This window comes from Ensifer sp. Root954 (assembly GCF_001429005.1).
GTDB classification, from domain to species: domain Bacteria; phylum Pseudomonadota; class Alphaproteobacteria; order Rhizobiales; family Rhizobiaceae; genus Ensifer; species Ensifer adhaerens.
In genome coordinates, this window is record NZ_LMJM01000023.1 from 738,855 (window position 1) to 794,542 (window position 55,688).

The window sequence follows — 55,688 nt, forward strand, 5'->3', positions numbered from 1 at the left end:
GGGAACGACGATATTCAGCCCTGAGCTTTATTTCCTCAACCAGCTCCCGGCCGATATGAACGCAGACGAGACCGCACTCGTCGTCGTCATGGCGCTGACCCTTTCCTTCCTCGCCACGATCTTTCCGGCCTGGCGTGCCTCGCGCCTCGATCCGGTGCAAGCCTTGCGTTACGATTGACCCACGCTGTGACTTGCAACGTCGTTTCTTGAATGAATGCGTGCGTCTGGCACAGCGATTACCACCTTCGCCGGCCATCCGCGGCGTTTGGCGTCCAAAGCGCGCCGCGATCCTTTAGATTCGCGAACCGCTGCGCTCTCCTGCGTCACTTGCTGCGGGCCTTGCCCTCAACGCCTGATCAGACCGCCGCGATAGTCGAGCTCGTAGGCTTCCTCGCCGTCGACGAAGATGACCTCATGCCCGGAAAAATGTGCGGTGTCGCCGCGGCTGTTGTCGATGTAGTAGCCATGGGCGTGCCGGAACTCCGTGCCGCCGAGGAAATGCCGCTTGTCGCGGTACATCGCCTGAAGCGCCGCCCTGATGACGACGCCTGCCTTTTCACCGTTTATGAGGTCAGGACGGATGATCCGCCCGAAGTAGTTCATCGCCCAGTGCGGCTCGTCATTCTGCCACACGGTCTCCTGGCCTGCGAAATCGGTCCCGCCGAAATAGCTGTCGAGGTAGCGCCAGCTATCCCGCTCGTAGCCGATGTCGTGAGAACCCGGGCGTGACGACGGTCGCTGCCCGCCGCCGCCGACATAGGTTTTTGATTTGGCTTCAACGATGAATTCTCTGAGTGCTTCGAGCGCGGCCATGATTGTTCCTCATACGTTCGCGCCGGAGGATGTCGCGATCCGCTGAAGTTGTAAAGAACAAATAGAGAACAATCGCCCGGTTATTACAGGCCGCACGCCTTCTGCCCGCGATCGTCGCTCCAGTCCTTGAGAAGGATGAGCTCGCCTTTCGCGGTGATTGGCTTGTCGTTCGATTTGCCCTTGCCCGTCAGCACGTTGAGGTCGCATTGCGCGGTGTTGTCCGGATCGAGCGTATCGTAGGACGAGTAGGTGTAGCCCGCCACGACGAAGTCGAAGTTGCGATAGGCGACCGTCAGCTTCTGTTCCCAGCGGTCGCGCCCGATGGCATCGTTCTGACTGGTGATGAGCAACGAGCCGCTCGGCAGCGCCTCGATCGACGGCGCTTGGCCGACGAGTTCGAACTGACCCCAGACCTTGTTCGGAATGGCCGACTTTAATGCCAGCGCGCCGTTGTCGCCGGTGAGGTAGAGATAGATGCCGTTGTCCTCGTCGCTGCCTTCGGCGGGTCGTACGATGAGCGCGAGATCCGGGCTCCCGTCCTTGTTCCAGTCGCCGGTCGCCGCCGAGACGATGCGGGCGGGGTCTATCGTCTCTGCTGCGGAGACGGTGGTCGGAAGCAGGATCAGCAAGGGGAGAATCAGGCGTGCAAGCATGTCGGAGCGCTCCGCGTGGTCGTTCCTCTTGATATGCGGGCGCCGCGCTTTCCTCAAGCGGCTCGTCGTCAGTTAACCTGCATTCGGGCGCGATGTTAACCATCGTGAACAGAATGCCTGTGCACTGCTTGACGCGTGAACAAAAATGGAACAAAGTAAAAACATAACGGAAAAGGAGCCATGTTATGACTGATTTTGTTCGTGACCTCGCCGCCTTCGCGTCGATGAGCCTGTTCATCGCAAGCATCTCTTTCATTGCGCTCGGCCTCTGAAGGCGGGCGTCAACATCTTCTCTCAAGCACCTCCGCAAAGCGTCTCATCCCCGTTGAATAAGGGGGACGACATGTCAGGGGAATCTGGACATGACGGGCGATAAACGGGATATCCTTCCGACTGGACAGGAATCAGGGTGCGACAATGGCAGACGACAGCAAGGCAGCATCGAGTGAGGCGCTCGGCACGGATCCGCAGTTCGTGCATCTGCGCGTCCACTCTGCCTTCTCCTTGCTCGAAGGCGCTCTGCCGCTGAAGAAGGTCATCGGCAAGGCGGTCGCCGATAACCAGCCGGCGATCGGGATCGCCGACACCAACAATCTCTTCGCAGCCCTCGAATTCTCGCAGAAGGCAGCCGGTGACGGGCTGCAGCCGATCACCGGCTGCCAGCTGTCGATCGACATGGAGGACGAGACCGAGGGGGATCGGCGCGGCCATGGGCATCAGCTCGCCAAGCTGCCGTCGATCGTGCTCATCGCCGCCACCGATGACGGCTATACGCGCCTCGTCGATCTCGTCAGCCGTGCCTATCTCAGCGGCGAGGGCAGCCAGGCGACGCGCATTACGCGCTCCTGGCTTGGCGAATGCGGCACCGAGGGCTTGATTGCGCTGACCGGCGCGTCCGGTGGCCCGGTGGATATCGCCATGAAGGCGGGCTCCACGGCGCTCGCCGAAGCGCGTCTCGAAGCCTTGCATGATCTCTTTGGCGATCGGCTCTATATCGAGCTGCAGCGCCACGGTGGCCACGACCGGCGGCACGAGAGCCGGATGATCGAGCTTGCCTACAAGTTCGACATTCCGCTTGTCGCCACCAACGAAGCCTTCTTCCCGTCGCCCTCCGACTATGAGGCGCATGACGCCCTGATGGCGGTAGCGCACAACGCCATGGTGTCGGACGACAGCCGGTTCCGCCTGACACCGGACCACTATCTGAAGAGCCGCAAAGAAATGGCGGCGCTGTTTGCGGATCTGCCCGAGGCACTGGAAAACACGATCGAGATCGCCCGGCGCTGCTCCTTCATGCTGAAGACCCGTGGGCCGATCCTGCCGCGCTTTACCGGCGCGACGGCGGATCCGGAGGAGGCCGAGCGCGCCGAGTCGGACGAACTGCGTCGCCAGGCGGAGGAGGGCCTCGAAGACCGTCTCGCGAGACTGGGTATGGCGCCCGGCTACACCCAAGAGGAATACCGCGAGCGCCTGGCCTTCGAATTGAGCGTCATCGAGCGCATGAAGTTCCCCGGCTACTTCCTGATCGTTGCCGACTTCATCAAATGGGCCAAGCAGCACGACATCCCCGTCGGGCCGGGTCGCGGCTCGGGCGCCGGCTCGCTCGTCGCCTATGCGCTGACGATCACCGACGTCGATCCGATGCGCTTCTCGCTGCTGTTCGAACGCTTCCTCAATCCCGAGCGCGTCTCGATGCCCGACTTCGACATCGACTTCTGCCAGGACCGGCGCGAAGAGGTGATCCGCTACGTGCAGCGCAAGTACGGTCGCGAACAGGTGGCGCAGATCATCACCTTCGGTTCGCTGCAGGCCCGTGCCGCCTTGCGAGACGTCGGTCGCGTGCTCGAAATGCCCTATGGTCAGGTCGACAAGATCTGCAAGCTGGTGCCCAACAACCCCGCCAACCCGACGCCGCTTTCCAAGGCGATCGAGGAGGAGCCGCGCCTGCAGGAAGAGGCCGAGAAGGAGCCGGTGGTCGCCCGCCTTCTCGATATCGCCCAGAAGATCGAAGGCCTTTACCGCCACGCCTCGACCCACGCCGCCGGTATCGTGATCGGCGACCGGCCGTTGTCGCAGCTGGTGCCGATGTATCGCGATCCGCGCTCCGACATGCCGGTCACCCAGTTCAACATGAAGTGGGTCGAGCAGGCCGGTCTCGTCAAGTTCGACTTCCTCGGCCTGAAGACGCTGACGGTGTTGAAGGTCGCGGTCGATTTCGTCAAGCAGCGCGGCATCGAGGTCGATCTCGCGAGCATCCCGCTCGATGATCTGAAGACCTACGAGATGCTGTCGCGCGGCGAAACGGTCGGCGTGTTCCAGGTGGAAAGTGCCGGCATGCGCAAGGCGCTGATCGGCATGCGGCCCGACTGCATCGAGGACATCATCGCACTCGTGGCGCTCTATCGCCCAGGCCCGATGGAGAACATCCCGGTCTATAACGCCCGTAAGCATGGCGAGGAAGAGGTCGAGTCGATCCATCCGAAGATCGACCACCTGCTCAAGGAAACGCAGGGCGTTATCGTTTACCAGGAGCAGGTGATGCAGATCGCCCAGGTGCTCTCTGGCTATTCGCTCGGCGAGGCCGACCTTCTGCGCCGCGCCATGGGTAAGAAGATCAAGGAGGAGATGGACAAGCAGCGCGCCCGTTTCGTCGACGGCGCCGTCAAGAACGAGGTGTCGAAGCCGCAGGCCGACCTCATTTTCGACCTGCTCGCCAAGTTCGCCAACTACGGCTTCAACAAGTCGCACGCGGCGGCCTATGCGATCGTGTCCTATCAGACCGCCTACATGAAGGCGCACTATCCGGTGGAGTTCCTGGCGGCGTCGATGACGCTCGACATGTCCAACACCGAAAAGGTCAACGACTTCCGCCAGGATGCCAAGCGTCTGGGCATCGAGGTGATCGCCCCGTCGGTACAGACCTCGTTCCGGCACTTCCAGACGGGCGAAAGCCGCATCTATTACTCGCTTGCAGCGATCAAGGGCGTCGGCGAATCAGCCGTCGAGCACATCGTCGAGGTTCGAGGCGACAAGGCCTTCGCAAGCCTCGAAGACTTCTGCCTCCGGATCGACCCCAAGCTGCTCAACCGTCGCGTTTTTGAAAGCCTGATTGCCGCCGGCGCCTTCGATTGCTTCGGCTACGACCGGGCGGAGCTGGTCGGCGGGCTCGATCGTATTCTCGGGTTTGCCCAGCGGGCTCAGGAAAACAAGACGAGCGGGCAGAGCGACATGTTCGGCGCAGGGGCGGCCACCGGGCCGGAGCGCATTGCGCTTCCGACCTACACGCCGTGGCTTGCCTCGGAAAAGCTGCACCGCGAGTTCCAGGTTCTGGGCTTCTATCTGTCTGCCCATCCGCTCGACACCTACAATGCGCTGCTCGCCAAGATGCGCGTGCAGACCTTCGGCGATTTCGCCGGCGCTGTGAAGAAGGGGGCGACGGCCGGAAGGCTCGCCGGAACCGTAACCTCGAAGCAGGAGCGCAAGACGCGCACCGGCAACAAGATGGGAATCATCGCCTTCTCGGATTCCTCCGGCCAGTTCGAGGCGGTACTGTTCTCCGAGATGCTGCACCAGTATCGAGACCTGCTAGAGCCCGGCAAATCACTGGTCATGACCGTGGCTGCGGAAGAACGGCCGGAAGGCATCGGCCTGCGCATCCAGACGCTGCGTTCGCTCGAAGAAGAATCGCTGCAACTGCAGAAGGCGCTGCGCGTCTATGTGCGCGATTCCGGACCGCTGAAGTCGATCGCCTCGCACCTCAACACGAAGGGCGACGGGCTCGTCTCCTTCGTCGTCATCAAGGACAATGGCCAGCGCGAGATCGAGGTTGAACTGAACGAGAAGTTCCGGATTTCGCCGGAGATCGCTGCAGCATTGCGCTCGGCGCCGGGCGTCATCGACGTCGAACTGGTGTAATCCGAGGCGGGGCTCCGCTGAATTGCAGTGGAGCGGCGATTGAGCCGGATTGGAACCTATCGACCGGCGGCGGGACGCTCGCCGGGTGCTTGTCTGCCGGTCTCGCGGATCATTCGCCGGGACGTGTCCGGGTGATGGTGATGAAGTCGGTGCCCTGACCGGTCTCCAGACCGCTTTCCACATCGGCAATCGAGAGCGACGAGCCCTCGGCGAGCAACGCTTCCACGCGCTTGCGCACATTGTCGGAGATCGTCATGCGCGCCAGCGTGCGCTGGATACCGTTATAGGCGAAGGGATCGGCCTCCGTGGAGATGCCGAGCCGCTTCTTCGTCGAGGCGGGCAGGTGGTTCTCGAGCGAGACGCCGAACCATTTGCCTTCGGCACCTTCTTCTTCATTGTGCCGGAACTGGAGGAAATGCGTTCCGAGCGCCTCTTCCGGCTTGTCGATCGTAAGCCCGGCTTCAAAGAGCGGCTTGAACCCTTGCCGCACGAGGATCTTGCCGTTTTGCGGCGGCGTACGTCCGGCCTTGCGCAGGAGCCTGTCGGTCAGGTCCGGTGTCAGCTTGCCGTCGCCGTCGATGCCTTCGCTTGCCTGGAAGGCACGCAGGGCCGCAATCGTCGCCGGCCCGGCATGGCCGTCGATCGCGCCCGGCGCGTAGCCGAGGAAATCCAGGGACGTTTGAACCTCGCGCATGGTGTCGCGGGTATCGCTGCGGGTGATCAGGATACGGATCGGCTCCTCGGTGGATCGCGCCGAATTGGCGCCGCCGGGCGGCTCCCGCATCGCCACTTCCACCGGCACATCGCCGGCCTGGCTGATCGCCGGTCTGAGCGGCACGTCGGAAAGCGGCGGCTGGAGATCGATCGGGGCCGGGCGGAAGAGTAGGGCGCTCTTGACCTCCAAGGGCGTTATCTGCCGGTCGGAGATCAGCACGTGCACGCCGCGCTCGGTCAACTTGTAGAGCGAGGCAGCAAATTCACTCGGTAACCGCACGCAGCCATGGGACGCCGGATAGTCCGGCACATGGTTGGAGCCATGCAGAGCAATGCCCGACCAGGTGAGCCGCTGCATGAACGGCATCGGAGCGTTCGAATAGATGTTCGACTTGTGATGACGCCGCTTTTCCAGGATAGAAAAGATGCCCGATGGCGTCGTGTGGCCCGCCTTGCCGGTCGAGACCGGTGATGTCGCAATGACAGCGTCGCCGTCATAGACGACGAGCGATTGCTGATCTTTCGAGACGATGATCTGCAGCGGCCCGCGACTGCCTGCAAAGCCGGTAGCCGGCGACAAAAGCAGTGCGACGACGCTGGCGGTGAGAGCGAAACGCGATACCATACACTCAACCCAACACGTGACTTGGCGAACAAGCCTAGCCTTCAATCTTTAAGGAATTCATCCTGCTGTGTGGGCTGTCGATCAAGGTTGCGTGATCGCTTTGCGAAGCGTGCCTGCTCGGGCAAGCACGCTTGCGGTCTCACGGATCGCGTTTTCTGGTGCCGAAAGTGTAGCCGGTTTCGACGCTCGCCTTGCCGAATTTGTCGCGCAGCTTGTTGATCGCGTCCTCGGCCGCAGCGCGCCTGGTGGCCGCGGGATCGACGAGATCGGGCGGATCGGCGAGATCCGGGGCGGAGAGATCGCTGACGCCGATGCCGATCAGCCGATACTTCGTTCCGTCCGCCTCTTTTTCGAGAAGCTGCAGGCCGATACGGAAGATGCGGTCGGCAAGGCGGGTAGGGCTATCCAGGCGCCGGTTGCGGGTGCGGATCTTGAAGTCGGCGGTTTTGAGCTTGAGAACGACCGTCTGGCCGGCGAGTTCCGACTTTCGCAGCCGGTGGGCGACTTGCTCGCTGAGGCGCCGCAGATGCGTGACCAGATCGTCATAGCGCGCGATATCGTCGTTGAACGTCGTCTCTGCGGAAACGCTCTTGGCTTCCCCGTCGATTTCGACCGCTCTCTCGTCGAGCCCGCGCGATAGGCGAAAGAGCCGCTGCCCCATGGTGCCATAGCGCCGCATCAGGTCGCCTTCCTCCATGGTCTGCAATTGCCCGATCGTGCGCACGCCGTCACGCTCCAACGTGGCGGCAAAGGCCTTGCCGACGCCCCAGATCAGGGTCACCGGCTTCTCGCGCAGAAACTCCAGCGCCTCGGCTTGGCCGATGACGGAAAAGCCGCGCGGCTTTTGAAGGTCGGACGCCACCTTGGCGAGAAACTTGCAATAGGAGAGGCCGACCGAGACGGTGATGCCGACTTCCTGCTCGATCCGGCGGGCGAGCCGCGCAAGCGTGCGTGCCGGTGGATCGTGATGCAGTCGCTCCGTGCCGCTGAGTTCGAGGAAGGCTTCGTCGATCGACAGCGGCTGCACCAGCGGGGTCAGTTCCTGCATCAGCGTGCGCACCTCGCGGCCGACGCGGGCGTATTTCTCCATATTGGGCTTGATGACAATGGCCTGGGGGCAGGCTTCCAGCGCCTTGAACATCGGCATGGCCGAGCGCACGCCGTGAATGCGGGCGACGTAGCAGGCGGTGGAGACCACGCCGCGCTTGCCGCCGCCGATAATCACCGGCTTGTCGGCAAGCTCCGGGTTGTCGCGCTTCTCGATCGAGGCATAGAAGGCGTCGCAGTCGATGTGCGCCAGCGTCAGGTCATAGAGCTCCGCATGCCGCAGAATGCGCGGGCTGCCGCAGGCAAGGCAGCGCCGCACCGACGCCGCCTGTTCCTTGAGGCAGTCGCGGCAGAAGCCTGGAGAGTGAGCAGCGCTGTCGGGCATATCGGGAACAAATATTGAACATTGCGACCTTAAGCTCTACTCTAGCGAGTCTCAAGGAGGCGCGATTGGAAATCACAATGCAATTGTCGCCGTTGAAAAGGATCACCGGGCGCGTCTTGCGCAGCGCCGGCGCGGCTGAATTTGCGCCGACGGGCAGCCGATCCGGGCTAGCCGCGGAAGTGCGCGCGAATGGCTGCGGCTGCCTCCGGCCAGTCTGCGACGGCGCGGATGTCGGCGTCGAGCTTCGGCGCGAGCGCCTTGAACTCCGAGTCGGCCATGAGGTTTATCGGCAGGCAGGTCGGCGCGTGATCCTTCACCGATCGCAGGTTGCGAAGCATGTCGTCGATGAAGACGAGGGGGACGGTACGGCTGCCGTGAAGTTTTTGGACGATCGGCCCCTTCGGCTCTTCGGACGCAAGCAGCGGATAGGGCAGGCCGAGCCGGTCAAGAAGAGCGCGACGAACCGCGGCGTGCTGGGGCGGCATCGCAGTCAGAAAGACGATATCGGCTTCCTCCGACAATGCGGCCAGGGTCTCGACGACCTTGGCGGCGGGCGTTTGCCAACGATCCTGCGAGCCGTAGAAGGTGTCGAGCAGGATCTTGACCTCTGGCTCCGTCACCGGCTGCTCGTCCGCGTGGGTGATGATGTTGCCGGTCAGGCGAAACGATCGGGGCAGGAGGACATGGCCACAGCTCCCAAGGAACGCTTTGAACGGATTGATGAATTCAAGCACGACATCGTCGATGTCGCTGACGATCAGCGGGCGGTTTCCAGGCGTGATGCTGTGAACTGTCGGCGCGTTTGCCACCCTCAATCCTCGAAGCCTGCGTGGCCGGAAAGTACCGTATGGGCGCGCACGACGTCTTCAGGCGCCGTACCGGTCGCCGTGCAGAATGCCATCAGGGTCGGTTCATGGTCCATCAGAAAGGCGACGAGCCCGCCCATGAAGCCGGGTTCGGCAATCGCGTTGCGCAACGCCGTCGGGTCCGTGCCGGTCAGCGCCAGAAAGCGGGACAGAAGCTCAGGCTCGCCGGCAAGCCAGGAGAGAATGTCGATGGCGATTTCGTCGGCGCTCTTCAATGGTTTGTCCCCGTATGGTTTTTACGTGCGGAGTTACCTATTTTTCAACCAAATAGGCCTATCTCTGACGTTGAGGAAATGGGTCGAGTCGTCGGCTCCGCACGTTAATTGTCCTGAGGAGACTTGCAAGGTGACGATGGACAGCAAGGGATCGACATGCCCAAACAGGTGATGATTGTTGAGGACAACGAGCTGAACATGAAGCTCTTCCGCGACCTGATTGAGGCCTCCGGCTATGCGACGATCCAGACTCGCAACGGCATGGAGGCGCTCGAGCTCGCGCGCAAGCATCGGCCCGATCTCATTCTCATGGACATTCAGCTCCCGGAGGTTTCCGGTCTGGAAGTGACGAAGTGGTTGAAGGAAGACGATGAGCTACACGTCATCCCGGTCATCGCCGTGACCGCCTTTGCCATGAAGGGCGACGAGGAGCGGATCCGCCAGGGCGGGTGCGAAGCCTATGTCTCCAAGCCGATCTCCGTACCGAAGTTCATTGAGACGATCAAAACCTACCTGGGCGATGCCTGAGCGGCGGGAAAATTGATATGACTGCGCGTATTCTTGTTGTCGATGACGTTCCGGCCAATGTGAAGCTGCTCGAAGCCCGGTTGCTTGCCGAGTACTTCGACGTGCTGACGGCCAGTGACGGTTATGCCGCCCTGGCGCTCTGCGAAAAGACGCCCATCGACCTGGTGCTGCTCGATATCATGATGCCCGGTCTCGATGGTTTCGAAGTCTGCGAGCGGCTGAAGGCGAACCCGAAGACGGCACATATCCCGGTTGTCATGGTCACCGCGCTCGACCAGCCTTCGGACCGCGTGCGTGGCCTGAAGGCCGGCGCCGACGATTTCCTGACGAAGCCCGTCAACGATCTGCAGCTGATGTCGCGGGTGAAGAGCCTGGTGCGGCTGAAGAACGTCAGCGATGAGCTGCGCCTGCGGGCCCAGACGGCGCAGACGATCGGGCTTGAAGATGTTGGCCGGGCGGACCGGCCTGACGAGCCCGGCAACGTCCTGCTCGTCGATGGCCGCGGCTCGTCGCAGGAGCGGCTACAGCGCGCCCTCAAGCCGATTGCCGAGGTCTCGGTCATCTCCGATCCGCAGGCGGCATTGTTCGAGGCGGCGGAGAACAATTTCGACCTCGTCATCGTCAATGCGAATTTCGACGACTACGATCCGTTGCGGCTCTGCTCGCAGTTGCGTTCGCTGGAGCGCACCCGTTTCATCCCTATCCTGCTGATCGCCGAGCAGGGCAGCGACGAGTTGGTCGTCCGCGCGCTCGATCTGGGCGTGACGGACTATCTGATGCGGCCGGTCGATCCCAATGAACTGATTGCCCGGTCGATGACCCAGATCCGGCGCAAGCACTGCAATGACAGGCTGCGGTCGAGCGTGCAGCAAACCATCGAGCTTGCCGTCACCGACGGCCTCACCGGGCTGCATAACCGGCGCTATTTCGACACGCACCTGAAACTGCTGATGGATCGGGCTGCTGCGCGCGGTCGGCCGCTGTCCATCTGCATGACCGATATCGACCGCTTCAAGCAGGTTAACGACACCTACGGCCATGACGTTGGCGACGAAGTCTTGCGGGAATTCGCCAATCGCATCCGCACGACGGTGCGGGGTGCCGACCTTGCCTGCCGGTTCGGCGGTGAAGAGTTCATCGTGGTGATGCCGGATACGTCAGCCGAAATGGCGGCCGGTGTCGCCGAGCGTCTGCGCACGATCATCGAAAGCCTGCCATTTGCGATCCCGCAGGCGGACGGCCCCCTGAAGGTCACCGCGTCCATGGGGATTGCCACGCTCAGGCCCGGCAGCGACACGGCCGAAGCGCTGCTGAAGCGCGCCGATACGGCGCTCTATCAGGCCAAGCACGAAGGCCGAAATCGGGTGGTGGCAGCCGCCGCCTGAGCCGCGCCTGCTGCGTTTCTGGCCTCAAAGCACCCCAGGGAATTTCTTTGCCCGCCTCTTGCGGCCTGCATTCAAAGTTGTATTCTCGCGTCACCTGTTGCTACCGGGGAGTTTGGGTGGCAGCAGAGATCATGCAGTGTGCCTGTCCAGGTCTGATACAGAATTAACCATGCGCCGAGCGGCACCGCTCCGCGCATTAAGAATTCGTTGATTTTTTTTTATTTTCAGGTGATGCTCATGAAAGAGGGGGCATCCAGCCTTCTGCGATATTCGTTACCCCATGATGCTCAGGTCCGCCGCATCTCCTGGGTCGTGGGGTCGGTCGGTTGGCTTTTGGCGTCCGCGGAATCCTCGTGCCGCAGTCAGAGGCCAGCCGACCCCCTTTCCGACACGCCGTCCCGCCTTCGGGGCGGCGTTTTGATTCTGGGGGAAGAGCAGGGGCGGGCGAGCCGTTTCCTCCCCCTGGCGTGGAACCCGTTTCACTCAGCGCCTACGCTAGATGCTCAAGGCATTGGCCTAAAAAGGAAAGGGCGCCTGACCTTGCGGTCGGCGCCCTTCAATTCCCGAAAACCGGCGATCTTACTTGATCTTGGTTTCCTTGAATTCGACGTGCTTCTTGACGACCGGGTCGTACTTGGTCTTCGTCATCTTTTCCGTCATCGTACGGCTGTTCTTGGTCGTGACGTAGAAGAAACCCGTGTCGGCTGTCGAAAGCAGCTTGATCTTGATGGTGGTGGCTTTTGCCATGGTCGTCCTGCCTTTGTAACAATGAAAGCCGTGGACAACCGGTTGCGGGCCACGGGCAAGGTTGGCGCGAAACTACAAATCGCGGCCGAAAAGTCAAGACCGTTTTGGTTTCAAAACGATCCTGACCACCGAAAGCGCGACATAGAGACCGAAAAAGCCGGCGATCGCCCAGGCAAAACCGTTGTTGCCGGTGGCGTCCATTGCCGCGCCGATCGCCTGCGGTCCTGCGACGGTACCGACGGCGTAGGAAAACACGAAGGCCGCGTTGGCGGCGGCGAGATCCGCGCCCTGAAGCCGTGAGCCCAGGTGGCTGAGGCCGACCGTGTAGAGGCCGGAGACACAGCCGCCCCAGAACAACAGCACGATTGCCATCAGGAACCAGCTCTCGACCAACAGCGGCAGGAACAGCGCGCCGATAAGACCGATCAGCGTCATCGCCGAGAGCAGTGTGCGCCGGTCTTTGACCCTGTCGGAGAGCATGCCGACCGGGATCTGGAAGATGAAATTGCCGACCCCCATGACCGTTAGCAGAAGCGCTGCCTGCGATTCGCTGAAACCGGACCGCGTCCCGAAGATGAGGAACAGCGAGAGACCGCCTGATTCGACCGCGCCGAATATGAAGACGGCAGCCGTTGCCGTGGGCACGAGGAAGACGTAGCGCAGGAAATGCCGCTCGGGCTTCTCGTCGATGACGGGGCTTTCGTCGCGCGCGAGGAAAATCGGCACGGATGCCAAGAGGATGACGCCGCCGCCGACGAGGAAGGGCAGGAGGCCTTCGCTGCCGAGGATCGAAAACAGCAGCGGGCCGGTCAGGAACCCAAGCGACAGGAATGTGCCGTAGATCCCCAGCACGAAACCGCGCTTGCTCGGCGGGGCCGTCGCGTTGATCCAGAACTCGGAAAGAATGAAGAGGACGGTGATCGCCCCGTGGAAGACGATTCGGAGCGGGAACCAGAGCCAGAAATTGGTGATATAATAGAAGCCGAGCGCGCTGGTGGCCGCGATCAGCACGGCCCAGAGCATCGTTGGCGCTACGCCATGCCGGTGGGCGAACTTCGTCGTGAAGGGGGCGGCCACCATCGATGCCAGGCCCGCCATGGCGGAATTCAAGCCGATGAGGGTCGAGGAAATTCCGCGCTTCTCCATGATGATGGAAAGCAGCGGCAGGCCGAGGCCGATGGCGATGCCGACCGCGCTGATGGCAGCAACGGCCGCGATCAGCGACCGCCAGTGAATTTCCTCAACCGGTGCAGCCGTACCGGGCGATGGCTGTGACATCTGACGCGGGTCCTTAGAGCAATGTGCGCACGAAGCGCCCATGGCGCGAGGTATAGAGTGGAACCGGTCGTTCGCAGGGCAGCGAAGGATCGGCGTCCAGTCCGTTCCTGAGGTCCGCGAGGATGACCGCGGTGATGTCAGGTATCCGTAGCGACGGAGTAACGTTCACATCGATCCACTGCAAATCCTGAAGCTCCCGACTGTCCAGGAACCGCGTGGGATCGATTTCGGCCTCGTCGGCGAACACGGCGAAGAAGCGCGTATCGAACCGCCTCGTGTTGCCTGGAGGGGTGATGGCCCGAGCCATATAGCGCAACTTTGCAAGATCGGGAAGAAAGGGAACGGGAGCTTCGGCCGAAGGAAGCGGCGCGCCTATAGCGATGCCGGCTTCCTCGTAAAGTTCACGCAGGGCGGCAAGCGCGAGCGCGCGCGCCCGGGCATCCGACAGTCCGCGCTCGCCGGCCACCTTCAGCGTTCGCAGGACGGAGGGATGGAGATCGGAGCCGAAGCCAATTCGATGATCGCCGGTATCGCGGCGTCCGCCGGGGAACACATAGAGATCCGGCATGAAGGCGTGCGCACTGTGGCGCCGTCCCATAAGCACACGCACGCGGCCGCCAACGCGATCGAGCAGCATGATCGAAGCGGCATCCCGGGGCCGCATGGTCGCGGGACGCGGAGGCTTGGGTTCGTTGCCCGTCTCCCGCGCCGGCCTCATGCCCGTTCGTCTCTCGGGGGCAGCACGTCCTCAGGCGCATCTTCGTGTCCGCCGAAGCCATGCATCTTCAGCGCCCATTGCAGGCCGATGACGGCGCCTTTTACAGGCTGCAGCAGCGCCAGCGAGCTGATGACGGTGATCGGTGCCCAGATGGCGAGATGCTGCCAGCTGTTGAGCGGAAGGATGAGGTCGGTCGCCATGTAGCCGGCAAGCACGAGGTGGCCGACGATCGTGACGACGATATAGGGCGGGAAATCGTCGGCGCGGTGGTGGTCCATGCGCTCGCCGCAGGCCGCGCACGTCTCAACCGACTTGAGGTAGCTGCGAAACAGCTTGCCGCTGCCGCACGCTGGACAGCGGCCGAGAAAGCCGCGCTTCATCGAAAGACCAACGGAGCGCTCGTCGCTTTTGGACCCGCCCAGATGAAGTGTTTCGCCTGACGCCGCTTTCATGTGCATTCCTCTGTCCTATCGGGACCCTATCGCCGGCCGCGCGGCGGCCGTGTCCCCGGCTTCTTCCGGGCGCCGGTGCGATCCCTGCGACCGGACTTGTGGAAGGAGCGCGTTGCCGTCGGCATCTTGCGTCCTTCGCTGATCATCTCGAAGCGGAGCGCACCCGCAAGCGGCACGGCCTCGACGAGCTTGACGCGTACCGGATCGCCCAGGCGATAGCCGAGCCCGGTCTTCTCGCCGGAAAGCGCCTGATGCGCCTCATCGTAGATGAAGTAGTCGCGTCCAAGTGTTGATATCGGAACGAAGCCGTCGGCGCCATAGGCCGGCAGGGTGACAAAGAGTCCCGCCTTGGTGACACCGGAAACGCGGCCGTCGAATTCCTCCCCGACGCGACCGTTGAGATGATGCGCGATCAGTCGGTCGACCGTGTCGCGCTCGGCCGCCATGGCACGGCGCTCGAAAGTCGAGATCTCGGCGGCGATGTCGTCGAGTACGGCCTCTTCCTGCGGTGTCAGCCCGCCTTCGCCAAGGCCGAGCGAGGCAACCAGCGCCCGGTGCACGATCAGGTCGGCATAGCGCCGGATCGGAGACGTGAAATGCGCGTACTTCAAAAGGTTGAGGCCGAAGTGCCCGATGTTCTCGGGGCTGTAGATCGCCTGGCTCTGCGAGCGCAGCACCATCTCGTTGACCATGGTCTCGAAGGGCTTGCCTTCGGCCTTGGCGAGGATGCCGTTGAAGTGGTTCGAGCGCATGTTCCCGCCCTTGACGAGCGAGATGTCGAGCGTCGCCAGGAATTCACGCAGGCTTTCCTGCTTGGCAAGCGAGGGCTGGTCGTGGACGCGGTAGATCAGCACCTGGCGCTTCTGCTCCAGCGTCTCGGCGGCGGCTACGTTCGCCTGGATCATCATTTCCTCGATCAGCTTGTGCGCGTCGAGGCGTTCGGGAACGAAGACACGGTCGACCGTACCGTCGGGTTTCAGGATGATCTTGCGCTCGGGCATGTTGAGCTCGAGCGGCTGGCGCCGGTCGCGGCCGCGCGTGAGGATGCGATAGCCTTCCCAGAGTGGCTTCAGGATCGTCTCGAGGATCGGCCCGGTCTTGTCGTCCGGATTGCCGTCGATCGCTGCCTGCGCCTGCTGGTAGGAGAGCTTTGCCGCACTCTTCATCATGATGCGATGGAAGGTATGGCCGGCCTTCCGGCCTTCCTTGGAGAAGCGCATGCGCACGGCAAGCGCCGGGCGATCGACGCCTTCCTTGAGCGAGCAGAGGTCGTTGGAGATGCGCTCGGGCAGCATTGGCACGACCCGATCGGGAAAGTAGACCGAGTTGCCGCGCTTCAGCGCTTCAAGGTCCAGAGCGGACTTCGGACGCACGTAGTAGGAGACGTCGGCAATCGCCACCGTGACGATGACGCCGCCGGGATTGTCCTCGGACGGATCCGGCTCCGCATAAACGGCGTCGTCATGGTCCTTGGCGTCGGCCGGATCGATGGTGATCAGCGGCAGCGTGCGCCAGTCCTCGCGGTGCGCCATGGTGGCGGGGCCTGCGGCGTTCGCCTCCTCGATCACCCGTTCCGGGAAAACGTGGGGAATGCCGTGGGCATGGATGGCGATCATCGAGATCGCTTTCTCCGAGGCGACCGAACCTATGACGGTCTGCACCTGCGCGCGCGGCAGACCGTAACGGCCGAGACGCGACAGCTGCACCTCGACCAGATCGCCGTCCTCAGCGTTGCCCGTGAACTCCGGATCAACAAGTATTTCCTCGCCGCGCTTTTCGATCGGCATCAGGCGGCCACCGCCGCCGGGCGTCGAGCGGAAAACGCCGAGCACGGCATCCTTGCGCTTGTCCAGCACCTTGATGATGCGCGCCGTATAGGCCGGGCCGCCCCGTTCCTTGGCCGGGAAGATCTTGGCGAGAACGCGGTCGCCGAGACCGCCGACCGGAGCCTTGCCCTTACCCTTGGCGACGGCGGATTGCTTGATCAGCACCGCCGGCGCGACGCCATCGTCGTCGAGCCATTCGGCCGGGCGGCCGATCAGCTCGCCATCGACATCACGGATGGTGATGTCGAGCACGGTCACCGGGGGCAGGGCGCCCGGACGCACCAGCGACTTGCGCTTCTTTTCGACCAGACCGTCGACTTCCAGCGACTTCAGCAGGGCCTTGAGTTCGACACGGGTCTCGCCCTTCAGGCCGAAAGCCTTGGCGATTTCGCGCTTGGAGGCGCGGTCCGGGTTTTCAGCGATGAAGCGCATCAGCACGTCACGCGGCGGGACCGCGCCGTGGATGATCGGTTCGCTTGGCTGGGCCGATCCGGCCTTTGCCGCGCGAGCAGGCTTCTTGCCCTGGCTTCTCTTGCCGGACTGTTCGGTCGGGTCGCGCGGTATTCTGGTCAAGATCAGTCCTTCTTGGCCTTGGCGGCCGTCTTTGTTTTGCTCTTGGCGGGCGCCTTGGCCTTAGCCTTGGTCGCCTTGGCGCCGTCCTCGGACTTCGCCGCTGCCTTGGTCGTCTTGGCCTTGGTCGCCTTCCCCTTGGCCGTTCCGCCCTTGGCAGCACGCTCAGAGATCAGCACAAGTGCCTCCTCGACCGTCACCGACTGCGGATCCTTGCCCTTCGGCAGGGTGGCGTTGACCTTGCCCCAGTTGACATAGGGGCCGTAACGGCCGTCACGAACGGTGATCGGGCCACCGTCGGGATGGTCACCGAGTTCCTTGAGCGACGCGGCAGCGGTGCGGCCCCGGCCGGCACCGGCCTTCGACTGCTTGTCGGCGAGAACCGAGACGGCGCGATTGAGGCCGATCGAGAAGACGTCCTCGATCGATTCGAGATTGGCATAAGTGCCGTCGTGCAGCACGAACGGTCCGTAGCGGCCAAGCCCGGTTGAGATCATCTTACCGGATTCCGGATGGGCACCGATATCGCGCGGCAGCGACAGCAGCGCGACCGCCTTCTCGTGGTCGATCGTCGACGGCGTCCAGCCCTTCGGCAGGCTCGAGCGCTTGGCTTCCTTGCCGTCGCCACGCTGGACATAGGGGCCGAAGCGGCCGCTCCTGAGCGTGATTTCCTCGCCGGTATGCGGATCCTTGCCGAGCGCCTGCGGTTCGTTCGAGACCGCCGCCTCCTCGCCGTTGCTGTCGGAGGAAAGCTGGCGGGTGAAGTTGCACTCCGGATAGTTCGAGCAGCCGACGAAGGCGCCGTACTTGCCGAGCTTCAGCGACAGCTTGCCGGTGCCGCAGACCTGGCAGATGCGCGGATCGCCGCCGTCCTCGCGCTTGGGGAAGACCAGCGGCGCCAGTTCCTCGTTCAGCGCGTCGAGCACGTTCGTTACGCGCAGTTCCTTGGTTTCCTCGATCTGGGCGAAGAAATCCTTCCAGAAGTCGCGAAGCACGTCTTTCCAGTTGACCTCGCCGGCGGAGACCTGGTCGAGCTTTTCTTCGAGCGACGCGGTGAAGTCGTAGCCGACATAGCGTGTGAAGAAGCTTTCCAGGAACGCCGTCACCAGCCGTCCCTTGGCCTGGGGGATGAGCTTGCGCTTGTCGTTGGTGATGTAGTCGCGATCGAGCAGGGTCGTGACGGTGGCGGCATAGGTGGAGGGACGGCCGATGCCGAGCTCTTCCATCTTCTTGATCAGGCTTGCTTCGGAATAGCGCGGCGGCGGCTCAGTGAAATGCTGCGAGGCATTGATCTTCTGCTTGGCGAGGTTTTCGCGCGCATTGATCTCCGGCAGGCGGCCATCCTCGTCGCCGTCATCAGTCTGTTCGCCGTCTTCCTTGGCATCCGTATAGGCAGCGATGAAGCCGTCGAAGCGGATAACCGAGCCGGTGGCGCGCAGACCGGCCTTCTGGCCGCCATTGTCCGCAGTGATTTCCGCGGTCGTACGCTCGATCTCGGCCGATGCCATCTGGCTGGCGATGCCGCGCTTCCAGACGAGGTCGTATAGCCTGAGCATGTCGCCATCGAGGAAACGGCGAACCTGGTCCGGCGTCCGGTTGAAATCGGTCGGGCGGATGGCCTCATGCGCTTCCTGGGCATTCTTCGCCTTGGTCGAATAGAAACGCGGCTTTTCCGGTAGATAGCGGTCGCCGAACTGGCTGGCGATCGCAAGGCGCGAGGCTTCGATCGCTTCCGGCGCCATCTGCACGCCGTCGGTACGCATATAGGTGATCAAACCGACCGTCTCGCCGCCGATGTCGACGCCTTCATAGAGCTTCTGCGCGACCTGCATGGTGCGCGAAGCGGAGAAGCCGAGCTTGGAGGAGGCGGCCTGCTGCAGTGTCGAGGTGGTGAAAGGCGGCGACGGGTTGCGCTTGACCGGCTTTGCTTCGATGCTATCGACCACATAGGCGGCGCCATCGAGCAGGGTCTTGAGACGATTTGCTTCTTCGCCGTTGCCGACAGCCTTCGGCGCAAGACGCTTGCCATCGGCCGAAACGAGACGCGCCTCGAACTCGTCCCCGCGCGGCGTCTTCAAGAGCGCCGAGATGTTCCAGTACTCCTCGGAGATGAAGCGCTCGATCTCGTTTTCACGATCGCAGACGAGGCGCAGCGTCACCGACTGCACGCGGCCAGCCGAGCGGGCGCCCGGCAGCTTGCGCCAGAGCACCGGCGAGAGGTTGAAACCGACGAGATAGTCGAGTGCGCGGCGCGCCAGGTAAGCGTCGACCAGCGAGGTGTCGATGTCGCGCGGATGAGCGATTGCTTCGAGAACGGCCTTTTTGGTGATGGCGTTGAAGGCCACGCGCTTGACCGGCTTGTCGCCGAGCACCTTCTTCTTCTTCAGAAGGTCAAGCACATGCCAGGAAATCGCTTCACCTTCGCGATCCGGGTCGGTTGCGAGAATGAGGCCGTCGGCGGATTTGACCGCGTCGGCGATGTCCTTCATGCGTTTCGCCGAGGCACTGTCGACTTCCCAGGACATCTCGAAGTCTTCGTCGGGACGGACCGAACCGTCCTTCGCCGGCAGGTCGCGCACGTGACCAAACGAAGCCAGTACCTTGTAGCCGGGGCCCAGGTACTTGTTGATCGTCTTTGCCTTGGAAGGCGATTCCACCACTACAACATTCATCGTCATTTTCTGAGACAACCGGTCCTGGTTCGGCGTCAGCGCCGTTTGCGCCGTACTTCGCCTGATATCGACGCCCCGAAATGGACAGGGATTCGAACGGGGTCAAGGGGGTTCGCCCAAAATAACGAAGAGAGGCCAGTGGGCGAACCATGCGGAAACACGCGGAATCTGCGATCTGAAACGTGTGATTGGTCCCGCTGGCGTGCCCGCCTGTGGCTGTGGCTTGTCATCATTCGGGCGTCGCGAGCGACACGAGGCCGCCAGCATGGCGATCAAGCCGACCGGCCAGATCAAGTTCCAGCAGAAGCAGATAGACCTGAGCCGGCGAAAGCCCGGTGTGGCGGACGATATCGTCGATCTCGACCGGCGTCGGGCCGAGCGCGGTGCTGACCGCGGCGCGGTCGCCGTCGCTCGCGCTCGCCGGAACACCAACCCGCGCCTGACCATCCGGTTCCCGCACGCCCGGCAGCGGCAGCTCCAGCTGGCTGAGTGGCGCCAGCGCCTCGATCACGTCATCCGGGCCGGTCGTGACGATCGCGCCCTGTTTCAGGAGATCGTTGGTGCCATGGCAGCGCGGATCGAGCGGCGAGCCGGGAACCGCAAAAACGAGCCGGCCGAAATCGGCGGCGTAGCGCGCGGTGATGAGCGAGCCGGAGCGGTGCGCGGCCTCGACGATCGCAACGCCGAGGCTGATGCCGGCGATCAGCCGGTTGCGGCGCGGAAAGTCGCGCGCCCGTGGCTCCCAGCCGAAAGGCATTTCGCTGATCGCGAGGCCCCGACCGGCCGTGATTTCTTCGAGCAGGCCGACGTTCTCGGGCGGATAGGGACGGTCGAGACCGCCGGCAAGGGCAGCGATCGTGCCGGTATCAAGGCTGGCGCGGTGGGCGGCCGTATCGATGCCGCGCGCAAGACCTGAGGTCACGACATAACCGGCGCGGCCGGCGTCGCACGCAATCATCGCCGCAAACTTTGCGCCGCTGACCGACGCGTTGCGCGAGCCGACAATGCCGAGCGACGGGCGGCCAGCCGCGCTGAGATCGCCTTTCATCGCGAGCAGAGGGGGAGCACCGTCGATCTGCCTGAGTGCCGAGGGGTAGGCTGCTTCGCCGATGCCGATGAAGACAGCGCCATGGCGTCGGGCAGCTTCGAGTTCCCGTTCGACCTCGCTTACGGAAGCCACACGATAGGTCTGCCTGGTTCCACCTCGCCGCGACAGTTCAGGCAAGGCGTCGAGCGCATTTTCCGCGGTGCCGAAATGGTTGATCAGGTCGCGGAAGGCGATGGGGCCGACATTGTCGCTGCGAATGAGCCGGAGCCAGGATATCTTCTGTCGTTCGGTCAGCGCCACTCCGTTTCGTCCTGCGCTGGCCTCAGACATTATCCCTTGTCTCCGATCTTGCTTTCCGTGCCGGCGAGCAGCCGCTGAATGTTGGCGCGGTGCTTCACCCAGGTGATGACCGTCATGGCGGTAAAGAGGAGGGCGACCTTCTCGTTGCCTGCCGCGTAAAGTAGAACCGGAATGATAGCCGTTGCAACCAGGGCGGACAATGAGGAGTAGCGGCTGATTTTCGCCATGCCGAGCCAGATGACCGCGAAGGCAAGCACCATGAGGGGAGCAAGGCCGAGCAGGACGCCGATATAGGTGGCGACACCCTTGCCGCCCTTGAAGCCAAGCCAGACCGGGTAGAGATGGCCAATGAAGGCGGCAAAGCCCGCGGCGATTCCCGCCTCGACGCCCCAGTAGGATGCGATGAACGCTGCGGCGGAGCCTTTCAGGGCATCGAGCAACAGCGTTGCGGCAGCAAGCTTCTTGCTGCCGGTTCGCAGCACATTGGTCGCGCCGATATTGCCGGAGCCGATCTTGCGCACGTCGCCGAGCCCGGCCATGCGCGTCAGGATCAGTCCGAACGGGATCGAGCCAAGGAGATAGCCGAAGGCAAGGCTTAAGAGCGTAAAGGGCAGCCCAAGCTGCCAGGACAATAGATCCACCGGTTCCCCTCCCGCGCGACCGCTTTCGGCTTAGGCCGAATGCACCAGCTTGCCGGCAACATAGGTTTGCACGACCCGCCCGGTAAAGCGCGCATTTTCAAACGGCGTATTCTTGGAGCGAGAAACGATCGCCTCTTCGTAAAGCACCCAGGGCTCGTCGAGATCGAGGACGGTGATATCGGCCTTGGCGCCGGGTTTCAGCGTACCGGCGTCGAGACCGAAGATCGCCGCCGGCCGCGTCGACATCGCATCGATCAGGCGCATCAGCGGAACCTGGCCGCTGTGATGCAGGCGAAGCGCGGCCGCGGCCAGCGTTTCCAGGCCGATCGCCCCATCGGCAGCATCGGCAAAGGGCAGCCGCTTGGTGTCGACGTCCTGCGGGTCGTGCGAGGAGACGATGATATCGATCGTGCCGTCGGCCAGTGCCTCGGCCATCCCGATCCGGTCGTCCTCGCTGCGCAGCGGCGGCGAAAGCTTGAAGAATGTCCGGTATTCGCCGATGTCGTTCTCATTGAGCGCGAGATTGTTGATCGACACGCCGCAGGTGACGTTGGCGCCACGCTCGCGTGCGGTACGGATCGCGGCGGCCGATTCGGGAACCGAGATCTGGGCGGCGTGATAGGCGGCACGCGTCAGTCCGGCGATGCGCAGGTCGCGCTCGAGCGGAATGATCTCCGCTTCGCGCGGGATCCCGGAAAGGCCGAGCCAGCTTGCAAGCAGGCCCTCGTGCATGACGCCGTTGGCACCGAGATACTTGTCGCGGGTCTCAAGGGAGATGACGGCGCCGAATTCGCGCGCATAGGTCATGGCGCGGCGCAGGACCAGCGTGTCGTGAATCGAGCGACGACCATTGGTGAAGCAGACAGCACCCGCTTCGCGAAGCAGGCCGAACTCGGTCATCTCTTCGCCGGCAAGACCCTTGGTCAGCGCTGCGGCCGGGTGTACGTTGACGAGCGCCTTGTCGCGCGCCGTCTTCTTCACATACTCGACGAGCGCGATGTCGTCGATGACAGGGTCGGTCTCCGGCATGGCGATGAAGGTGGTGACGCCGCCGGCAGCGGCGGCCCGCGATGCGGACTCGAAGGTCTCGCGGTGTTCGCTTCCCGGTTCGCCGACAAAGACGCGGGCATCGACGAGGCCCGGAACGGCGGTGAGGCCGGCGCAGTCCTTGACGAAGGCGCCATCCGGCGCGCCCTGGTTCTGGGCATCGGCACCGGCAGCAAGGATAAGGCCGTCGTCGCCGACGATAACAGTGCCGACTTCATCGAGATTGCGCGAGGGATCGACGATGCGAAGGTTCTTCAGAACGAGTGGTCTGGTCATGTGCGCGGCCCCTGGTTCTGCGAGAGAAGCAGCGTTTCCATAACCGCCATGCGCACGGCAACGCCCATCTCGACCTGCTGTTCGATCACGCTCTGCGGCCCGTCGGCGATTTCCGAGGCGATCTCGACGCCGCGGTTCATCGGCCCGGGATGCATGACAAGCGCATCCGCCTTGGCTGCCTTCAGCTTTTCCGCATCGAGCCCGTAGTAGTGGAAGTATTCGCGTACAGACGGCACGAAGGACCCGGCCATGCGCTCGCGCTGCAGGCGCAGCATCATGACGACATCGGCATCCTTCAGGCCCTCGGCCATCGAGTGGTAGACTTCGACGCCCATGTCGGCGATCCCGGAGGGAAGCAGCGTCGCCGGTGCGACGACCCGAACCCGTGCGCCCATCTGGTTCAGGAGCAGGATGTTGGAGCGCGCAACGCGCGAGTGAAGCACGTCGCCGCAGATCGCCACGATGATGCGCGAGAGCTTGCCCTTGGCGCGGCGGATCGTCAGCGCGTCGAGCAGCGCCTGCGTTGGGTGCTCGTGCTGGCCGTCGCCCGCATTGACGACGGAGCAGGAGACCTTTTGTGCGAGAAGGGCTGCGGCACCGGCCGAGGAGTGACGCACGACCAGCACGTCCGGGTGCATGGCGTTCAGCGTCATCGCCGTGTCGATCAACGTCTCGCCCTTCTTCACCGAGGAATTGCCGACCGACATGTTCATCACGTCGGCGCCAAGGCGTTTGCCGGCAAGCTCGAAGGAAGATTGCGTGCGGGTCGAGGCCTCGAAGAAGAGGTTGATCTGCGTCAGACCCCGAAGCGTGGACGTCTTCTTTTCTCTTTGACGGGAGATTTGGACGGCTTCATCGGCGCGATCGAGCAGATAGGTGATATCCTGCTCCGTGAGCCCCTTGATGCCGAGCAGGTGGCGATGCGGGAAAGTGATCATGGGCCGCCCTTGCGCTCTGGAAATGTGGTCGCTCTATAAGACCTGGTCCCCGGCACGGCAAGGCTTGCGCGGTTCAGTCCGCAGAAAACTTGCAACGGCGATCCTATCTTTTCTTCGCCCCGTTCCGTGGTCGAGAAACTTGCGCTAGAACCGGCCCATGAATCAGATGAACCGGACTGAACAGAAACTCGCCGAGCTCAACCAGCCCAAGCCCTGGTCCGGTGTCAACGCCTATCGCTCCGATCCGCTGGTGGTCGACATCACATCGGGCATGAGCAAGACGCTGCGCGATGAGTTCGACGTGCTCGGCCGCTACGTCACCTCGCCGGAGGCCCAGGAACTGGCGCGCATGGCGAACGAAGGTCCGCCGAAGCTGAAGACCCACGGGCCGCGCGGCGAGCGTCTCGATGTCGTCGAGTTCCACCCGGCCTGGCATGCGCTGATGCGCCGCTCGATGTCCTCGGGCCTGCACGCGTCCGCGTGGGAAAATCTGCCGGACGAGCGCAACCAGTCGCACAAGACGCGGGCGATCCGCTTCTATCTGACGGCGCAGCTCGAATGCGGTCATCTCTGCCCGCTGACGATGACCAGTGCATCGCTTGCAGCGATCACTGCGTCGCCGGCGGTGCAGAAGGAGTGGGCGCCGAAGATCCTGTCGCGAAAGTACGATTCCACCAACCGTCCGTGGATGCAGAAGTCGGCCGTCACCGTCGGCATGGGCATGACCGAGAAGCAGGGCGGCACCGACGTGCGCGCCAACACTTCGACGGCCGAACGGGTGGGCGAGGGCATCTATCGGCTGAATGGCCACAAGTGGTTCATGTCGGCGCCGATGAGCGACGCTTTCGTCATGCTGGCGCAGACCCGCGAAGGGCTTGCCTGCTTCCTGGTACCGAGGCTCCTGGAAGACGGCAGCGCCAACGGCCTGCGGTTCCAGCGGCTGAAGGAAAAGCTCGGCAACCGCTCCAATGCGTCTTCCGAGGTCGAGTTCTCAGACACGTTCGGCTTCATTCTCGGCGCGCCGGATGCCGGCCTCCGCACGATCCTCGACATGGTGACGCTGACGCGGCTCGACTGCGCGCTCGCTTCCGCCGGCATGATGCGCGCCTCGCTTGCCGAAGCCGTACATCATACGCGCGGCCGCAAGGTTTTCGGCAAGCCGCTCGTCAGCCAGCCGATGATGACGCGGGTGCTCGCCGACATGGCGCTCGACGTTGCCGCGGCAAGCGCACTTTCGTTCCGCCTGGCCGAAGCCTTCGACAAGGCGCGCAGCAGCGTGGAAGACGCGGCTTACGCGCGGATCATGACGCCGGTTGCGAAATACTGGGCCTGCAAGATCGCGCCGGCTCTGATCTATGAGGCGATGGAGTGCCTCGGCGGCAACGGCTATGTGGAAGAGCGGGCACTGGCGCGCCACTACCGCGAAGCGCCTGTGAATGCCATCTGGGAAGGCTCCGGTAACGTCATGGCGCTGGATGTGCTGCGGGTTCTCGCCAAGGGCAAGGATCTGTTCGAGCAGCTCTTCGTCGTGCTGGCCCGCGATCTCGGCCCGTCCGGTCGCAAGACGATCGACGTGCTGCGCGCGGCTATGTCGCTGTGCGAGCGTGATGAGGGTGCGGCCCGCATGCTGGTCGAGCAACTGGCGCTCGCCGCCGCTGCCGCCGAGCTCTACCGTCTCGGTGCCGGTCGCATTGCCGATGCCTTCCTCGAATCGCGCTTGGCTGCCGGGTGGCGCTCGACCTACGGCATGCTCGATTCGCGCTTCGATTCCGCCTACATCCTCGACCTTCTCTATCCCCCTGCGGCCTGAGCCGCAGGACGTCCGGCGTAAGCCGTCAGGCCGCTGCGGGATAGGCCGTCAGCCCCCTGCGGCGTAAGCCGTCAGGTAGAGGACCAGCGGTATCGTGAAGAACGAAACGACCGTCTGGACGGTCGCGACCGCCGCATAGAGTTCGGCGTCGCCATCCATCTGCTTGGCCAGTAGATAGCCGTTCATCGCGGTCGGCACGGCCGCGCCGAGCGCGATGACCAGCAGAGCATCGCCGCGAATGCCGAGCAAGTAGCTCGCGCTCACCATGAAGACCGGCATCACGATCAGCTTGAGGAAGACCGCGAGCAACGCCGTCCTGCTGGGCTTGAGCGCATCGGATGCCCGCAGGCCCGCACCGACCATCACCAGGCCGAGGCTGAGCGAGGCGCTTGCCAGCATATCGATCGTGGCCATCACTGGGCCGTAGATCTTCAATCCGATCATGTTGACGAGAATACCGAGCACCGAGGCGACGATCAGCGGATTGGTGACGATCTTGGCGAAGAAGCGGCGGAAGTCGCGATTGCCACCGCCGAACCAGACGAGAACACCGATATTGTAGAGATTGATCGGGACGATCACGAGCGTCATCACCAGGGCGGTCAGTGTCAGGCCGATCGGGCCATAGAGTTTCTGCGCGATCGCCAGCGCCATGAACCCATTCCAGCGTGTCGCCGTCTGGAAGACCGAGGTGAAGGACGCACCTGATACCTGGCGGTTCCGCAGCATCGGCCACAACAGCAGCACGAAGACCGACATCAAACTGACGCTTCCGATCGTTGCGATCGCCGTCGCATCGGCCTTCAATCCGGCAAAATCGGCCTGGGCGAGCGTCGAAAACAACAGCGACGGGAAAAGGATGAAGTAGCCGAATTGCTCGAGCCCGAGCCAAAGACCCTGATCGATCAAGGTCGAACGCTTGAGCCAGGCGCCAAGCAGAACCAGGAGGAAGACGGGAAGAATGCTTTCAAAGACGACGGTCATGGGGGAGGGCCTGCGTGCGGGACGTCTATCGCTACCTCAAATCATCGCCGACCGGAATGCGCTGGTGGCACGAGGCGGCGATCAAACGGGAGTGTCCCGCTTCAAGGATCCGCGACCGGACTGCCCTGTGAAAATTAACCTTAACAAATGGTTTACGTTGCGCGGGTCGCCGCAAGGGCGGAGATTGATCCGGCATTTTAATGGATTCCGGAATGGAGCGGTTCGGTGAGAACTGGTCTTATGATCATCATGATGATGTTTTTTGCCGGACTGGCGCTAGATATCGCAGTTCCCGCGATGGTTCTTGTGGCCGTCGTGCTGGCTGACCGCGCGATTTACCCAGTTGTCTTTCGGCAGATCTCGGAAAGGGGAGCCGCATGAAGTGGTTTCTGATCCTTTGGGGCGGGCCGATCCTGCTGCTGGGCTCCTGGTATGGCCTGTCGTACTACGACATGAGCTTCGGCTTCTTTATGCTGACGCGCCAAACCCATGATCTGGTGTTCCAGATCTACGGCAATGTCCTCGGCATCCCGCCGGAAACCATTCCGCCGCTCGTAGCCCGCGCGATCGTCGTCGACAGCCTGATCGTTTTCGCCATTATCGGCTTTCGCAAGCGCCGCCAGATCGCCGCCTGGTATCGTCGCCGCTTCGGTGCCGCGGCCCCTCAGTCCGAGAGGCCGTCTCTTGCCAGCGACGCCAGCCTGTCGAGCGCGCCCTGAAGAATGAACGAGGCCGCGGCCGAATCGATGCGTTCGGCCCGCTTGCGTCGTGACACGTCCATCTCGATCAGCACCCGCTCGGCCGCGACGGTCGAAAGCCGTTCATCCCAGAAGGCAAAGGGCAGGGGCGTTTTCTGTTCCATGTTGCGCACGAAGGCGCGGGTCGCCTGACAGCGCGGCCCCTCGCTGCCGTCCATATTGACGGGCAGGCCGATGACGAAGGCCGCGATCTTTTCTTTCGTCGCTGCCGACAGCAGCGCCTTCGCGTCCACGCCGAACTTGACCCGACGGATCACCTCGCGCGGGGTCGCAAAGCGGCGACCGAGATCGGAGACCGAGAGGCCGATCGTTTTCGTGCCGAGGTCGAGGCCTGCAATCGCCTGGTTCGGCTGTAGCTGGGCTGCGAGTTCTTCGATGGTGAGAATTGCCATGGGATTGTCGATTCGATCTTTGCGCGGAGAGTTGTCTGATCCATATGCTGTTGCGACAGACAAATCATCAGGGAGATCGTCATGAAGATCAAATGGCTCGGCCATGCCGCCTTTCACATCGAAACGGCAAAGTCCAAAATCCTGATCGACCCTTTCTTTACCGGCAATCCGGCGTTCCGCGACGAGGAGCGCCGGGACGCGACCGCCGGGCTCACCCACATACTCCTGACCCATGGTCACGGCGACCATGTCGGCGATACCATTGCGATCGCCAAGGAGACGGGCGCGACGGTCGTTGCCAATGCCGACCTTGCCGCCTGGCTCGGCCGGCATGGCGTCAAGGCGCTGGAAATGGGGAACACCGGCGGCACGATCAATCTCGGTAGTTTCTCGACAACCTTCGTGAACGCGCTGCATTCGTCGGCGCAGCTGACCGAGGACGGCGTCTCGCACTCGCTCGGCAATGCCAACGGCCTGGTGCTGCATTTCGAGGACGAGCCGACGCTCTATCACATGGGTGATACGGACATCTTCTCCGACATGGCGCTGATCAACGAGCTGCATCAGCCGGAGATCGGCATCGTGCCGATCGGCGATCGTTTCACCATGGGCGGGGCGGTTGCGGCCCTTGCCTGCCAGCGCTTCTTCAAGTTCTCGACAGCCATCCCCTGCCATTACGGCTCGTTCCCGATCATCGACCAGACCCCGGAAACCTTCGTTGCCGGCATGGAAAGCGCGTCGACCAAGGTGGCGACGCCGCACGTCGGCGGCGTCGTCGAGATCTGATGTTGCGCCGGGCCTTTTGACGAGAGGCCCGGTCCTCCGGCAATTCCCCCGTTGCGTGGCTCGCCCTGCGCCATTATAGCGGGGGAAGTTCCAGTTACCGGAGACGATCATGTCCGTAGACCTTGCCACCGTGAAGCGCGTCGCGCGCCTTGCCCGTATCGCCGTCAGCGAAGAAGAAGCCGAACGGATGATGGGTGAGCTCAATGGCATCCTCGGTTTCGTCGAGCAGCTCTCCGAAGTGAATGTCGATGGCGTCGAGCCGATGACCTCGGTCACGCCGATGGATATGAAGAAGCGGACGGACACCGTATCGGACGGCAACAAGGCCGACGACATCGTTGCCAATGCGCCGAATTCCGATCGCAATTTCTTCCTCGTTCCGAAGGTGGTCGAGTAATCTCCCGCCAGCTGCCCCGACGTTTCTGATTGCGAAAGCCAGATTTTACCATGACCGACCTTACCAGCCTGACGATTGCCGAAGCCCGCACCAAGCTCGCCGCCAAGGACATCACCGCCGTCGAACTGACCGATGCCTATCTCGGCGCGATCGATGCCGCCAATGAGGCGATCAACGCCTACATCGCCGTCACGCCCGAAAAGGCACGAGAGATGGCCAAGGCCTCGGATGCGCGTATCGCCGCCGGCAAGGCCGGTGCGCTCGAAGGCATCCCGCTCGGCATCAAGGACCTCTTCGCCACCGAAGGCGTGCACACCCAAGCCTGCAGCCACATCCTCGACGGTTTCGCGCCGCGCTACGAATCGACCGTGACCCAGAACCTCTGGAACGACGGCGCCGTCATGCTCGGCAAGCTGAACATGGACGAGTTCGCCATGGGCTCGTCGAACGAGACCTCCTACTACGGCGCGGTCAAGAACCCGTGGCGCGCCAAGGGCTCCAATCTGGATCTCGTGCCGGGTGGCTCCTCCGGTGGTTCCGCCGCAGCCGTTGCCGCGCATCTCTGCGCCGGCGCGACCGCCACCGATACCGGCGGCTCCATCCGCCAGCCTGCAGCCTTCACCGGCACCGTCGGTATCAAGCCGACCTATGGTCGCTGCTCGCGCTGGGGCACCGTCGCTTTCGCCTCGTCGCTCGACCAGGCAGGCCCGATCGCCCGTGACGTGCGCGATGCCGCGATCCTCCTGAAGTCGATGGCAAGCGTCGACGCCAAGGACACGACCTCGGTCGATCTGCCGGTGCCGGATTACGAAGCCGCGATCGGCAAGTCGATCAAGGGCATGAAGATCGGCATTCCGCGTGAATACCGCGTCGATGGCATGCCGGAAGAGATCGAAGCGCTCTGGCAGCAGGGCATTGCCTGGCTGAAGGAAGCCGGTGCCGAGATCGTCGACATCACCCTGCCGCACACGAAATACGCGCTGCCGGCCTACTACATCGTCGCTCCGGCCGAGGCCTCCTCGAACCTTGCCCGCTATGACGGCGTTCGCTACGGCCTGCGCGTCGACGGCAAGGACATCGTCGACATGTACGAAAAGACGCGCGCCGCCGGCTTCGGTCACGAAGTCAAGCGCCGCATCATGATCGGCACCTACGTGCTTTCGGCCGGCTACTACGATGCCTACTATCTGCAGGCGCAGAAGGTGCGCACCCTGATCAAGCGCGACTTCGAACTGGCGTTCCATGCCGGCGTTGACGCCATCCTGACGCCGGCGACGCCGTCGTCTGCCTTCGGCATCGCCGACGAGGATCTGGCATCCGATCCGGTCAAGATGTACCTCAACGACATCTTCACGGTGACGGTGAACATGGCCGGCCTTCCCGGTATCGCCGTTCCCGGCGGTCTCGACCACAAGGGCCTGCCGCTTGGCCTGCAGCTGATCGGCAAGCCGTTCGAGGAAGAAACGCTGTTCAAGACCGCGCATGTGATCGAACAGGCGGCCGGCCGCTTCACACCCACCAAGTGGTGGTAAACTCTTGAGGGGCGGTACCGACGAGGTACCGCCCTTTCTTCTTCGGTTGCATCGCGGAAGGAGACCGCGTCATGCCCGTCATCCGCCATGCCCGCGCCGGCGACGTCGACCGGCTGGCCGAAATCGGCCTTAGATCCTGGCAGTCGGCAATTGCGGGCCTCGCCGATGGCGAAAAGATGCGGCGCGTGGCCGAGGCCGCATTTCTCCGTTTTCTGTTCGATCACTGGCTTTCCGTTTTGCTCGTCGAAGGCGAGGGCGCCATCTGCGGTTGGGTGGCGTGCGAGAACTTCGACAATGCGATCTCCGATCTGTGGATCGAGCCACAGCTCCAGGGCAGGGGCTTCGGCGGGCTGCTGCTTGCCGAGATCGAGCGTCGTATTGCTGCGGACGGATTCGACGCGGCCACCACCAAGACGCACGCGCGCAACGACCGCGCCGTGCGCTTCTTCCGCAATCACGGTTATGGCGTGAGTTGGCTGTCGACCGCCTATGCGCCGCAACTCGACAGCGACGTTGCCTTCATCGGTCTGAGCAAATCTCTGGAGCAAAGCCCGGATCATTGACACCCCGCCACCCCATGCATGGCAGCCACGCGCAAAGCCGGCTGGCCTATTCACACCGCATTCATTAGGCCCATGAAATATTATGGGGTATGACGTGGTGGTGGGGCACCGCAAGGGGGGCGCTTGTTGCAGATGCTGGATAAAACGGTTCCGCGACCGTTGGTTCTGAGACCTTTCCACCATTCGTTTTGGCTTGCCGGCCTGGGCGTGATCGTCTTCACCGCCTGCGTGCTCGGCATCTTGAGTCGCCCGGTCGGCATGCTGGCTTCGATCTGGCCGGCAAATGCGATCCTGCTCGGCCTGCTGATCAGAAGACCGTCGCTCGCCAGCCCGGCTGGATGGCTGACGGCGGCATTGGCCTACGTTCTTGCGGACCTGGTGACCGGCGCGGATCTCTATGAAGCCGCGGCGCTGAATGCGGCCAACATGGTCGGCGTCGTCATCGGCTTCCTGCTCTATCGCCGCTTTTCGCCGGAGCATCGGCACCTGCGCCGGGCGCGCTCGGTCCTTTACATGTTCGCTGCCTCCTCTCTGGCGGCGATGGGCGCCTCGCTCGTCGGAGCGGTCGCGGTTCACTTGTCCTTCGGCAAACCCGTCGCGGACGCATTCGTCGCCTGGCTCACCACCGAGCTGGTCAATTATGTGGTTCTGCTCCCGGTTTTCCTGGCAGCGCCGCTTCCTGAAGACGGTTTGCGATCCCGTGCCACGAGAACGACGGTGTCAACGGCCTCTGCTTCTGCAACCGTCTGGCCGTTCGTCTCCCTGGTCTTGTCCTGCGCTGCGGCACTCGTCATCGGCGGCCCAGGCGCTTTCGCTTTCCCGGTGCCGGCACTCTTGTGGTGCGCGCTCAGCTATGGCTTGTTCCCGGTGACGATCCTGACGGCGATCGTCTGTGTGTTGACGCAGATTGCCGTTGCCTCCGGCGCCCTGCATCTCGGCGTCAGCGGCGTTGCCGAGGAGACGCTCACCTCCACCCGGCTGGGGACGACCCTTCTTGCGCTCTGCCCGCTGGCGGTCGCCAGCGTCGATGCCGCACGACGGGCGCTGATTGGGCGCCTGTCCCATGCGGTCGATTATGATTTTCTGACCCAGTGCCTGGCGCGCGCGACCTTCATGGCGCGCGCGGCCGCGCTGATCGCAGCGCCGGTCGCCCGAAAAGGCGGGACGGTGGTAATGATGCTCGACATCGACCGCTTCAAGGCGATCAATGACACCTATGGTCACGCCGTCGGCGATCAGGTGCTGGTCTCGGTCGCAGGCGCCGTTCGCGGGACGCTGCGTTTTGAGGATCTCGTCGGTCGGCTTGGCGGCGAAGAGTTTGCCGTTGTGCTGGTTCGGCAATCCCCGACTGATGCGCTCAAGGTCGCCGAGCGACTGCTCGAGGCCGTGCGCGCGCTCCATATCGATCTGGAGCAGGGCGGAAGGATCGCCGTCACCATCAGCATCGGCGCTGCCGAAGTCATGACCCGCGACACCGGTCTCGACGGCTTGCTGCTTGCGGCCGACCGCGCGCTCTACCAGGCGAAGGCTGCGGGCCGCGACCGCGTGCAATGTGCTGCCCCGTCGAGCGCTCACGCGACGTAAGTCGCTTTCCGTAAAGTAAAGTGCGCATCTGACGATACCGGGCATGCTGGCATGCCCGGTATCGTTCGTATTCGCCGCTAGCGGTTGTTAAGTTCGGAGCGCACGAGCTGCAGCCCGCGTTCCGTGATGCGGTAGGGTTTTCCGCCGGACGATGAAATCGCCTTCTTCCGCTTCAATTTGCGGAAAAGTTCGAGGTCGAAGCCGGGATAGACCCAGCCGTCACGGGTGAAGCACCGGATTTCGGTGATCGCCTTGTCGTCGCGGGTGATTTCGATGCGGCCGCCCTGGGCCAAATGATGAAGAATGCGCTGTTCTGCGCGCGAGATGTCCATTGTCTGAATGTTCCGGAATCGCGTTCGTATGAACGCAGGAAAACGTTCCGCAAATTACTGAAGATGCGGGGTGACGTTTCCGGCCCGTGCGCGCAATCAAAGCGGATTACGCGGACGGGCTTTACCGGGACTCAGGCGAAGAACGGAACATAAAAACTCCAATAGAACGGTGCCTTCCTAAAAGGCCGTCGTTCGCGCGTCAAGGTGTCATTGCAACGCCAGGGTGCCAATGGCCGCCAGCGCCACTTGCAAGACGATGATCAACGCGAGGCGCGTGCGAAAGGGTTCCTTACGCGTCTTGTGTCGGAAGATATGGCGCGCCGTCATCGCTCCCGGGCTGCCGCCGAAAAAGGCGAGAGTGAGCAGGGTCCGCTCGCTGATCCGCCGTCGGCCGGAGCGCGCCGCTTGCTTGTCGTACCAGAACAGCCCGAAGGCCGCCAAGTTGACGAGAATTGCGAACGAGAGCAGGGCAGGGCCGATGGACATGAGCGAAGTCTTGCCGATAGGCGCTAAACGGTGGTTAAGAGAGGCTCGCCGTCCGCATGAGATTGCATATGGCGCTTCTGATCCAGCCGAACAACTTGCACCGGCGGACCAATTGTTCTACCGAGAAACCAAGAATTCAGGCTTCAAAGAAGAGCATGATATGAGCATTGTCGACGTCCGCACCCCCGATCCGAAACGCTTCATCCCCGGCGCCACTGGCGACTGGGAAGTCATCATCGGCATGGAAGTCCATGCCCAGGTGCTTTCCAATTCGAAGCTGTTCTCGGGCGCATCGACGGAGTTCGGCAATGCGCCGAATGCGAACGTCTCGCTGGTCGATGCCGCTATGCCCGGCATGCTGCCCGTGATCAACGAGGAATGCGTGAAGCAGGCGGTGCGCACCGGTCTCGGCCTCAAGGCCGCGATCAACAATCGCTCGATCTTCGATCGCAAGAACTATTTCTATCCGGACCTGCCGCAGGGCTATCAGATCTCGCAGTTCAAGGATCCGATCGTCGGCGAGGGCAAGATCATCATTTCGGTCGGGCCGGATCGTCAGGGCCAGTTCGAGGATGTCGAGATCGGCATCGAGCGCCTGCATCTGGAACAGGATGCCGGAAAGTCGATGCACGACCAGCATCCGTCGATGTCTTATGTCGACCTCAATCGCTCGGGCGTGGCGCTGATGGAGATCGTCTCCAAGCCGGACATGCGCTCGTCGGATGAGGCCAAGGCCTACATGACGAAGCTGCGCTCGATCGTGCGCTATCTTGGCACGTGCGACGGCAACATGGACGAAGGCTCGATGCGCGCCGACGTCAACGTTTCCGTGCGTCGTCCGGGCGAGGGCTTCGGCACGCGCTGCGAAATCAAGAACGTCAACTCGATCCGCTTCATCGGCCAGGCGATCGAATACGAGGCACGCCGCCAGATCGGCATTCTTGAGGACGGTGGCAGCATCGACCAGGAGACCCGCCTGTTCGACCCGAACAAGGGCGAGACCCGCTCGATGCGCTCCAAGGAAGACGCGCACGACTACCGCTACTTCCCGGATCCGGACCTGCTGCCACTGGAGTTCGACGACGCCTTCGTCGAGGCGCTGAAGGCCGACCTGCCGGAACTGCCCGACGACAAGAAGGAGCGCTTCGTGCGCGACCTCGGCCTCTCGGTCTATGACGCCTCGGTGCTCGTCTCCGAAAAGTCGATCGCCGATTATTTCGAGGCGGTTGCCGAAGGGCGCGACGGCAAGATTGCCGCCAACTGGGTCATCAACGACCTGCTCGGTGCCTTGAACAAAGCCGGCAAAGCCATTGAGGAGACTCCGGTTTCCCCGGCACAGCTCGGCGGCATCATCGATCTCATCAAGGCCGAGACCATCTCCGGCAAGATCGCCAAGGACCTCTTCGAGATCGTCTGGAACGAGGGCGGCGACCCTGCCGAGATCGTTGAAGCGCGCGGCATGAAGCAGGTGACCGACACCGGCGCCATCGAGAAGGCCGTCGACGAGATCATCGCCGCCAACCCGGATCAGGTCGCCAAGGTGCAGGCCAAGCCTTCGCTCGCTGGCTGGTTCGTCGGCCAAGTGATGAAGGCGACCGGCGGCAAGGCCAACCCGCAGGCCGTTCAGGCGCTCGTCAAGGCCAAGCTCGGCATCGAGGAATAACGATGTTCTTCGTGCGCACGGCAAGCGAGCGCGACCTGGAGAAGGTTCGCGCTCTGCTGATCGAAACGTGGCACGCGACCTATGACACTTTCTACGGCGTCGAGAAGGTCAACGAACTCACGGAGCGCTGGCATTCGCTGCCGGCGCTCAAAGCCCGGCTCGCGCGCAAGAACGCCGAGTTTCTTGTTGCCGACGATGGAAGGCAGCTGGGCGGCATGGGCTATGCGGCGATGTCCGACACGCAAGCCAAGACGGTGGTGCTGCACCAGCTCTATGTCCTTCCGAAGTTCCAGCGCCAGGGCGTCGGCCGCGATATCTTCGCCGAACTCGAAACCTGCTTCCCGGACGCCGAGCGCATGCGCGTCGAGGTCGAGCCGCAGAACCTGCACGCGCTCACCTTCTATCGCGCGCACGGCTTTGCCGAAGTGGGCGAGACCCCGGTTGACGACCCGTCCGGTCTGCCGGCCATCGCTCTGGAAAAGCCGCTTCTCGGCTAGGCGATCCGTCCGATTGCCTGAAGTTTCGCATGCCTGTGGATAAGCTTGAGAGGCACGGCTCTGTCATCGCGCCGTTACCTCCGGGTGTTTGATCCGCGGGCGACGAACGATGTGAGCGAGGAAACCATGGACGCGACCGAACTCTTGATCCGCAAGGCCGAGCGTAAGGACCTTGAAGCGATCGTCGCGCTATTCGCCAATGATCCGCTCGGCGGCCACGGCGACACGACCGACCCCGAGGCCTTCGCGGACTACGCCGCTGCCTTCGACCGGATTGAAGCCTCGACGCTGCAGACGCTCTTTGTCGCGGTTCTTGAAGGGCAGGTCGTCGGCACTTTTCAAACCGCGCTGCACACGTCTCTGTCGGGGCGTGGAAGCTCCAGCCTGATCGTCGAAGCGGTCCAGACGCGTGCGGACATGCGCGGCCGTGGGATCGGTGAGCGCATGATGCGCCATGCGATCGGCGAGGCGCGGGAGAAGCGCGCAAAGAAGGTAAGGCTCACGTCCAACGCCGTGCGCACCGATGCGCATCGGTTCTACGAGCGTCTCGGCTTTGCGCGCAGCCACTTCGGCTTTCACCTGCCGTTGAAATGACCGCCTCCGCCTCGGAATCACTGGACAAGCCCTGAGCGGCGGGGCATAAGCGGGAACATTGTTTTGGTATCTGGCCGCCTTCCCAACGGCCGGTCAAGGACGGCATCCATGAAGCTCCTGCTGCAGATTTTCACCTGGTGGAACGAACAGACGATCGGAACGCGCTTTCACACCTGGCGCCACGGTGAACGGGTCGGTCAAGACGAACTCGGTAATGTCTACTACCAGGGCGGCAAGGATTCTGAAGGCCGCACCCGCCGCTGGGTAATCTACAACGGCTACGCCGAAGCCTCCGCCATTCCGGCCGGCTGGCACGGCTGGATGCATCACCGGACCGACGTTTCTCCGGCTGATGAAAAGTACACGCCGCGCGAATGGCAGAAGGCGCACCGCGTCAATCCGACCGGAACGGCCAACGCCTACCGCCCGCAGGGCTCGATTGCCGCCACCGGCAAGCGTCCCCGCGTGACCGGCGACTACGACGCCTGGACGCCCGGCTCCTGAACAATCTGTTCTCAGTGACCACGACGGACCGCGGAATGGGTTCCTCGATCATGGCGCGGCCACAATTGATGGTTAGCGCCTGAAATCCATCGATGACGAACAGGATACGCGGGAGACAGGCGACTATGGCAGGTTCTGATCTGCGCAAGGCAATCGGCCAAGGAACGCGGCGTTTGGGCTTGTCCCTGCTTGCCGCCTTGCCGCTGGTCGCATCTGCGGAAGCGGTTGACGCAGCCCGCCTTTCCAACGCCGTCGCCGTGTTCTCCGGCATCGACAAGATCACCGGCCGCATCACTACTTTCGACGTCTACATCGGCGAGACCGTGCAGTTCGGCGCCCTTCAGGTCACGCCGCGCGTCTGCTACAGCCGTGACGACACGGAAGCGCAGAAGATCACGACCTTCGTCGAGGTCGAGGAAATCACACTCGACCGCAAGATCCGCCGCATCTTCACCGGCTGGATGTTTGCCGATAGCCCCGGTCTGAACGCCGTCGAGCATCCGGTCTATGACGTCTGGCTGCAGTCCTGCAAGGCGACCTCGGACCTGCCGCCGCCGGACACCGCGCAGAAGCGCTGAGCGGCGGCGTATTCCCATTCTTTGAGATTTGGCTTGGTTAGAAGGCGAGGTCGGGCGACGACATCGCGTTCGCCAGAAGCACTTCGTATTCCGCCTTTGGCACGTCGATGGCACCAAACGACTTCAGGTGCTCGGTGGTGAACTGTGTATCGAGCAGTTCGAAGCCACGCGCCTTCAGTCGCTCGACCAGATGGACGAGGCAGATCTTCGAGGCGTCGGTGCGTCTGGAAAACATGCTTTCGCCGAAGAAGGCCGAGCCGAGCGAAACGCCGTAAAGTCCGCCAACCAGTTGGTCGCCTTCCCACGCCTCGACGCTGTGGGCATAGCCCATCGTATGCAGCGTCGCGTAGAGCGTGCGGATCTTGTTGTTGATCCAGGTGGTTGGCCGGTCGGGAGCAGGGGCAGCGCAGCCGTCCATGACCGCTTCGAAGGCGGTGTTGAAGCGGATGTCGAAGGGCTTTCGGCGGATGGTTTTGGCGAGGCTGCGAGAGGTGTGGAAGCCTGCGAGCGGGATCACCCCGCGAATTTCCGGCTCGACCCAGAAGATTTCCGGGTCGTCAGCCGAATCGGCCATCGGGAAGAGGCCGATCGAATAGGCGCGCAGCAGCATGTCCGGCGTAATATCGGGCTGCTTGCTGCGCGTCCCCTTCAATGTCAGGTCCTTACTCGGACGTGGCGGCCAGATGCTTCTCCAGCCAGTGGATATCGTAGTCGCCGTTGGCAATGTCCTGATTATTGATCAGGTCCTGGAACAGCGGAAGCGTCGTCTTGATGCCGTCGATGACAAATTCGTCAAGCACGCGGCGCAGACGCATCATGCATTCGACGCGGGTACGGCCGTGTACGATCAGCTTGCCGATCAGGCTGTCGTAGTAAGGCGGGATCCGGTAGCCCTGATAGGCACCCGAGTCGACGCGCACGCCAAGACCGCCCGGCGCATGGAAATGCGTGATCGTGCCCGGGGATGGGACGAAGGTGCGCGGGTCTTCGGCATTGATACGGCACTCGATCGCGTGGCCGGAGAACACGATGTCTTCCTGCCGGACCGAGAGGCCACCGCCGGAGGCGACGCGGATCTGCTCGTGCACCAGGTCGATGCCGGTGATCGCCTCGGTGATCGGATGCTCGACCTGAAGACGGGTGTTCATTTCGATGAAATAGAACTCGCCGTTTTCGTAGAGGAATTCGATCGTGCCGGCGCCGCGATACTTCAGCTTCTTCATGGCGTCGGCGCAGACCTGGCCGATCTTCATGCGCTGGTCGACGTTGAGCGCCGGGGAGTTTGCCTCTTCCCAGACCTTCTGGTGACGACGCTGCAGCGAGCAATCGCGTTCACCGAGATGCACCGCATTGCCGGCGCCGTCGCCGACGATCTGGATTTCGATGTGGCGCGGCTTGGAGAGGTACTTCTCCATGTAAACGGCGTCGTTGCCGAAAGCGGCAAGCGCTTCGGTGCGGGCCGTCGCAACGGCTTCCTCGAGATCAGCCTCGCTGCGGGCGACCTTCATGCCGCGGCCGCCGCCGCCGGCGGTCGCCTTGATCAGGACCGGGAAACCGATCTTGCGGGCGACTTCGAGGGCGTTTTCCGGCTTTACTTCGCCGTCGGAGCCCGGAACGACCGGGATGCCAAGTTCCTGCGCCGTTTGCTTGGCGGTGATCTTGTCACCCATGATGCGGATGTGTTCCGCCGTCGGGCCGATGAAGGTGATGTCATGCGCTTCAAGGATTTCGGCGAACTTGGCGTTTTCCGACAGGAAGCCGTAGCCTGGATGCACAGCGTCGGCACCGGTGATTTCGCAGGCGGCGACGATCTGGTGAATGTTCAGATAGCTATCGCGCGAGGGCGGCGGGCCGATGCAAACGCTCTCGTCGGCGAGGCGCACATGCATGGCGTCGGCGTCGGCCGTGGAATGAACGGCGACCGTGGCGATGCCGAGTTCCTTGCAGGCACGAAGCACGCGAAGGGCGATTTCGCCGCGATTGGCAATGAGAATTTTCGAGATCATCGCCGCGCCGCCTTATTCGATTACGATCAGCGGTTCGCCATATTCGACGGGGGCTGCGTCCTGGACGAAGATTTCGGTGACCTTGCCCGAGCGCGGAGCCGGGATCTGGTTCATTGTCTTCATCGCTTCGATGATGAGGATCGTCTGGCCTTCCTTGACCGTGGCGCCGACCTCAACGAAGGGGCGGGCTCCCGGTGCGGGAGACAGATAGGCAGTGCCGACCATCGGTGCGGTCACGGCATTCTTCGATGCACGGGCGCTCTCGGCGGCAGGAGCAGCAACGGCGTTTGCAGGAGCGGCCACTGCGGCGGGCATCTGGTAAGCCGGCATCTGCGGCATGGCCATCGGCATGGCAACCGGCGTGCCGTTGCGCGAAACGCGAATGCGCAGGTCGTCCTGCTCGACTTCGATCTCGGTCAGATCGGTGTCCTTGAGAATGTTGGCGAGATCGCGGATCAGCGCCTGGTCGATACCTGGTTTCTTGTCAGCCATGGAATATGAGCCTCTTGTGTTCTTTTTATTTCGACGGATTTGTCAGGTTCTTTAGCGCATGCAGCGCAAGAATGTAACTCTGGGCGCCGAAGCCGCAGATGACGCCCTTGACGGCGGGTGCGATCATCGACTTGTGGCGGAACTCCTCACGCGCATGGATGTTCGAGAGGTGCAGTTCGACGACCGGAATGCCGATGGCGCGGATGGCATCGTGAAGCGCGATCGACGTGTGGCCATAGGCGGCGGGGTTGATTGCCACGCCCGCGGCGACGTTGCCGGCCTCGTGCAGCCAATCGACCAGCATTCCCTCATGGTTCGACTGGCGGAAATCGACGTCGAAGCCGAGCGCCTTGCCTTCCGCCTTGCACATGGCCTCGATGTCGGCCAGCGTCTGGCCGCCATAAATACCCGGCTCGCGCTTGCCCAGCGCATTCAGGTTGGGGCCGTTCAGCACGAAAATGGTCGATGGCATAAGGGATTCCGGTCCGGTCATGGAGGGTTACCTATAGACTGATGGTCCCGCGAGGAAAAGCCCTTTGGGTCCCCGCGGGATTTGTCCACAGTCATGGGAAGGTTTGTCAGCAGGCGGTCTTGCCGCATTCGCGCATATTGGCGACCTTGCCCTCGATCTCCTCGGCGCCGACGGCCCCGAAGACCGCTTCGTTGCCGATGACGTAGGAGGGCGTTCCGGTGATGCCGAGGTCGTTGGCAAGGCTGTAGGCCTCGCGCACGGCCGCATCATGCGGCTCCTTTTCCATTTTCGCGCGCAGGTCCTTTTCGGAGACGCCGAGCTTGGCGGCAACTGCAAGCGCTGTCTCCTCCGTGGCGCGGTCTTCCCCGCCGAGCAGCGCCCGGTGGAAGTCGCCGTATTTTTCCGGAGCGACCAGGCGGAAGGCGGCGCTCACCTTGTGGGCGGCCAGCGAATCCGGTCCGAGGATCGGCAGTTCCTTCAGCACGAAGCGCACGTTCTTGTCCTTGGCGAGGATGTCGTCCATGTCGGAAAGCGCGCGTTTGCAGTAGCCGCAGTTGTAGTCGTAGAACTCGACAACGGTGACGTCGCCCTTGGGATTGCCGAGCACCATGTCGTAGTCGGAATTGAAGATCGCCTTGTTGTTCTCGGTGATCGCGCTTTCCGCCGCTTCCTGCTGCTTGGCGCGCTGTTTCGTCGTCAGCGCCTCCTGGATCTCGAGCATGATCTCCGGATTGGCGATCAGGTATTCCTTGATGAAGGCGCCGATCTCTTCCTTCTGCTTCGCGTCGAGCGCGAATGCGTTCTGGGGCAGGCTGACCCCGGCCACGAGCGCTGCGAGCGTCCCGGCGGCAATCATCTTGGTGCTGAAGTTCATTTCTACCTCGTTGTCCTTGCGTATCCCGTGTGTCGTCCATCGCGTGTCGCCGGGGCAACCGGCTGTTCTGAATGACAACAGGATTCCTCGTATCCGCAATATGCCGGCAGCATAGGGTGGGTGCCGCGGAAACGAAACGGCAAAATCGGCGGAAATACGGCACTCGCGGACTTGTGAAGGTCATTTTCATCGGGCAAAGGGCTGGAGAACAGCCGCATATCGAGGATTTTCCGTTGGTAGATTTGTCAAAACGCAGTGCCGTCGAACCTTTCCATGCGATGGACGTACTGGCGGAGGCGACCCGTCGCCGGGATGCCGGCCACCCGGTGATCTCGATGGCCGTCGGGCAGCCCGCCCACCCGGCGCCGAAGGCAGCTCTTGAAGCGGCGCGCAAAGCGCTTGAACATGGCCGGCTCGGCTATACCGACGCGCTCGGCACCTTGTCGCTGCGCACAGCAATCGCCCGGCACTATGAAAAGCGCCACGGAATCGCGCTCGATCCGCAGCGGGTCGCGGCCACCACCGGCTCATCCGCAGGCTTCAATCTCGCTTTCCTGGCCCTCTTCGATCCTGGCGATTGCGTCGCGATCGCGAGGCCCGGCTATCCGGCCTATCGCAACATCCTCGCAGCGCTTGGCCTGACGGTCGTCGAGGTCGAGGCCAATGCCGAGACCGGCTTCACTCTGACGCCTGAAAGTCTTTCGCGTGCCGCTGCGAAAATAGGCCGCCCATTGAAGGGCGTGCTCTTGGCGAGCCCAGCCAACCCGACCGGAACGGTGACGGGCAGGGCGGGCCTCAAGGCGCTGGCTGACTATTGCCGGGCCGAATCGATCGCCTTCATCTCCGACGAGATCTATCACGGACTGACCTTTGCCGGCGAAGAGGCAAGCGCGCTGGAGGTGACCGACGAGGTAATCGTCATCAACTCCTTCTCGAAATACTATTGCATGACCGGCTGGCGGATCGGCTGGATGGTGCTGCCGGCTGACAAGGTGCGCGGCTTCGAGCGCATCGCCCAGAGCCTCTACATCTCGCCGCCCGAGCTCTCGCAGATCGCGGCAGAAGCAGCGCTCAACGCGCATGAGGAGCTCGACCGTTACAAGGCCGCCTATGCCGCCAACCGGGACATGCTCATGAAGCGGTTGCCGGAGATCGGCTTCTCGATCGCCTCGCCGATGGACGGTGCCTTCTACGCCTATGCGGATGTCACCCGCTTTACCAATGACAGCATGGCCTTTGCCAAGCGGATGCTCGCCGAGATCAACGTCGCGGCAACCCCGGGATTCGACTTCGATCCGCTGGAAGGGCACCGCACAATGCGCTTCTCCTATGCCGGCGCCGAGGCCGACATGGTCGAGGCCATGGACAGGATCGCGCGTTGGCTGGCGTGACGCTCTGAACAGGCAGGCAGGGCAGGTCCCTTCTGCCATCCGCCCAAAGGAAAAGGCCCGGATCGCTCCGGGCCTTTCGTGTTTTCAGAGTTTGGCGCTGGCCGAGCGGCTTCTTAGAAGAAGCCGCGGCGCTGCCACCAGCCGCCCTTTTTGGGCTTGCCCGGCTCTTCCTCTTCGGGCTTCGTCGCGCTCGACGTCACCACCGGTTCGGAAGCGATTTTCGAGAGGTCGCGGTTCGCACGCACAGGCTTGGTTTCGGCAAGGTCGGCCGCAGCCTCTTCCACCGCTTCGACGGCCGGGTCGGCAACCGCAGGCTGGTCTTCGATCACTGCCTGAGCAACTTCGTCGACGCTTACTGCCGGTTCTTCAGCCTTGACGGCCTTCTTGCGGGTGCGCTTCGGCTTGGCAGGCTTTACGTCCGCCACCTCGGCTTCTTCGGCCACCACAGCCGTTTCCTCAACAGCGACAGCCACTTCGACCTCGGCCGCAGCGGCCGGTGCCTCTACGGTTTCGGTTTCTTCTGCGCCATCGTCGCCGGCTTCCGCATCGGCACCTGCTTCAAGCTGGCCTTCGCCTTCACCTTCGCCTTCCGGACGGTTGCGGCGGCCGCCACGCTTGCCGCGGCGGCGGCGCTTGCGCTTCTGATCGCCATCGGCGGTCGCGGCGTCTGCATCGACGCCCTCGTCATCGCCTTCGTCCTCATCGGAACCGTCGTCGGCATCGCCTGCCGATTCGGAGACCTGGAGAGCGCTGCCTTCGGCCTGCTGGCCGCCCTTGCCGCGCCGGCGGCGACGGCGCTTGCGCTTGCGTCCGTTCTGATCGTCGGACTGGGCAGCAGCCTTCGGCTGTTCCTGCCGCTGTTCGCCGGCGATTTCCTCTGCTTCTTCCTCGTCGAGATCCTCTTCGATCACGACGTCGTCTTCTTCCTCTTCCGGCTCGAAGTGCAGCAGCTGTTCGATCTTGACCGGATTTTCGACCGGCTCGCCACGATCGATCGCGAAGTGCTGTGCGCCGACATGGGCATCAGCCTCGATGATGATCGAAACGCCGAAGCGGCCTTCGTAGTCCATGATCGTGCCGCGCTTCTGATTGAGCAGGTAGAGCGCGATATCCGGGATGGTGCGCACGGTGATGTCGTGCGTCGTGTTCTTCAGCAGGTGTTCCTCGATGCCGCGCAAGACGTGCAGTGCAACCGAAGACTGCGAGCGGACGTGACCCGTGCCGTTGCAGTGCGGGCAGGTCTGCATCGTCGATTCGAGCACCGAGGCGCGAATGCGCTGGCGCGACATTTCGAGCAGGCCGAAATGCGAGATACGGCCGACCTGGATGCGGGCGCGATCGTTCTTCAGGCAATCCTTCAGACGCTTCTCGACCGAGCGGTTGTTCCGCTTTTCTTCCATGTCGATGAAGTCGATGACGACGAGGCCGGCAAGGTCGCGCAGGCGGAGCTGGCGTGCCACTTCTTCCGCCGCTTCCAGGTTCGTCTGGAGAGCGGTGTCTTCGATCGAGTGCTCGCGCGTCGAACGGCCGGAGTTGACGTCGATCGAAACCAGGGCTTCGGTCTGGTTGATGATGATGTAGCCACCGGACTTCAGCGTTACCTGCGGCTGCAGCATGCGGTCGAGCTGCGCTTCGATGCCGGAGCGCGAGAAGATCGGATGCACGTCGCGGTAAGGCTGAACCACCTTGGCGTGGCTGGGCATCAGCATCTTCATGAAGCCCTTGGCTTCTTTGTAGCCTTCCTCACCGGAAACGATGATCTCGCTGATGTCCTTGTTGTAGAGGTCGCGGATCGAGCGCTTGATCAGGCTGCCTTCTTCATAGACGAGGCAGGGGGCCGTGGAATTCAGCGTCAGCGTGCGGACGTTTTCCCACAGGCGCATCAGATATTCGAAGTCGCGCTTGATCTCGACCTTGGTGCGGTTGGCACCGGCGGTGCGCAGGATCACGCCCATGCCTTGCGGCACTTCGAGGCCGCGGGCGATTTCCTTCAGGCGCTTGCGGTCCTGCAGATTGGTGATCTTGCGGGAGATGCCGCCGCCACGTGCGGTGTTCGGCATAAGCACCGAGTAGCGACCGGCGAGCGACAGGTAGGTCGTCAGCGCCGCGCCCTTGTTGCCGCGCTCTTCCTTGGCGACCTGAACCAGCAGGATCTGGCGGCGCTTGATGACTTCCTGGATGCGGTACTGCTTGCGCGGCTTGCGAACCTGGCGATCCGGAACTTCTTCCATGGCGTCTTCGGCGCCGACGGATTCGATGATTTCCTTTTCGCCGTCGTGACTGTCGTCGTCATCATCGTCGTCGTCATGGCGACGGCGGCTGTCGACATCCTCGGAGATGGCGTCGGTATCGACCATGGCAGCCATTTCGCCGCCATTGCTCTCGTCGCCATCGGTCGATGCAGCAGCCGCTTCTTCAGCGGCCTTGGCCTTGGTCTTGCGGGTGCGCTTCGGCTTCGCCTTCGGCTTTTCGGCCGGCGCTTCCTCTTCGACGACCGGTGCGGCGTCAGCGACCGCTGCGACCGGCTCGGCTTCAGTTTCCGCGACGACTTCGAGGTCTACGGGAACGGAAAGTTCGCTTGCCGGGGCAGGGGCGGTCTCGACATGCTCGATGTCGTCGTCACGCCGCGCTTCTTCGGCTTCGGCCTTCAAGAGCGCCTGACGATCGGCGAGCGGGATCTGGTAGTAGTCGGGATGGATTTCGGCGAAAGCCAGGAACCCGTGGCGGTTGCCGCCGTAGTCGACGAAGGCGGCCTGGAGCGAGGGCTCCACCCGGGTGACCTTCGCCAGATAGATATTGCCGCGGATCTGCTTCTTATGTTCCGACTCGAAGTCGAACTCTTCTATGCGGTTCCCGCGAACGACAACGACGCGCGTCTCTTCTGAATGAGACGCATCGATAAGCATTTTCTCTGCCATCTAAGCTGTGCTCCTCGGCGCGCCAGCGGAACGGGAGACAGACCTGCTTCCTTAGGAAGACTGCCAAACACGTCGGAAGGTGCGCCGGATATGAAAGTTCCTGTTTGGCGCAGGCGATGGTGCAGCAGCCAGACGACAGCCGGAACATGTGTGTCCCGGGGCCGCGCTACTTCTGACCGATACTGCTGAGTCAACATCAATGACCAAACAAGAATGCCAATGTCCAAGGTCTCATGAAGACCCGATGAATGCGCCCGCTTGCGGGCGTCGGTGAAAAATCACCATCAAGAACTCCGGCCACCGCCGGAAATTTGCGATCCAGTGTACGGGGAGGAAATGCAGCGACGGCGGATGAACACTTGCGACCGCGGAATTGCGATAAGTTAACCGGTCAATCCGGTTCGACCGCACCCTGGCGCCAAGCTTTGGAGAAGCTCCGGCTGCCCGGTCGACTGTTCTATCCCGTCAACACTTTCTCCTTGTGACGCTTTTATGTTTTCTATGTCACATTGGCAAGGGAAAAGCCCGTGCCGCCACAATAATGATCGATTCGCTTGTCCACGTGGAGTAGGTCGATAAACGGTAAATCGATTGTCCCGGCGGGCCGGGGAAGATGATCATTGTCAAGCATTGGTTAACCATAAGGGTTCATTGATCAACCTGTGCGTCCAGCAGCCGTGCGTCGGCTGCTGTTTGGTTTTCTGAGAAAGTGGTGGAGAGCCCGAGGTGAGGCCTTTGGCGGTTTGTATGCGTGGTTCGCTGTTGTCGTTGATGTCGCGCACGGGCAGGCTTCTGCTCGGAGCATCGCTGCTTGCCGGCGGTCTTCTTTTGAACGTGCCGGCGGCTGTTGCCGCCGAGCCGGGGCCTTTGCTCGCCTTTGCTGCGCGGATCGCCGGCGACGATGCACGCACGCGCGTCGTCGTCGAGTTCGATCGCAAACCGGAATTCTCCCTGCACTACGTAGCCGATCCTGTTCGCGTCGTGGTCGACCTGCCGGAAACGGCCTTCGGCCTCAAGGCGGACAGCCTTGAACCGCGCGGCCTCTTCGATGCGATCCGCTACGGCGGCATGGGGGCGGGCAACTCCCGCATCGTTCTTTCGGCGAAAGGCCCCGTGGCGGTAACCCATGCGGAAGTCGTCGCGGAAGAGGGGGGCAAGGGCTACCGGCTCGTGCTCGATGCCGAGCGCGTCGACCAGGCGCGCTTCGATGCGCTTCTCGGTGAACAGCAGTGGACCGGATCGGTCGCCGCCGCCAAGACCGACAGGCCGGTTGCCGTCGCTCCCACGAGGGAAGGCGGGCCGTTCATCATCGCGATCGATGCGGGCCATGGAGGCATCGATACCGGTGCGCTCGCCGGCGAAACGAAGACGGAGGAGAAGCATGTAACGCTCGCCTTCGCGAAAGATCTCGTCGAGGCCCTGAACAAGGGCGCCGGGATCGAGGCTTTCCTCACCCGCGACAAGGACGTCTTCCTCTCGCTTCCCCAGCGCGTACAGATCGCCCGCAACAAGGGCGCCCATCTCTTCATTTCGCTTCATGCGGACGCGCTGCGCCAGAAGGACATCCGCGGCGCGACGGTCTATACCATCTCCGACAAGGCCTCCGACCATCTGGCCGCAAGTCTTGCCGCCCGCGAAAATTTGTCCGACGAAATCGCCGGCGTGCCGCTTCAGAGCGAGCCGGCGGAAGTGGCCGACATCCTGATCGATCTGACGCGCCGCGAGACGCAGGCCTTCTCGGTCAACATGGCGCGCGCCGTCGTTACGTCCTTCGAGGGCCAGATCAATCTCATCAACAATCCGCACCGTTTTGCCGGCTTCCGCGTGCTGCAGGCGCCGGACGTGCCCTCGATCCTGCTTGAACTGGGCTTCCTGTCGAACAAGGAGGACGAAAAACTGCTGCTGGATCCGGAGTGGCGCAAGAAGGTTTCAGAGCGTCTTGCGGTCGCTGTTCAGCGATACCGCGCGCAGGCCATCGCCAGCGGCGGCTGACGCTTGAAGGCAGGCCCGGGAACGAAGTGATTTGTGTCGCCCCGGTAACAGCGCTATGCTTTTCAACGGGATGCGCACGGGATTATCGCATAACAGCCCTATTTTACGCACAATCCGGGACCTAACCGGAATTGCGCCCGGATTTGTTGAGAAACGAGTTGAAGCCCGGAGTTCCCCGCCATATGAGGAGCCGGGCTAGGTGGGGCGTTGCGACGCCAGACGATTTCTCGTGAAAGAGTTTGGTCGGCCCGCTGTATAGAAGCCGGCAGGACAGAGCATGGACTGTCAGTCGGGCGGTTCGGCAATTGGACGATAATTAAGGTACCGGTATCTGACTGATGATCAGGCTGATTGGATATTTCTTCGGGATTGGCGCGTTTCTGCTGCTGGGTGTGGCCGGGGCCGTGGCGCTCTATCTTGGTGTCGTCACCAAGGACCTGCCGGATTACGAGGTTCTGGCGAAGTATTCGCCGCCGGTGACCACGCGCTTCCACGCCGGCAACGGCGCGCTGATGGCGGAGTATGCCCGCGAGCGGCGTCTCTATCTGCCGATCCAGGCCATCCCGGATCGCGTCAAGGCGGCCTTCATCTCGGCTGAAGACAAGAATTTCTATCAGCACCCGGGCGTTGACATCACCGGTCTTGCGCGCGCCATCGCGGTGAACCTGCAGAACTTCGGCTCCGGCCGTCGTCCGGTCGGCGCCTCGACGATCACGCAGCAGGTGGCCAAGAACTTCCTGCTCTCGTCAGACCAGACGATCGACCGCAAGGTCAAGGAAGCAATCCTCTCCTTCCGCATCGAGCAGGCCTACACCAAGGACCGCATTCTCGAACTCTATCTCAACGAGATCTTCTTCGGCCTGAATTCCTACGGCATAGCCGGTGCGGCGCTGACCTATTTCGATAAGTCTGTGACTGAGCTTACCATTGCCGAGACCGCCTATCTCGCAGCCCTTCCGAAGGGCCCGGCCAACTATCATCCGTTCCGCAAGACCGAAGCGGCGCTTGAGCGCCGCAACTGGGTAATCGACCGCATGGTCGAGAACGGCTACGTCACCAAGGCCGATGGCGAAGAAGCCAAGAAGCAGCCGCTCGGCGTCAACCCGCGTCGCGGCGGGGCTCATCTCTTCGCCTCCGACTTCTTCGCCGAGGAAGTCCGCCGGCAGATCATCCAGAAATACGGCGACAACGCCCTCTATGAAGGCGGCCTGTCGGTTCGCACCTCGCTCGATCCGCGGCTGCAGATCGCCGCGCGCAAGGCGCTGCAGGCGGGTCTGCTCAGCTACGACGAGCGTCGCGGCTTCCACGGCCCTGTCAAGTCGATCGAAATCGGTGGCGATTGGGGCGAGCCGCTGGGCGCTGTCGTTGCCTTCAACGACGTGCCGGAGTGGAAGCTTGCCGTCGTTCTCTCCGTCGATGGACAGGGCGCCGAGATCGGCATTCAGCCGGAGAAGGAAGCCTCGGGCAAGATCGTCGCCGAGCGTGTCACCGGGCATATCTCCGCCAAGAACATGCAGTGGGCCTACCGTTCCGCCAGCGGCGACCGCAAGTCGGCGAAATCGCCTGAAGGCGTCTTCGGCGCCGGCGACGTCATCTATGTCGAGCCGCTGCCGGAGAAGGGCGAGTATCGCCTGCGCCAGCCGCCGAAGGTGCAGGGTGGCCTCGTCGCCATGGACCCGCAGACCGGCCGCGTTCTGGCGATGGTCGGCGGCTTCTCCTATGGCCAGTCGGAATTCAACCGCGCGACGCAGGCGATGCGCCAGCCGGGTTCGTCGTTCAAGCCCTTCGTCTACGCGGCCGCCCTCGACAACGGTTATACGCCTGCATCGGTCATTCTCGACGCGCCGATCGAGATCGTCGCTGGTGGCCAGGTCTGGCGCCCGGAAAACTACGGCGGCGGCTCGGCCGGTCCGTCGACGCTGCGTCTCGGCATCGAGAAGTCGCGTAACCTGATGACGGTTCGCCTTGCCAACGACATGGGCATGAACCTTGTCGCCGAATATGCCGAGCGCTTCGGCATCTACGACAAGATGCCGCCGCTGCTTGCGATGTCGCTGGGCTCGGGCGAAACGACTGTTCTGCGCATGGTCTCGGCCTATTCCGTGCTCGCCAACGGCGGCAAGCAGATCAAGCCGTCGCTGATCGACCGTATTCAGGACCGCTACGGCAAGACGATCTTCCGTCACGAGGACCGCACCTGCGACAACTGCAACGCCGGCGATTGGCAGAGCCAGGAAGAACCGGTTCTCACCGACAACCGCGAGCAGGTTCTCGATCCGATGACCTCCTACCAGATCACGTCGATGATGGAGGGCGTGGTGCTGCGCGGCACGGCTGCCGGCAAGATCAAGCTCGATCGTCCGGTTGCCGGCAAGACCGGTACCACCAATGACGAAAAGGACGCCTGGTTCGTCGGCTACACGCCGGACATGGTTGCAGGCCTCTATCTCGGCTTCGACAACCCGGCCCCGCTTGGCCGCGGCGCGACCGGCGGCAGCCTCGCCGTGCCGATCTTCAACGACTTCATGACAGAAGCGGTGAAGGGCACGCGCCCGAGCAAGTTCGTCGTGCCCGAGGGCATGAGCATGGTCGCCGTCAACCGCAAGACCGGCATGGCCGCCCAAGAGGGCGAGCCGGACACGATCATCGAGGCCTTCAAGCCCGGCACCGGCCCGGCCGACACCTTCTCGGTCATCGGCGGTCTTGACCAGTACGTGCCGCCAGAAGAGATCCTCAAGAACTCGCCGCAGGCGAACCAGGCAGTGACCTCCGGTTCCAACGGCCTGTTCTAATCCTTATCCCCTTCACGCGATGCCCGCCGCCTTTACATCAGCGGTGGGCATCGCTATTTGACGCTCACTTTCCTATCGGTTCACAAGAAGCAGGATCATGCGCAGCGAAATCGAGAACATTGTCGACGAAATCAAGCAGGCCATAAGCCTGCTGAGGAGGCATCTTTGACTGGGATCAGGCGGTAAGACGACTGGACTGGTTGAACAACAAAGCGGAAGATCCGGCGCTTTGGAACGACGCTTCGGAAGCGCAGAAGCTGATGCGCGAGCGCCAGCAACTCGATGACGGCATCAATGGCCTGCGCCGTTTCGAGCAGCAACTCAATGACAACATCGAACTCATCGAACTCGGCGAGGAAGAGGGCGACGCCGCCATCATCGCCGACGCCGAACAGGCGTTGCGGGATCTCAGAAACGAAGCGGCGAAGAAGCAGGTCGAAGCCATGCTCTCGGGCGAGGCGGATCAGAACGATACCTATCTCGAAGTGCATTCGGGTGCCGGCGGTACCGAAAGCCAGGACTGGGCCAACATGCTTTTGCGCATGTACACCCGCTGGTCCGAGCGCCAGGGGTACAAGGTCGAGCTTCTGGAAATCCAGGACGGCGAAGAGGCCGGCATCAAGTCCGCGACGCTCCTCGTCAAGGGCCACAATGCCTATGGCTGGCTGAAGACCGAATCGGGCGTGCACCGCCTGGTTCGCATCTCGCCCTACGACAGCAACGCGCGCCGCCACACCTCGTTCTCCTCGATCTGGGTCTACCCGGTCGTTGATGATTCGATCCAGATCGACATCAACGAGAGCGATTGCCGTATCGACACCTACCGCTCGTCGGGCGCCGGCGGTCAGCACGTCAACACGACCGACTCGGCCGTGCGCATCACGCACATCCCGTCGGGCATCGTCGTGCAGTGCCAGCAGGAACGTTCGCAGCACAAGAACCGGGCGAAGGCCTGGGACATGTTGCGTGCGCGCCTCTACGAGGCCGAACTGAAGAAGCGGGAAGAGGCCGCCAACGCCGAAGCCGCGTCGAAGACCGACATCGGCTGGGGCCACCAGATCCGCTCCTACGTTCTGCAGCCCTATCAGCTGGTCAAGGACATGCGCACCGGCGTTGAAAGCACGGCACCGGGCGACGTTCTCGACGGTGAACTCAACGAGTTCATGGAGGCCGCCCTTGCGCACCGCGTCAGCGGCGGCGCGGATGCCGTCGTGGATGATCTGAACTAAGGCAGACAGCGGTCTGCACCAGTGCAATTGAAGAGGGCCGGGTGTTCGCATCCGGCCCTTTCTTTTGCTCAGTTGGAGGCACGCTCGATCTTGATGTCGCCGAGATCGTCGATGAGCACGGTCCAGCTCTCAGGCTCTCTCACCGACGGGTCCGTCTTCAGATAGACGGTCGCAAACATGCCGGGCTGCGCGGTGACACCGGTCGAGGTCTCCGGGCGGATGTCGGTGACGTAGGCCTTGAGCGCGGAGAATTCTTCGAGTTCCGCCGACGAAATCACCAGAGGGCCGGCCGAGGTCGCTGCCACCTGCTGCAGATGGATCTGGGCGGTTCCATCCGCCTGGCGAAGCGCGATCAGCTTGTAGTAACCACGCCGGGCGTCGCCCGGCTTTTCGGCGGCCGCGTTCGGATCGAGGGATGAAAGCGGCTCTCCGCTTTCCTCCCAGTAGCCGGTGCTGGTCACGAAGGTCGCCTCAGGCGGAACGATGTTGGCATCCTGAGCCTTGGCGCCGGCACTGCTGAGAAACAGGAACAGCGCGAGGAGGGCGGATCTGTGCATTGGGTCGTCGTCCTTAAGGCGGCGGCTCGGTTGCCGTTTACTGCGGGCCGGCGGAAACCTAGCCGGCAGAATGATACCATAGGTCGCGCGGAGAACGTGCGCTCAGTTCGAAAACTGCTCGGCGAGGATGCGATCCGACCAGGAATGATCGGGATCCGAGAGGATGCGCGCCGTCATGTTTTCCGATTCGGCGATCTTCACCTTGACCACGGACTTCACTTCCTGATGGTCGGCCACCGCGTTTACCGGCCGCTTGTCGGCCTCAAGGATTTCGATCTCGACTGTGACATGGTTCGGCAGAAGCGCGCCACGCCAGCGGCGCGGGCGGAAGGCACTGACCGGGGTCATCGCCAGAAGCGGGGCCTCGAGCGGCAGGATCGGCCCGTGGGCGGAGAGATTGTAGGCGGTGGAGCCGGCAGGGGTGGCGACCAGCAGGCCGTCGCAGGTCAACTCCTCCAGCCTTGTCTTGCCATCGATCAGGACGCGGAGCTTCGCCGCCTGGTAGGACTGGCGGAAAAGGTAGACCTCGTTGATCGCAAGTGCCGTGAAGCTCTCGCCATAGACGTCGGTCGTCTGCATCTCCAGCGGATGAAACGCGTTCTCGACTGCCTGGCAGATTCGGTCCGTCAGGTTCTCCGTGCTGTAGCGGTTCATCAGGAACCCGACCGAGCCACGGTTCATGCCGTAGACCAGCTTGCCGCTGTTCATGGTCTGATGCAGCGTCTGCAGCATGAAGCCGTCGCCGCCAAGCGCGACGATCACATCGGCCTTCGACGGATCATGGTCGCCATAGATCGCCTTGAGATCAGCCGCAGCCTTTTGTGCCTCTTCCGCGGACGAGGCGAGAAAGGCTAGGGAAGTGAACGTTCGGGCCATGAAACTCTAGTCCGCTCGATATGTTATGCGCCGCCAGCGGCAATCTCTCTCTATCGTTTCTGGCATGGCCCGGAACCGAACGCATCTGAAAAATTGGGAGAATTCGCAATTTTGCTTTACACCACATCAGATTATGGTAACTCCCACCAAAGCAAGTGCCCTTATAGCTCAGTTGGTAGAGCGGCTGATTTGTAATCAGTAGGTCGGGAGTTCGAGTCTCTCTGGGGGCACCACTTCATTTCTTCCCCATTGTTTTTTCCGAATTTTTGGCGGCTATTCGAGCCGGAATTTCAGGTTCGGCGTGTTGCCGCGGGTACACCGTCGGCGCAAAGCGAGCAGTTAGTCACGCATCGCAAAGATGGCCATGAACACTGGTGTGCCGATCAGAACGCCGGCAATCGAAAATAGCGGCCCATAGATCAGCGCGCTCAGCGGTATGCCGGCGATGCATACCGCAATGCCATCCTTCAGGCAGTTGTACGGCCCGCCCTCGAATATGCCGTAGACGGGTAGGAACAGCCCCGCGACGATAAGGCTGACAAGGAACGCCAGGACGGCGGAGATGATCAGTCTTCCAAGAGTTCTCATCCTCCTGAAATATAGGGAATCAGTGGTTTCGGCCACCGCCGATTGTTTCTCCAGCGCCGATGAACGGAGGACGAGCATTCGTCAGCTGGCTCTCTTGGAAAGGTCTTGGTCATCGAACACGTTCTTTCGGCTGCCGCCAAAAGCAGCCTTACCAACCCCGCGGCACTGGCGCCGGTCAGATGGGCGGTCGTTCTGCTTTGTGGGTTTGTCGTCTGGAGCCCTGCCAACGCGCAGGAGGGATCCGATTGGACTGAGATGAGTTCGAGCGCGACCCAAGTTTCCGGTTTGGGGGCGGTCCGCTATTCCGTGGGATACAGCAACATCGGTTATGACCACTTTCGTTCGGAGATCGTGGTTGAGTGGCGTGATGGCGGTAAGCGGACGCAGACGATCTACGAAGGCATCTATGACAATCCCCCTGCGAAGGTCTGGGGTGCTAAAGGCCTTCTCTGCGTTTCGATGGAGGCTTGCGCGCGATCGACGAACGCCTGCACAGTGGAGGTGATCGCCTATCGATATGACGTCGGCGCCAAGTCTTTTGCCGAGCTTGCAGACGGCGGCGAGCTTTGCCGCCGATGAGATGCGGAGCCTTGGTCGGAGTAAGCGGTCAACGCTCGATCGATCACCGGCTCCCGCATCGCTTAGTCCGGCGCTCTCCGTGCGTCTCGAGATCGTGACGCCGGTGCAGTCCGAGCAATGGTTCACGATTCGCGATCCCGATGGCAACGTGCTGATGATCTGCCGCTGCTGATCGGAAAAGCCGCGCCGTGCGGCATCAGATGTCGAAGGACGGCCCCATGCGCACAGGAACCTCGCGGCATTTCTGCAGGGCGTTGAGCAGGTTCTCGGCGAGATAGTCGATCAGCGCCCGCGTCGCCGGCAACATGCCCTGGCGGGACGGGAAGACGAGGTGCACGACGACGTCGTTCGACGTCCATTCCGGCAGCACCGGCGCAAGGACGCCGGCGCGGAAAGCGCGCTCGCAGATATGGTCAGGCAAGAGGGCGACCCCCATGCCTTCGATCGCGGCGCGTTCGAGAATCAGGAAATCGCTGCAGCCGACGATCGGACGATGGGTGATTTCCGTCGTGTTGCCATCGATCGAAACCAGCCGCCAGACATCGGTCGGGTGCTGTTCGTTCATCGACAGCGTCGCCTGCTGGCTGAGGTTCTCGATCGTGATCTCGCCGGCGCGGGCGAGGAAGGTGGGGCTGGCTGCAAGCCGCTCGCGAACCTCGCCGAACTTGCGGATGATGAGTTGGTTGTCCGTATCGAGCTGCCCGCGGGCACGCAGCGCCACGTCGACCCGCTCCTCGATCAGATCGATGCGACGGTTGGTGGCGGTGATCAGCAGCCGGACGCCGGGGTAGCGGCGGTGAAACGCCGGCAGGATGTCGGCAAGCATAGGGGTGAAACCGAGCGGGCAGGCGAGCCGCACCGTGCCCGAGGGCTCCGCGCGCACGGCGGCGATCTCGGCTTCGGCGGCAGCCACCCCGTCGAGAAGGCTCTGGCAATGCTCATAGAAGACCCGGCCGATATCGGTGACACGCAGCTTGCGGGTCGAGCGCTCCAGCAACCGCACACCGAGCTGCTCCTCGAGGCGGGCCACATGTTTGCTGAGCTTGGATTTGGGTATATTGAGGTCCCGTGCCGCAGCACTGAAGCCGTTGTTTCGCACGACGGCGGCAAAAAGCCCGAGGTCGTTCAGATCCTGCATTGTCCTGTCTCCGAGGTGCGGATGATGGGTATGATTGTTTCCGTCTGGAAACAGTATGTCAAATATCCGCTGGCTTATCGGGCCATTGTTTTCCCCTCATATGTGGATCACCGCAACGTAAACACAAAGGTGTTCCCATGAACGTTCTTCATATCGACTCCGGTATCCTCGGCGACCACTCGGTTTCCCGCCGTCTGACGGCCGCCCTTGCCGCCCAGGTCAAGGCTGACCGCCCGGATGCGCAGGTGACCTATCGCGACCTCGCTGCCAGCTCGCTGCCCCATCTGACCGGCGCCCAGATCATGGCCCCGGCCGACCTCGAAGGCGTCGACGCGGGTCTCGCTGCCGACGTCAAGCTTGGCCGCGACATGCTGGAAGAATTCCTCGCCGCCGACACCGTCATCATCGGCGCTCCGATGTACAACTTCGGCATTCCGAGCCAGCTGAAGGCCTGGATCGATCGCATCGCCGTCTCCGGCAAGACTTTCCGCTACACCGAGAATGGTCCGGAAGGCCTCGCCAAGGGCAAGAAGATTATCGTCGCCTCCACCCGCGGCGGCCACTACTCCGCCGGCCCGGCGGCCGTCATGGATCACCAGGAATCTTACCTGAAGACGGTCTTCGGTTTCCTTGGCATCACCGATGTCGAATTCGTGCGCGCCGAA

52 protein-coding genes, 1 tRNA gene and 1 pseudogene (1 of these 54 only partly in view) are annotated in these 55,688 nt (G+C 62.6%); 24 read left to right on the plus strand and 30 right to left on the minus strand.

The features are described 5' to 3' along the window. Positions 1-178, plus strand: a pseudogene (locus tag ASE71_RS36980) (lipoprotein-releasing system transmembrane subunit LolC); the annotation flags it as partial. 167 nt (positions 179-345) lie between these two features. Here ASE71_RS36980 and ASE71_RS17610 read toward each other — a convergent pair. Together ASE71_RS17610 and ASE71_RS17615 are read right to left on the minus strand one after the other, a co-directional pair. Then, a complete protein-coding gene (locus tag ASE71_RS17610; protein WP_060522201.1) occupies positions 346-813 on the minus strand; it encodes a DUF5680 domain-containing protein in 468 nt (155 codons plus the stop codon). An 83-nt stretch (positions 814-896) separates the two neighbouring features. Continuing rightward, the gene (locus tag ASE71_RS17615) at positions 897-1,466 is read right to left on the minus strand and encodes a hypothetical protein (protein WP_060522202.1); all 570 of its coding nucleotides are present in this window, start codon (positions 1,464-1,466) and stop codon (positions 897-899) included. Positions 1,467-1,883: 417 nt separating this feature from the next. On the opposite strand from ASE71_RS17615, the gene dnaE reads away from it, so the two are divergent. After that, entirely contained in the window at positions 1,884-5,381 is a 3,498-nt protein-coding gene (gene dnaE, locus ASE71_RS17620; protein ID WP_034795337.1) for a DNA polymerase III subunit alpha, read from the plus strand. Between the two features lie 109 nt (positions 5,382-5,490). On the opposite strand, the gene ASE71_RS17625 is transcribed toward dnaE, so the two are convergent. The 4 genes from ASE71_RS17625 to ASE71_RS17640 all read right to left on the minus strand — a co-directional run bounded on the left by ASE71_RS17625 (position 5,491) and on the right by ASE71_RS17640 (position 9,233). Then, positions 5,491-6,720, minus strand: coding sequence for a L,D-transpeptidase family protein (locus ASE71_RS17625; protein ID WP_060522203.1), 1,230 nt, complete (start codon positions 6,718-6,720; stop codon positions 5,491-5,493). A gap of 139 nt (positions 6,721-6,859) precedes the next feature. Continuing rightward, entirely contained in the window at positions 6,860-8,152 is a 1,293-nt protein-coding gene (locus tag ASE71_RS17630) for a DNA polymerase IV (RefSeq protein ID WP_060522204.1), read from the minus strand. A gap of 167 nt (positions 8,153-8,319) precedes the next feature. Next, complete coding sequence (locus ASE71_RS17635; RefSeq protein WP_060522205.1) at positions 8,320-8,961, minus strand: hypothetical protein; 642 nt, start codon at positions 8,959-8,961, stop codon at positions 8,320-8,322. Positions 8,962-8,963: 2 nt separating this feature from the next. Further along, positions 8,964-9,233 carry a DUF3572 domain-containing protein gene (locus ASE71_RS17640; RefSeq protein WP_060522206.1) on the minus strand — a complete coding sequence of 90 codons (270 nt, stop codon included), beginning with the start codon at positions 9,231-9,233 and terminating at the stop codon, positions 8,964-8,966. Between the two features lie 156 nt (positions 9,234-9,389). Between ASE71_RS17640 and ASE71_RS17645 the strand changes: the two genes are divergently transcribed. Then, a complete protein-coding gene (locus ASE71_RS17645) occupies positions 9,390-9,761 on the plus strand; it encodes a response regulator (protein WP_003537642.1) in 372 nt (123 codons plus the stop codon). A 17-nt stretch (positions 9,762-9,778) separates the two neighbouring features. Beyond that, entirely contained in the window at positions 9,779-11,146 is a 1,368-nt protein-coding gene (locus tag ASE71_RS17650; protein ID WP_060522207.1) for a PleD family two-component system response regulator, read from the plus strand. 579 nt (positions 11,147-11,725) lie between these two features. On the opposite strand, the gene rpmG is transcribed toward ASE71_RS17650, so the two are convergent. From rpmG to ASE71_RS17700, 10 genes are all read right to left on the minus strand, one after another. Then, entirely contained in the window at positions 11,726-11,893 is a 168-nt protein-coding gene (gene rpmG / locus ASE71_RS17655) for a 50S ribosomal protein L33 (RefSeq protein WP_034795357.1), read from the minus strand. A 93-nt stretch (positions 11,894-11,986) separates the two neighbouring features. Beyond that, positions 11,987-13,171 carry an MFS transporter gene (locus ASE71_RS17660; RefSeq protein ID WP_060522208.1) on the minus strand — a complete coding sequence of 395 codons (1,185 nt, stop codon included), beginning with the start codon at positions 13,169-13,171 and terminating at the stop codon, positions 11,987-11,989. Between the two features lie 13 nt (positions 13,172-13,184). Further along, positions 13,185-13,889, minus strand: coding sequence for an NUDIX hydrolase (locus ASE71_RS17665; protein ID WP_060522209.1), 705 nt, complete (start codon positions 13,887-13,889; stop codon positions 13,185-13,187). Then, positions 13,886-14,341: a DUF983 domain-containing protein gene (locus ASE71_RS17670; RefSeq protein WP_034795645.1), complete on the minus strand. Its 456-nt coding sequence runs from the start codon at positions 14,339-14,341 to the stop codon at positions 13,886-13,888. The genes ASE71_RS17665 and ASE71_RS17670 overlap by 4 nt, the downstream gene beginning before the upstream one ends. Before the next feature lie 26 nt (positions 14,342-14,367). Beyond that, entirely contained in the window at positions 14,368-16,740 is a 2,373-nt protein-coding gene (gene rnr / locus ASE71_RS17675) for a ribonuclease R (RefSeq protein WP_060522210.1), read from the minus strand. A 2-nt stretch (positions 16,741-16,742) separates the two neighbouring features. Continuing rightward, on the minus strand, positions 16,743-19,409 hold the full coding sequence (topA, locus tag ASE71_RS17680) for a type I DNA topoisomerase (protein WP_060522211.1): 2,667 nt from the start codon (positions 19,407-19,409) through the stop codon (positions 16,743-16,745). 229 nt (positions 19,410-19,638) lie between these two features. Beyond that, positions 19,639-20,787 carry a DNA-processing protein DprA gene (gene dprA, locus ASE71_RS17685; RefSeq protein WP_060522212.1) on the minus strand — a complete coding sequence of 383 codons (1,149 nt, stop codon included), beginning with the start codon at positions 20,785-20,787 and terminating at the stop codon, positions 19,639-19,641. Then, complete coding sequence (plsY, locus tag ASE71_RS17690; protein ID WP_060522213.1) at positions 20,787-21,398, minus strand: glycerol-3-phosphate 1-O-acyltransferase PlsY; 612 nt, start codon at positions 21,396-21,398, stop codon at positions 20,787-20,789. Before plsY ends, dprA begins: the two co-directional genes overlap by 1 nt. A 30-nt stretch (positions 21,399-21,428) precedes the next feature. Then, positions 21,429-22,721, minus strand: a complete 1,293-nt coding sequence (locus tag ASE71_RS17695; protein ID WP_034795376.1) for a dihydroorotase — start codon at positions 22,719-22,721, stop codon at positions 21,429-21,431. After that, positions 22,718-23,659 carry an aspartate carbamoyltransferase catalytic subunit gene (locus ASE71_RS17700; protein ID WP_034795379.1) on the minus strand — a complete coding sequence of 314 codons (942 nt, stop codon included), beginning with the start codon at positions 23,657-23,659 and terminating at the stop codon, positions 22,718-22,720. The genes ASE71_RS17695 and ASE71_RS17700 overlap by 4 nt, the downstream gene beginning before the upstream one ends. A gap of 157 nt (positions 23,660-23,816) precedes the next feature. On the opposite strand from ASE71_RS17700, the gene ASE71_RS17705 reads away from it, so the two are divergent. Then, positions 23,817-25,469, plus strand: a complete 1,653-nt coding sequence (locus ASE71_RS17705; protein WP_060522214.1) for an acyl-CoA dehydrogenase family protein — start codon at positions 23,817-23,819, stop codon at positions 25,467-25,469. A 48-nt stretch (positions 25,470-25,517) separates the two neighbouring features. On the opposite strand, the gene ASE71_RS17710 is transcribed toward ASE71_RS17705, so the two are convergent. Continuing rightward, positions 25,518-26,453, minus strand: coding sequence for an AEC family transporter (locus ASE71_RS17710; RefSeq protein ID WP_060522215.1), 936 nt, complete (start codon positions 26,451-26,453; stop codon positions 25,518-25,520). 240 nt (positions 26,454-26,693) lie between these two features. Between ASE71_RS17710 and ASE71_RS36475 the strand changes: the two genes are divergently transcribed. Together ASE71_RS36475 and ASE71_RS17715 are read left to right on the plus strand one after the other, a co-directional pair. Then, positions 26,694-26,834, plus strand: a complete 141-nt coding sequence (locus tag ASE71_RS36475) for a hypothetical protein (protein WP_089045732.1) — start codon at positions 26,694-26,696, stop codon at positions 26,832-26,834. Then, on the plus strand, positions 26,831-27,172 hold the full coding sequence (locus ASE71_RS17715) for a DUF6105 family protein (protein WP_060522216.1): 342 nt from the start codon (positions 26,831-26,833) through the stop codon (positions 27,170-27,172). The genes ASE71_RS36475 and ASE71_RS17715 overlap by 4 nt, the downstream gene beginning before the upstream one ends. Here the strand turns inward: ASE71_RS17715 and ruvX are convergent. Continuing rightward, positions 27,118-27,603, minus strand: coding sequence for a Holliday junction resolvase RuvX (gene ruvX / locus ASE71_RS17720; protein WP_060522217.1), 486 nt, complete (start codon positions 27,601-27,603; stop codon positions 27,118-27,120). The two genes, ASE71_RS17715 and ruvX, sit on opposite strands and share 55 nt — an antisense overlap. 81 nt (positions 27,604-27,684) lie before the next feature. Between ruvX and ASE71_RS17725 the strand changes: the two genes are divergently transcribed. From ASE71_RS17725 to ASE71_RS17745, 5 genes are all read left to right on the plus strand, one after another. Beyond that, a complete protein-coding gene (locus ASE71_RS17725; protein ID WP_034795392.1) occupies positions 27,685-28,389 on the plus strand; it encodes a metal-dependent hydrolase in 705 nt (234 codons plus the stop codon). A 109-nt stretch (positions 28,390-28,498) separates the two neighbouring features. Beyond that, positions 28,499-28,786, plus strand: coding sequence for an Asp-tRNA(Asn)/Glu-tRNA(Gln) amidotransferase subunit GatC (gatC, locus tag ASE71_RS17730; protein ID WP_034795408.1), 288 nt, complete (start codon positions 28,499-28,501; stop codon positions 28,784-28,786). Positions 28,787-28,836: 50 nt separating this feature from the next. Then, positions 28,837-30,318 carry an Asp-tRNA(Asn)/Glu-tRNA(Gln) amidotransferase subunit GatA gene (gene gatA, locus ASE71_RS17735; protein WP_060522218.1) on the plus strand — a complete coding sequence of 494 codons (1,482 nt, stop codon included), beginning with the start codon at positions 28,837-28,839 and terminating at the stop codon, positions 30,316-30,318. 71 nt (positions 30,319-30,389) lie between these two features. Continuing rightward, the gene (locus ASE71_RS17740) at positions 30,390-30,881 is read left to right on the plus strand and encodes a GNAT family N-acetyltransferase (protein ID WP_060522219.1); all 492 of its coding nucleotides are present in this window, start codon (positions 30,390-30,392) and stop codon (positions 30,879-30,881) included. 132 nt (positions 30,882-31,013) lie between these two features. Next, positions 31,014-32,465, plus strand: coding sequence for a sensor domain-containing diguanylate cyclase (locus ASE71_RS17745; protein WP_060539385.1), 1,452 nt, complete (start codon positions 31,014-31,016; stop codon positions 32,463-32,465). Positions 32,466-32,542: 77 nt separating this feature from the next. On the opposite strand, the gene ASE71_RS17750 is transcribed toward ASE71_RS17745, so the two are convergent. After that, the gene (locus ASE71_RS17750) at positions 32,543-32,797 is read right to left on the minus strand and encodes a YjhX family toxin (protein ID WP_034795416.1); all 255 of its coding nucleotides are present in this window, start codon (positions 32,795-32,797) and stop codon (positions 32,543-32,545) included. A 207-nt stretch (positions 32,798-33,004) separates the two neighbouring features. Next, positions 33,005-33,283 carry a DUF1294 domain-containing protein gene (locus tag ASE71_RS17755; RefSeq protein ID WP_060522221.1) on the minus strand — a complete coding sequence of 93 codons (279 nt, stop codon included), beginning with the start codon at positions 33,281-33,283 and terminating at the stop codon, positions 33,005-33,007. A 160-nt stretch (positions 33,284-33,443) separates the two neighbouring features. Between ASE71_RS17755 and gatB the strand changes: the two genes are divergently transcribed. From gatB to ASE71_RS17780, 5 genes are all read left to right on the plus strand, one after another. Continuing rightward, positions 33,444-34,946 (plus strand): Asp-tRNA(Asn)/Glu-tRNA(Gln) amidotransferase subunit GatB, encoded by a 1,503-nt coding sequence (gene gatB / locus ASE71_RS17760; RefSeq protein ID WP_034795650.1) that lies wholly within the window; start codon positions 33,444-33,446, stop codon positions 34,944-34,946. 2 nt (positions 34,947-34,948) lie between these two features. Continuing rightward, the gene (locus tag ASE71_RS17765; protein ID WP_034795435.1) at positions 34,949-35,443 is read left to right on the plus strand and encodes a GNAT family N-acetyltransferase; all 495 of its coding nucleotides are present in this window, start codon (positions 34,949-34,951) and stop codon (positions 35,441-35,443) included. 126 nt (positions 35,444-35,569) lie between these two features. Next, entirely contained in the window at positions 35,570-36,037 is a 468-nt protein-coding gene (locus ASE71_RS17770) for a GNAT family N-acetyltransferase (RefSeq protein WP_060522242.1), read from the plus strand. Positions 36,038-36,145: 108 nt separating this feature from the next. After that, positions 36,146-36,541 carry an NADH:ubiquinone oxidoreductase subunit NDUFA12 gene (locus ASE71_RS17775; RefSeq protein WP_060522222.1) on the plus strand — a complete coding sequence of 132 codons (396 nt, stop codon included), beginning with the start codon at positions 36,146-36,148 and terminating at the stop codon, positions 36,539-36,541. A gap of 125 nt (positions 36,542-36,666) precedes the next feature. Then, positions 36,667-37,119 (plus strand): DUF2155 domain-containing protein, encoded by a 453-nt coding sequence (locus ASE71_RS17780; protein ID WP_034795441.1) that lies wholly within the window; start codon positions 36,667-36,669, stop codon positions 37,117-37,119. Between the two features lie 37 nt (positions 37,120-37,156). On the opposite strand, the gene aat is transcribed toward ASE71_RS17780, so the two are convergent. The 5 genes from aat to ASE71_RS17805 all read right to left on the minus strand — a co-directional run bounded on the left by aat (position 37,157) and on the right by ASE71_RS17805 (position 40,963). After that, positions 37,157-37,771 (minus strand): leucyl/phenylalanyl-tRNA--protein transferase, encoded by a 615-nt coding sequence (aat, locus tag ASE71_RS17785; RefSeq protein ID WP_034795444.1) that lies wholly within the window; start codon positions 37,769-37,771, stop codon positions 37,157-37,159. Positions 37,772-37,781: 10 nt separating this feature from the next. Further along, on the minus strand, positions 37,782-39,125 hold the full coding sequence (gene accC / locus ASE71_RS17790) for an acetyl-CoA carboxylase biotin carboxylase subunit (protein ID WP_034795446.1): 1,344 nt from the start codon (positions 39,123-39,125) through the stop codon (positions 37,782-37,784). Between the two features lie 12 nt (positions 39,126-39,137). Further along, complete coding sequence (gene accB, locus ASE71_RS17795) at positions 39,138-39,617, minus strand: acetyl-CoA carboxylase biotin carboxyl carrier protein (protein ID WP_034795447.1); 480 nt, start codon at positions 39,615-39,617, stop codon at positions 39,138-39,140. A gap of 25 nt (positions 39,618-39,642) precedes the next feature. Further along, a complete protein-coding gene (aroQ, locus tag ASE71_RS17800; protein ID WP_034795448.1) occupies positions 39,643-40,089 on the minus strand; it encodes a type II 3-dehydroquinate dehydratase in 447 nt (148 codons plus the stop codon). A 106-nt stretch (positions 40,090-40,195) separates the two neighbouring features. Then, entirely contained in the window at positions 40,196-40,963 is a 768-nt protein-coding gene (locus ASE71_RS17805; RefSeq protein ID WP_060522223.1) for a DsbA family protein, read from the minus strand. 233 nt (positions 40,964-41,196) lie between these two features. Between ASE71_RS17805 and ASE71_RS17810 the strand changes: the two genes are divergently transcribed. Then, positions 41,197-42,354, plus strand: a complete 1,158-nt coding sequence (locus ASE71_RS17810; protein ID WP_113544669.1) for a pyridoxal phosphate-dependent aminotransferase — start codon at positions 41,197-41,199, stop codon at positions 42,352-42,354. A 113-nt stretch (positions 42,355-42,467) separates the two neighbouring features. On the opposite strand, the gene ASE71_RS17815 is transcribed toward ASE71_RS17810, so the two are convergent. Beyond that, the gene (locus tag ASE71_RS17815) at positions 42,468-45,272 is read right to left on the minus strand and encodes an Rne/Rng family ribonuclease (RefSeq protein ID WP_060522224.1); all 2,805 of its coding nucleotides are present in this window, start codon (positions 45,270-45,272) and stop codon (positions 42,468-42,470) included. A 771-nt stretch (positions 45,273-46,043) separates the two neighbouring features. On the opposite strand from ASE71_RS17815, the gene ASE71_RS17820 reads away from it, so the two are divergent. The 3 genes from ASE71_RS17820 to prfB all read left to right on the plus strand — a co-directional run bounded on the left by ASE71_RS17820 (position 46,044) and on the right by prfB (position 51,285). After that, positions 46,044-47,264 (plus strand): N-acetylmuramoyl-L-alanine amidase, encoded by a 1,221-nt coding sequence (locus tag ASE71_RS17820; RefSeq protein ID WP_060522244.1) that lies wholly within the window; start codon positions 46,044-46,046, stop codon positions 47,262-47,264. 338 nt (positions 47,265-47,602) lie between these two features. Then, a complete protein-coding gene (locus ASE71_RS17825) occupies positions 47,603-50,056 on the plus strand; it encodes a penicillin-binding protein 1A (RefSeq protein ID WP_034795452.1) in 2,454 nt (817 codons plus the stop codon). A 97-nt stretch (positions 50,057-50,153) separates the two neighbouring features. Next, positions 50,154-51,285, plus strand: a protein-coding gene (gene prfB / locus ASE71_RS17830) for a peptide chain release factor 2 (RefSeq protein WP_110818441.1) whose coding sequence is annotated in 2 segments (ribosomal slippage) — positions 50,154-50,222 and positions 50,224-51,285 — 1,131 coding nt in all. Because the reading frame shifts where the segments join, the coding sequence is not laid out codon by codon here. A 68-nt stretch (positions 51,286-51,353) separates the two neighbouring features. On the opposite strand, the gene ASE71_RS17835 is transcribed toward prfB, so the two are convergent. Continuing rightward, positions 51,354-51,842, minus strand: coding sequence for a hypothetical protein (locus ASE71_RS17835; RefSeq protein ID WP_034795456.1), 489 nt, complete (start codon positions 51,840-51,842; stop codon positions 51,354-51,356). Positions 51,843-51,944: 102 nt separating this feature from the next. Beyond that, positions 51,945-52,718: an NAD kinase gene (locus tag ASE71_RS17840; protein ID WP_034795458.1), complete on the minus strand. Its 774-nt coding sequence runs from the start codon at positions 52,716-52,718 to the stop codon at positions 51,945-51,947. Between the two features lie 157 nt (positions 52,719-52,875). Between ASE71_RS17840 and ASE71_RS17845 the strand changes: the two genes are divergently transcribed. Next, positions 52,876-52,951, plus strand: a tRNA-Thr gene (locus ASE71_RS17845). Positions 52,952-53,057: 106 nt separating this feature from the next. Here the strand turns inward: ASE71_RS17845 and ASE71_RS17850 are convergent. Beyond that, on the minus strand, positions 53,058-53,384 hold the full coding sequence (locus ASE71_RS17850) for a hypothetical protein (protein ID WP_200949988.1): 327 nt from the start codon (positions 53,382-53,384) through the stop codon (positions 53,058-53,060). Positions 53,385-53,411: 27 nt separating this feature from the next. Here ASE71_RS17850 and ASE71_RS17855 point away from each other — a divergent pair, with 27 nt between their 5' ends. Beyond that, positions 53,412-53,885, plus strand: a complete 474-nt coding sequence (locus tag ASE71_RS17855) for a hypothetical protein (protein WP_200949989.1) — start codon at positions 53,412-53,414, stop codon at positions 53,883-53,885. A gap of 196 nt (positions 53,886-54,081) precedes the next feature. Here ASE71_RS17855 and ASE71_RS17860 read toward each other — a convergent pair whose 3' ends face one another. After that, positions 54,082-55,023, minus strand: coding sequence for a LysR family transcriptional regulator (locus ASE71_RS17860; RefSeq protein ID WP_034795460.1), 942 nt, complete (start codon positions 55,021-55,023; stop codon positions 54,082-54,084). Positions 55,024-55,160: 137 nt separating this feature from the next. On the opposite strand from ASE71_RS17860, the gene ASE71_RS17865 reads away from it, so the two are divergent. Then, positions 55,161-55,688: the 5' portion of an FMN-dependent NADH-azoreductase gene (locus ASE71_RS17865; protein ID WP_034795463.1), read on the plus strand. It continues 93 nt past the right edge of the window; only the first 528 of its 621 coding nucleotides appear in the window; its start codon is at positions 55,161-55,163; its stop codon lies off the right edge, out of view.

Excerpts from the sequence above, each read along its gene's own strand:
- ruvX (WP_060522217.1), bottom strand. The coding sequence starts at position 27,603 with ATGGCAATTCTCACCATCGAAGAACTCGCAGCCCAGCTACAGCCGAAC.
- ASE71_RS17710 (WP_060522215.1), bottom strand. The coding sequence starts at position 26,453 with ATGACCGTCGTCTTTGAAAGCATTCTTCCCGTCTTCCTCCTGGTTCTG.
- ASE71_RS17615 (WP_060522202.1), bottom strand. The coding sequence starts at position 1,466 with ATGCTTGCACGCCTGATTCTCCCCTTGCTGATCCTGCTTCCGACCACC.
- ASE71_RS17670 (WP_034795645.1), bottom strand. The coding sequence starts at position 14,341 with ATGAAAGCGGCGTCAGGCGAAACACTTCATCTGGGCGGGTCCAAAAGC.
- gatC (WP_034795408.1), top strand. The coding sequence starts at position 28,499 with ATGTCCGTAGACCTTGCCACCGTGAAGCGCGTCGCGCGCCTTGCCCGT.
- ASE71_RS17825 (WP_034795452.1), top strand. The coding sequence starts at position 47,603 with ATGATCAGGCTGATTGGATATTTCTTCGGGATTGGCGCGTTTCTGCTG.
- ASE71_RS17695 (WP_034795376.1), bottom strand. The coding sequence starts at position 22,721 with ATGACCAGACCACTCGTTCTGAAGAACCTTCGCATCGTCGATCCCTCG.
- ASE71_RS17820 (WP_060522244.1), top strand. The coding sequence starts at position 46,044 with ATGTCGCGCACGGGCAGGCTTCTGCTCGGAGCATCGCTGCTTGCCGGC.
- rpmG (WP_034795357.1), bottom strand. The coding sequence starts at position 11,893 with ATGGCAAAAGCCACCACCATCAAGATCAAGCTGCTTTCGACAGCCGAC.
- ASE71_RS17700 (WP_034795379.1), bottom strand. The coding sequence starts at position 23,659 with ATGATCACTTTCCCGCATCGCCACCTGCTCGGCATCAAGGGGCTCACG.
- ASE71_RS17765 (WP_034795435.1), top strand. The coding sequence starts at position 34,949 with ATGTTCTTCGTGCGCACGGCAAGCGAGCGCGACCTGGAGAAGGTTCGC.
- ASE71_RS17630 (WP_060522204.1), bottom strand. The coding sequence starts at position 8,152 with ATGCCCGACAGCGCTGCTCACTCTCCAGGCTTCTGCCGCGACTGCCTC.
- ASE71_RS17835 (WP_034795456.1), bottom strand. The coding sequence starts at position 51,842 with ATGCACAGATCCGCCCTCCTCGCGCTGTTCCTGTTTCTCAGCAGTGCC.
- ASE71_RS17775 (WP_060522222.1), top strand. The coding sequence starts at position 36,146 with ATGAAGCTCCTGCTGCAGATTTTCACCTGGTGGAACGAACAGACGATC.
- dnaE (WP_034795337.1), top strand. The coding sequence starts at position 1,884 with ATGGCAGACGACAGCAAGGCAGCATCGAGTGAGGCGCTCGGCACGGAT.
- ASE71_RS17815 (WP_060522224.1), bottom strand. The coding sequence starts at position 45,272 with ATGGCAGAGAAAATGCTTATCGATGCGTCTCATTCAGAAGAGACGCGC.
- ASE71_RS17660 (WP_060522208.1), bottom strand. The coding sequence starts at position 13,171 with ATGTCACAGCCATCGCCCGGTACGGCTGCACCGGTTGAGGAAATTCAC.
- ASE71_RS36475 (WP_089045732.1), top strand. The coding sequence starts at position 26,694 with ATGATCATCATGATGATGTTTTTTGCCGGACTGGCGCTAGATATCGCA.
- gatA (WP_060522218.1), top strand. The coding sequence starts at position 28,837 with ATGACCGACCTTACCAGCCTGACGATTGCCGAAGCCCGCACCAAGCTC.
- ASE71_RS17745 (WP_060539385.1), top strand. The coding sequence starts at position 31,014 with ATGCTGGATAAAACGGTTCCGCGACCGTTGGTTCTGAGACCTTTCCAC.
- accB (WP_034795447.1), bottom strand. The coding sequence starts at position 39,617 with ATGGCTGACAAGAAACCAGGTATCGACCAGGCGCTGATCCGCGATCTC.
- ASE71_RS17715 (WP_060522216.1), top strand. The coding sequence starts at position 26,831 with ATGAAGTGGTTTCTGATCCTTTGGGGCGGGCCGATCCTGCTGCTGGGC.
- topA (WP_060522211.1), bottom strand. The coding sequence starts at position 19,409 with ATGAATGTTGTAGTGGTGGAATCGCCTTCCAAGGCAAAGACGATCAAC.
- ASE71_RS17850 (WP_200949988.1), bottom strand. The coding sequence starts at position 53,384 with ATGCTCGTCCTCCGTTCATCGGCGCTGGAGAAACAATCGGCGGTGGCC.
- ASE71_RS17610 (WP_060522201.1), bottom strand. The coding sequence starts at position 813 with ATGGCCGCGCTCGAAGCACTCAGAGAATTCATCGTTGAAGCCAAATCA.
- gatB (WP_034795650.1), top strand. The coding sequence starts at position 33,444 with ATGAGCATTGTCGACGTCCGCACCCCCGATCCGAAACGCTTCATCCCC.
- ASE71_RS17805 (WP_060522223.1), bottom strand. The coding sequence starts at position 40,963 with ATGAACTTCAGCACCAAGATGATTGCCGCCGGGACGCTCGCAGCGCTC.
- ASE71_RS17645 (WP_003537642.1), top strand. The coding sequence starts at position 9,390 with ATGCCCAAACAGGTGATGATTGTTGAGGACAACGAGCTGAACATGAAG.
- accC (WP_034795446.1), bottom strand. The coding sequence starts at position 39,125 with ATGATCTCGAAAATTCTCATTGCCAATCGCGGCGAAATCGCCCTTCGC.
- ASE71_RS17840 (WP_034795458.1), bottom strand. The coding sequence starts at position 52,718 with ATGGCCCGAACGTTCACTTCCCTAGCCTTTCTCGCCTCGTCCGCGGAA.
- dprA (WP_060522212.1), bottom strand. The coding sequence starts at position 20,787 with ATGTCTGAGGCCAGCGCAGGACGAAACGGAGTGGCGCTGACCGAACGA.
- ASE71_RS17860 (WP_034795460.1), bottom strand. The coding sequence starts at position 55,023 with ATGCAGGATCTGAACGACCTCGGGCTTTTTGCCGCCGTCGTGCGAAAC.
- ASE71_RS17705 (WP_060522214.1), top strand. The coding sequence starts at position 23,817 with ATGAATCAGATGAACCGGACTGAACAGAAACTCGCCGAGCTCAACCAG.
- ASE71_RS17650 (WP_060522207.1), top strand. The coding sequence starts at position 9,779 with ATGACTGCGCGTATTCTTGTTGTCGATGACGTTCCGGCCAATGTGAAG.
- ASE71_RS17750 (WP_034795416.1), bottom strand. The coding sequence starts at position 32,797 with ATGGACATCTCGCGCGCAGAACAGCGCATTCTTCATCATTTGGCCCAG.
- ASE71_RS17770 (WP_060522242.1), top strand. The coding sequence starts at position 35,570 with ATGGACGCGACCGAACTCTTGATCCGCAAGGCCGAGCGTAAGGACCTT.
- ASE71_RS17725 (WP_034795392.1), top strand. The coding sequence starts at position 27,685 with ATGAAGATCAAATGGCTCGGCCATGCCGCCTTTCACATCGAAACGGCA.
- ASE71_RS17625 (WP_060522203.1), bottom strand. The coding sequence starts at position 6,720 with ATGGTATCGCGTTTCGCTCTCACCGCCAGCGTCGTCGCACTGCTTTTG.
- ASE71_RS17755 (WP_060522221.1), bottom strand. The coding sequence starts at position 33,283 with ATGTCCATCGGCCCTGCCCTGCTCTCGTTCGCAATTCTCGTCAACTTG.
- ASE71_RS17665 (WP_060522209.1), bottom strand. The coding sequence starts at position 13,889 with ATGAGGCCGGCGCGGGAGACGGGCAACGAACCCAAGCCTCCGCGTCCC.
- aroQ (WP_034795448.1), bottom strand. The coding sequence starts at position 40,089 with ATGCCATCGACCATTTTCGTGCTGAACGGCCCCAACCTGAATGCGCTG.
- ASE71_RS17780 (WP_034795441.1), top strand. The coding sequence starts at position 36,667 with ATGGCAGGTTCTGATCTGCGCAAGGCAATCGGCCAAGGAACGCGGCGT.
- ASE71_RS17740 (WP_060522219.1), top strand. The coding sequence starts at position 30,390 with ATGCCCGTCATCCGCCATGCCCGCGCCGGCGACGTCGACCGGCTGGCC.